The organism is Lentzea sp. (genome assembly GCF_036380075.1).
Lineage (GTDB): Bacteria > Actinomycetota > Actinomycetes > Mycobacteriales > Pseudonocardiaceae > Lentzea.
Genome location: NZ_DASVFL010000302.1, coordinates 1 through 44,582 on the forward strand (window position 1 = coordinate 1; position 44,582 = coordinate 44,582).

Annotated in this window: 45 protein-coding genes and 1 riboswitch; of the genes, 14 read left to right on the plus strand and 31 right to left on the minus strand. The window is 70.2% G+C overall.

Annotated features, from left to right (window positions below; translation table 11 throughout):
• The 8 genes from VF330_RS31710 to VF330_RS31745 all read right to left on the minus strand — a co-directional run.
• Positions 1-293: helix-turn-helix transcriptional regulator (locus tag VF330_RS31710; protein ID WP_330855377.1), on the minus strand; the 293-nt coding region annotated here is incomplete at its 3' end.
• Positions 294-353: 60 nt separating this feature from the next.
• Entirely contained in the window at positions 354-1,289 is a 936-nt protein-coding gene (locus VF330_RS31715; RefSeq protein ID WP_330855378.1) for an asparaginase, read from the minus strand.
• A 15-nt stretch (positions 1,290-1,304) separates the two neighbouring features.
• Entirely contained in the window at positions 1,305-1,982 is a 678-nt protein-coding gene (locus tag VF330_RS31720) for a polysaccharide lyase family 7 protein (protein WP_330855379.1), read from the minus strand.
• 110 nt (positions 1,983-2,092) lie between these two features.
• Entirely contained in the window at positions 2,093-2,656 is a 564-nt protein-coding gene (locus VF330_RS31725; RefSeq protein WP_330855380.1) for a cupin, read from the minus strand.
• Complete coding sequence (mtnB, locus tag VF330_RS31730) at positions 2,653-3,249, minus strand: methylthioribulose 1-phosphate dehydratase (protein WP_330855381.1); 597 nt, start codon at positions 3,247-3,249, stop codon at positions 2,653-2,655. The genes VF330_RS31725 and mtnB overlap by 4 nt, the downstream gene beginning before the upstream one ends.
• Positions 3,246-3,902 carry an acireductone synthase gene (gene mtnC / locus VF330_RS31735; protein ID WP_330855382.1) on the minus strand — a complete coding sequence of 219 codons (657 nt, stop codon included), beginning with the start codon at positions 3,900-3,902 and terminating at the stop codon, positions 3,246-3,248. Before mtnC ends, mtnB begins: the two co-directional genes overlap by 4 nt.
• The gene (locus VF330_RS31740; RefSeq protein WP_330855383.1) at positions 3,899-4,900 is read right to left on the minus strand and encodes a s-methyl-5-thioribose-1-phosphate isomerase; all 1,002 of its coding nucleotides are present in this window, start codon (positions 4,898-4,900) and stop codon (positions 3,899-3,901) included. Before VF330_RS31740 ends, mtnC begins: the two co-directional genes overlap by 4 nt.
• Positions 4,900-6,000 carry an acyl-CoA dehydrogenase family protein gene (locus tag VF330_RS31745; protein WP_330855384.1) on the minus strand — a complete coding sequence of 367 codons (1,101 nt, stop codon included), beginning with the start codon at positions 5,998-6,000 and terminating at the stop codon, positions 4,900-4,902. Before VF330_RS31745 ends, VF330_RS31740 begins: the two co-directional genes overlap by 1 nt.
• Positions 6,001-6,140: 140 nt before the next feature.
• Here VF330_RS31745 and VF330_RS31750 point away from each other — a divergent pair, with 140 nt between their 5' ends.
• A complete protein-coding gene (locus tag VF330_RS31750; protein ID WP_330855385.1) occupies positions 6,141-6,344 on the plus strand; it encodes a cold-shock protein in 204 nt (67 codons plus the stop codon).
• Between the two features lie 324 nt (positions 6,345-6,668).
• On the opposite strand, the gene VF330_RS31755 is transcribed toward VF330_RS31750, so the two are convergent.
• Complete coding sequence (locus VF330_RS31755; RefSeq protein WP_330855386.1) at positions 6,669-7,451, minus strand: hypothetical protein; 783 nt, start codon at positions 7,449-7,451, stop codon at positions 6,669-6,671.
• Between the two features lie 421 nt (positions 7,452-7,872).
• On the opposite strand from VF330_RS31755, the gene VF330_RS31760 reads away from it, so the two are divergent.
• Positions 7,873-9,078 carry a PI-PLC domain-containing protein gene (locus tag VF330_RS31760; protein ID WP_330855387.1) on the plus strand — a complete coding sequence of 402 codons (1,206 nt, stop codon included), beginning with the start codon at positions 7,873-7,875 and terminating at the stop codon, positions 9,076-9,078.
• Between the two features lie 30 nt (positions 9,079-9,108).
• Positions 9,109-10,188 (plus strand): PLP-dependent aminotransferase family protein, encoded by a 1,080-nt coding sequence (locus VF330_RS31765; protein ID WP_330855388.1) that lies wholly within the window; start codon positions 9,109-9,111, stop codon positions 10,186-10,188.
• Here VF330_RS31765 and VF330_RS31770 read toward each other — a convergent pair.
• A complete protein-coding gene (locus tag VF330_RS31770; RefSeq protein ID WP_330855389.1) occupies positions 10,151-10,978 on the minus strand; it encodes a glycosyltransferase family 2 protein in 828 nt (275 codons plus the stop codon). The genes VF330_RS31765 and VF330_RS31770 overlap by 38 nt on opposite strands.
• A 93-nt stretch (positions 10,979-11,071) precedes the next feature.
• Between VF330_RS31770 and VF330_RS31775 the strand changes: the two genes are divergently transcribed.
• From VF330_RS31775 to VF330_RS31800, 6 genes are all read left to right on the plus strand, one after another.
• Positions 11,072-11,650, plus strand: a complete 579-nt coding sequence (locus VF330_RS31775; protein WP_330855390.1) for a helix-turn-helix domain-containing protein — start codon at positions 11,072-11,074, stop codon at positions 11,648-11,650.
• On the plus strand, positions 11,647-12,978 hold the full coding sequence (locus VF330_RS31780) for an FAD-binding oxidoreductase (RefSeq protein ID WP_330855391.1): 1,332 nt from the start codon (positions 11,647-11,649) through the stop codon (positions 12,976-12,978). Before VF330_RS31775 ends, VF330_RS31780 begins: the two co-directional genes overlap by 4 nt.
• 174 nt (positions 12,979-13,152) lie before the next feature.
• Positions 13,153-13,989: an alpha/beta hydrolase gene (locus tag VF330_RS31785; protein WP_330855392.1), complete on the plus strand. Its 837-nt coding sequence runs from the start codon at positions 13,153-13,155 to the stop codon at positions 13,987-13,989.
• Positions 13,990-14,044: 55 nt separating this feature from the next.
• Positions 14,045-14,494 (plus strand): MarR family transcriptional regulator, encoded by a 450-nt coding sequence (locus VF330_RS31790; RefSeq protein WP_330855393.1) that lies wholly within the window; start codon positions 14,045-14,047, stop codon positions 14,492-14,494.
• Positions 14,491-14,886 (plus strand): DUF5313 family protein, encoded by a 396-nt coding sequence (locus VF330_RS31795; protein WP_330855394.1) that lies wholly within the window; start codon positions 14,491-14,493, stop codon positions 14,884-14,886. The genes VF330_RS31790 and VF330_RS31795 overlap by 4 nt, the downstream gene beginning before the upstream one ends.
• Before the next feature lie 9 nt (positions 14,887-14,895).
• Entirely contained in the window at positions 14,896-15,225 is a 330-nt protein-coding gene (locus VF330_RS31800) for a hypothetical protein (RefSeq protein ID WP_330855395.1), read from the plus strand.
• Here the strand turns inward: VF330_RS31800 and surE are convergent.
• From surE to VF330_RS31850, 10 genes are all read right to left on the minus strand, one after another.
• The gene (gene surE, locus VF330_RS31805; RefSeq protein ID WP_330855396.1) at positions 15,188-15,943 is read right to left on the minus strand and encodes a 5'/3'-nucleotidase SurE; all 756 of its coding nucleotides are present in this window, start codon (positions 15,941-15,943) and stop codon (positions 15,188-15,190) included. The two genes, VF330_RS31800 and surE, sit on opposite strands and share 38 nt — an antisense overlap.
• 4 nt (positions 15,944-15,947) lie before the next feature.
• Entirely contained in the window at positions 15,948-16,853 is a 906-nt protein-coding gene (locus VF330_RS31810) for a 1-phosphofructokinase family hexose kinase (protein WP_330855397.1), read from the minus strand.
• A 52-nt stretch (positions 16,854-16,905) separates the two neighbouring features.
• Positions 16,906-17,091 carry a hypothetical protein gene (locus tag VF330_RS31815; protein ID WP_330855398.1) on the minus strand — a complete coding sequence of 62 codons (186 nt, stop codon included), beginning with the start codon at positions 17,089-17,091 and terminating at the stop codon, positions 16,906-16,908.
• 23 nt (positions 17,092-17,114) lie between these two features.
• A complete protein-coding gene (locus tag VF330_RS31820) occupies positions 17,115-18,821 on the minus strand; it encodes a family 20 glycosylhydrolase (protein ID WP_414675502.1) in 1,707 nt (568 codons plus the stop codon).
• 104 nt (positions 18,822-18,925) lie between these two features.
• Positions 18,926-19,690 carry an ECF transporter S component gene (locus VF330_RS31825; protein WP_330855400.1) on the minus strand — a complete coding sequence of 255 codons (765 nt, stop codon included), beginning with the start codon at positions 19,688-19,690 and terminating at the stop codon, positions 18,926-18,928.
• On the minus strand, positions 19,687-21,243 hold the full coding sequence (locus VF330_RS31830; protein WP_330855401.1) for an ABC transporter ATP-binding protein: 1,557 nt from the start codon (positions 21,241-21,243) through the stop codon (positions 19,687-19,689). Before VF330_RS31830 ends, VF330_RS31825 begins: the two co-directional genes overlap by 4 nt.
• Positions 21,240-22,271, minus strand: coding sequence for an energy-coupling factor transporter transmembrane protein EcfT (locus tag VF330_RS31835; RefSeq protein WP_330855402.1), 1,032 nt, complete (start codon positions 22,269-22,271; stop codon positions 21,240-21,242). Before VF330_RS31835 ends, VF330_RS31830 begins: the two co-directional genes overlap by 4 nt.
• Complete coding sequence (locus VF330_RS31840) at positions 22,268-23,032, minus strand: hypothetical protein (RefSeq protein ID WP_330855403.1); 765 nt, start codon at positions 23,030-23,032, stop codon at positions 22,268-22,270. Before VF330_RS31840 ends, VF330_RS31835 begins: the two co-directional genes overlap by 4 nt.
• Positions 23,029-23,442 carry a hypothetical protein gene (locus VF330_RS31845; protein ID WP_330855404.1) on the minus strand — a complete coding sequence of 138 codons (414 nt, stop codon included), beginning with the start codon at positions 23,440-23,442 and terminating at the stop codon, positions 23,029-23,031. Before VF330_RS31845 ends, VF330_RS31840 begins: the two co-directional genes overlap by 4 nt.
• Positions 23,442-24,644: an LPXTG cell wall anchor domain-containing protein gene (locus tag VF330_RS31850; RefSeq protein ID WP_330855405.1), complete on the minus strand. Its 1,203-nt coding sequence runs from the start codon at positions 24,642-24,644 to the stop codon at positions 23,442-23,444. Before VF330_RS31850 ends, VF330_RS31845 begins: the two co-directional genes overlap by 1 nt.
• Positions 24,645-24,690: 46 nt before the next feature.
• Positions 24,691-24,762: riboswitch (adenosylcobalamin-variant (AdoCbl-variant) riboswitch) on the minus strand.
• A gap of 89 nt (positions 24,763-24,851) precedes the next feature.
• Between VF330_RS31850 and VF330_RS31855 the strand changes: the two genes are divergently transcribed.
• Positions 24,852-26,420 (plus strand): DUF6461 domain-containing protein, encoded by a 1,569-nt coding sequence (locus tag VF330_RS31855; protein ID WP_330855406.1) that lies wholly within the window; start codon positions 24,852-24,854, stop codon positions 26,418-26,420.
• Here VF330_RS31855 and VF330_RS31860 read toward each other — a convergent pair.
• On the minus strand, positions 26,401-27,489 hold the full coding sequence (locus VF330_RS31860) for an FAD-dependent monooxygenase (protein ID WP_330855407.1): 1,089 nt from the start codon (positions 27,487-27,489) through the stop codon (positions 26,401-26,403). The genes VF330_RS31855 and VF330_RS31860 overlap by 20 nt on opposite strands.
• 72 nt (positions 27,490-27,561) lie before the next feature.
• The gene (locus VF330_RS31865; protein WP_330855408.1) at positions 27,562-28,380 is read right to left on the minus strand and encodes an SAM-dependent methyltransferase; all 819 of its coding nucleotides are present in this window, start codon (positions 28,378-28,380) and stop codon (positions 27,562-27,564) included.
• A gap of 122 nt (positions 28,381-28,502) precedes the next feature.
• Between VF330_RS31865 and VF330_RS31870 the strand changes: the two genes are divergently transcribed.
• A complete protein-coding gene (locus VF330_RS31870; RefSeq protein WP_330855409.1) occupies positions 28,503-29,834 on the plus strand; it encodes a cytochrome P450 in 1,332 nt (443 codons plus the stop codon).
• Entirely contained in the window at positions 29,831-30,853 is a 1,023-nt protein-coding gene (locus VF330_RS31875) for an alpha/beta hydrolase (RefSeq protein ID WP_330855410.1), read from the plus strand. Before VF330_RS31870 ends, VF330_RS31875 begins: the two co-directional genes overlap by 4 nt.
• Here VF330_RS31875 and VF330_RS31880 read toward each other — a convergent pair.
• The 9 genes from VF330_RS31880 to VF330_RS31915 all read right to left on the minus strand — a co-directional run bounded on the left by VF330_RS31880 (position 30,831) and on the right by VF330_RS31915 (position 42,305).
• The gene (locus tag VF330_RS31880) at positions 30,831-32,942 is read right to left on the minus strand and encodes a terpene synthase family protein (RefSeq protein ID WP_330855411.1); all 2,112 of its coding nucleotides are present in this window, start codon (positions 32,940-32,942) and stop codon (positions 30,831-30,833) included. The two genes, VF330_RS31875 and VF330_RS31880, sit on opposite strands and share 23 nt — an antisense overlap.
• A 138-nt stretch (positions 32,943-33,080) precedes the next feature.
• Positions 33,081-33,629, minus strand: a complete 549-nt coding sequence (locus tag VF330_RS31885) for a Uma2 family endonuclease (RefSeq protein WP_330855412.1) — start codon at positions 33,627-33,629, stop codon at positions 33,081-33,083.
• A 556-nt stretch (positions 33,630-34,185) separates the two neighbouring features.
• A complete protein-coding gene (locus VF330_RS31890) occupies positions 34,186-37,101 on the minus strand; it encodes an AfsR/SARP family transcriptional regulator (RefSeq protein WP_330855413.1) in 2,916 nt (971 codons plus the stop codon).
• Positions 37,098-37,685, minus strand: coding sequence for a nitroreductase family protein (locus tag VF330_RS31895; RefSeq protein WP_330855414.1), 588 nt, complete (start codon positions 37,683-37,685; stop codon positions 37,098-37,100). Before VF330_RS31895 ends, VF330_RS31890 begins: the two co-directional genes overlap by 4 nt.
• 70 nt (positions 37,686-37,755) lie before the next feature.
• Complete coding sequence (locus tag VF330_RS31900) at positions 37,756-38,289, minus strand: DUF742 domain-containing protein (protein ID WP_330855415.1); 534 nt, start codon at positions 38,287-38,289, stop codon at positions 37,756-37,758.
• Positions 38,286-38,684 carry a roadblock/LC7 domain-containing protein gene (locus VF330_RS31905; RefSeq protein WP_330855416.1) on the minus strand — a complete coding sequence of 133 codons (399 nt, stop codon included), beginning with the start codon at positions 38,682-38,684 and terminating at the stop codon, positions 38,286-38,288. The genes VF330_RS31900 and VF330_RS31905 overlap by 4 nt, the downstream gene beginning before the upstream one ends.
• Positions 38,681-40,753, minus strand: a complete 2,073-nt coding sequence (locus VF330_RS31910; protein ID WP_330855417.1) for a nitrate- and nitrite sensing domain-containing protein — start codon at positions 40,751-40,753, stop codon at positions 38,681-38,683. Before VF330_RS31910 ends, VF330_RS31905 begins: the two co-directional genes overlap by 4 nt.
• Entirely contained in the window at positions 40,753-40,860 is a 108-nt protein-coding gene (locus VF330_RS42120) for an MFS transporter small subunit (RefSeq protein WP_414675501.1), read from the minus strand. The genes VF330_RS31910 and VF330_RS42120 overlap by 1 nt, the downstream gene beginning before the upstream one ends.
• Complete coding sequence (locus tag VF330_RS31915; RefSeq protein WP_330855418.1) at positions 40,857-42,305, minus strand: OFA family MFS transporter; 1,449 nt, start codon at positions 42,303-42,305, stop codon at positions 40,857-40,859. The genes VF330_RS42120 and VF330_RS31915 overlap by 4 nt, the downstream gene beginning before the upstream one ends.
• Positions 42,306-42,580: 275 nt before the next feature.
• Between VF330_RS31915 and VF330_RS31920 the strand changes: the two genes are divergently transcribed.
• Together VF330_RS31920 and VF330_RS31925 are read left to right on the plus strand one after the other, a co-directional pair.
• Complete coding sequence (locus VF330_RS31920) at positions 42,581-42,997, plus strand: DUF485 domain-containing protein (protein WP_330855419.1); 417 nt, start codon at positions 42,581-42,583, stop codon at positions 42,995-42,997.
• A gap of 3 nt (positions 42,998-43,000) precedes the next feature.
• Positions 43,001-44,581 carry a cation acetate symporter gene (locus tag VF330_RS31925; protein ID WP_330855420.1) on the plus strand — a complete coding sequence of 527 codons (1,581 nt, stop codon included), beginning with the start codon at positions 43,001-43,003 and terminating at the stop codon, positions 44,579-44,581.
• Position 44,582: the final 1 nt, after the last annotated feature.

Below are 44,582 nucleotides of genomic sequence, written 5' to 3' on the forward strand. Positions count from 1 at the left end.
GCGAGCGTGCGCAGGTTGTCCGGCAACTGGGCGAAGTACAGGTCGAAGGCGTGGCGGTACCGGAGCCGGAACTCCTCCATGTAACGGAGGTCCTTGCCGCATGTGGCGAGGTACTGCACGAGGTCGATCTCGCTCGCCCGCACCTTGCCGAGTTCGATGTCGGACACCTTGCTCGGGTCCCAGCCGAGCTGGACGGCCATCGCCCGACCGGTGAACGACGTGCAGGACTCCCTCAGCCGGCGCAGCTCATCGCCGAGATCCCTGCTGAGCGGGGTGGACATGATCGCGGTCATTCCGCCGAACGTAAGCCTTGGGTCAGGTCCATGCATCGGCTCGTTCGAGTGAACCTTCTGCTAAAAGACACTGCCCCGAGCTGCGAAAACGTCCCCGACGGGCTGCGTCGAACCGAGGGCCAGCCGCAGCAGCACCCGAGCCTTCCGAGGGCACAACCACCCGGCCATCACCACCCCGCGGGCGATCAGGTCCGACTCGGACCCGACGAACCCGTAGGTGTCGCGGAACGTGGTCCCCGCCCCGGTCCGAGAAGCCACGACGACCGGGAACCGCGCTCGCGAGATCGCCTCCGCCATCCCCGCCGACACGTGCCCGACGCCGGAAGCCGCCACCACCACGCCGCGGACGTCGAGCCAGTCGAGCAGCGACCCGTCATCGTCCACAGTGGCCTCGACCAGCGGCACCACCGGCACGTCCAGAGGTCGCGGCAGAGCAGGCAGCCGGTGTGCCGGGTGGAAGTACTGCGGCGCGCCCTCCACCACCAGGCCGAGGGGGCCGGGGAACGCCTCGAAGGCGTTCGGGAGGCTGCTGTGCGTCTTGCGGACCCAGCGGGCGGCGTGGACGGAGTCGTTCAGGACCAGCAGTGCGCCGCGGCCGCGGGAGTTCGGGGCGCCGGCGACGGACACCGCGGCGGCGAGGTTGGCCGGGCCGTCAGGGCCGGGGAGTCCGGGGTGGCGCATGGCGCCGGTGACGACGAGGGGTTCGTCGTGCGGCCACAGGCAGTCGAAGAAGTAGGCGGTTTCTTCGAGGGTGTCGGTGCCCTGCACGATCACGACGCCCGACGCGCCTTCCGCAACCCTCGCGGAGGCCCAGTCGAAGGTCTCCAGCAGGGTGGTGAACGTCAGCGAGGCGCCGGGGATCGTGGCCAGGGTGGCGATCTCGCCGACCTCCAGGCCGCCGACCAGGTCGCGCGCGCCCAGGGTCGGTGACACCGCGCCGGAGCCCGTCATCGTGATCGTGCCGCCGAGCGATGCCACCGCCACCCGTGAGTCCATGGACTCACCCTAGAGCTACTGGCGCCAGTACGTGATGTTGCGGAAACGGGCCTCCGCGCGGCCGCTGCCGTGGTGGTAGACGCCGTTCTTGAAATAGCGCGTCGCCGGTCCCTCGTCGGGGTGGGTGAGTTTCAGGGCGCCGTTGTAGTAGACCTTCACGGTGCCCGTTCCGCCCGAGACGGCGGTGTGCTCGACGCGGATCTTGAACCATTTGTTGTAAATGCCGGTGGCGATGACCTGGTTGCTGTCCTTGCGCAACGAGCCGCCGTTGACGTTGGCGACGTTGAGCATGACGTCGGTCGCGCGGGTGCCGTCGGGACGGCTGCCGCGCAGGATCTGCACGACGGTCGGGCCGCTGACGCCGGACGGGATGTAGATCTCGCCCTCCCAAGCGCGCTGGCCGCTGGAGTACTCCTGGTTGAAGCGCATCTCGGTGCGCGGATCGGTCGGGCTGCCCTCGGTGTGGGGCTGGTCGTAGTCGTAGACCCACATCGTGTGCACGCCGCCTTCGAACTTGTAGCGGCTGCTCAGGGCGAGGTTGTAGGGCTTCTGGACGGTGTAGGTGTACGGCGCGGACGTCCATTGCGCGGACGGCGGCTGAGCGAGGGCCTGAGCCGCCGGGGCCACGACCAGGGGTGCGGTCAACGCCAGAGCGAGCACGGAGCGTCGCGTGTGGAGTGCAGGGGTTTCCACGGTGAATCCCTCCGACTTCCCTAAGTGGTCTGTACCACTCTGGGGGCAGGAAGGCGGAGGGATCAACACTTTCCGGGAATTCCGGAACAATGTTCAGATGGGCGAACTTTTCACATTCCTGAACGGAGCTCGTCGAAAGTCGGGAACTTCGTGGCGATGTCGCTGCCGGTGAAGTTGCCGATCCACCCGTCGTCGTCGTGGAAGAACCGGACCGACACGTAGTCGGGCTCGGTGCCCATGTCGAACCAGTGCGTCGTGTTCGCCGGGACGCTCAGCAGGTCGCCCGCCGTGCAGAACACCGCGTACACCTTGTCGCCGATGTGCAGGTAGAAAACACCCGCGCCGCGGGCGAAGTAGCGGTCCTCGTCGTCGTCGTGGGTGTGCTCGGCGAGGAACCTGTTGCGGAACTCGACGGCCTTCGCGCGGTACTCGTCGGTGTCGGCCGGGGTCATCTCCATCGCGTCGACGTAGCCGTAGCCCTCGGTCTCGCTGACGCGGGCGATGTCGGCCTTGAAGACCTCCAGCGCGTTCTCGGCGGTGACACCGTCCACAACGGACCAACGGCTGAAGCGCACGCCGTGCTCCTTGAGCGCGGTGGCGATCTCCTCGGCGTCGGTGGTGCGCAGCACGGTCTCCTCGGGGCCGGTCTCCGGCCACACGGTCAGCAGCGTCATGCGTTCCTCCCCGTAAAGATGTCTCGCGTCTCCACCTTGAAGCGCAGCAGCCACTCCAGGCATTCCAGGCGGTGCCTGGCCTGCACCAGGTCGTCGCCCCACACGTACACGCCGTGCCGCGCCACGATCAGCGCCGCGACTCCCGGGTCGAAGCCCTTCTCGAAGGCGTCGCCCAGCTCGACCATGTCCTGCGAGTTCGGCACGACCGGGACGACGACCTCTTCGTGGGCCTGGCGGCCGAACCCCTTGAGCATCTCCAGGTCCCGCAACACGACGCCGCCCGGCCAGTGCTCGGCGGCGACGACCGGTGCCAGTGCGTGGACGTGCACGACGGCGCCCGCTCCGGCGACGCGGGCGATCCTGGCGTGCAGGCCGGCCTCGGCGGACGGGACCTTGGGCGAGTCGACGGCGTTGCCGTCGGCGTCGATCACCACGCTGTCCTCAGCGGTGATCTCGCCCTTGTCGACGCCGCTGACCGTGACCGCGAGCCGGAGCGGATCACGTTGCAGCACAACGGAGAGGTTGCCCGAGGTGCCGCGCATCCAGCCCATCTGCGCGTAGCGGACGCACTCGCGTGCGAGCTCCGCGGTCACGAGAGCTCCCAGACCGTCGGGTGGGGCGTGAAGTCGGCGTTGCCGTACGGCTCACCGGCGCGCGCGACGCCGACCGTCTTCCAGCCCGCCTCCTGCGCCGCGTGCAGCTCGGCGGGGACGTCGCTGTAGAAGGTGATGTCGTCGGACTGGAGCGTCTCCGCGATCTTGTGGTACGACGCGGCCTCGCGCTTCGGGCCGGCGTTGACCGTGTCGAAGTGGTGCTCCAGCAACGGGGTCAGGTCGCCGTCGGTGGTGTGCCGGAAGAACGCGACCTGGCCCGCGACCGAGCCGCTGGAGAAGATCGCGAGCTTCACGCCGTCGTCGTGCCACTTGCGGAGGGCGGGGACGACGTCCGGGAAGAACTCCGCCACCAGGTCGCCCTGCGCGTAGCCCTGCTGCCAGACGAGACCCTGCAACGTCTTGAGGGGCGTGACCTTCTGGTCGGCGTCCATCCAGTCGTGCAGCGCCTTGACGACGTCGTCGTGGCCGGAGAGCTCCTTGATCTGCCGCACGGCCTCGGCGACGACCGGGTCGTCACCGTGCTGCTCGATCCACGGCCCGAGGCGCGGGCGCGCGTAGTCGTAGAGGACGACCAGCACCTGGTCCGTCGCGCTCAGCGTGCCCTCGATGTCGAGCACGACCCACTTGCTCACCGCTGTTCTCCCTCGTAGTACTTGTCCAGCTCGGCGGCGTGGAACACCCCTCGGTCCGTCACGACGTCCGTGACGAACCGCGGCGGCGTCACGTCGAACGCCGGGTACAGCCCCTTCACCCTCGGCGTGGCACTGGGCCTGCCGAGGACCTGCAGCACCTCGGCGCCGTCGCGGTACTCGATCTCGACGTGCTCGGTCGTGGGCGCCGCGTGGTCGGGTGCCTGCACCTGGGCGTGGAACGGGACGCCGAACGCGTGCGCGGCCACGGCCAGTCCGAGTGTGCCGACCTTGTTGACGACGTGCCCGTCCATGGTGACGCGGTCGGCCGCCGTGACCAAGGCGTCCACGGCACCGCTCTGCAGGACGGCCGCGCCCATGCCGTCGGTGATGAGCGTGGTGTCGACGCCCATCTCGACCAGCGTCTCCGCGGTGAGCCGCGCTCCCTGGAGGTAGGGGCGGGTCTCGGTGCAGAAGAACCTCAGCGTCTTGTCCTGGCGCTGTGCCGCGCGGACCGTCTCGGTCAGGTAGAGGTCGGCCCAGCAGTGGGTCATGACGGTGGCGTTGTCCTGCAACAGGTTCGCCGTGTGCTCCCCCAGCGCCCGGCTCTTGGCGCGGTACGCGCGGTCGCCCTCCAGCGCGCCTTCGAGCGCCTGCGAGACGTCCCGCGCGGCGTCCACGTGGTCGAGGACGATCTTGGTGGCCTTGCGCAGGGCGTTGTTAGTGCGCCTGGTGTTCTCGAGCATCGCGGCGGTCGTGGCGAGCTCGGCGCGCGCCTCGGGGAACGGCTTCCCTTCGAGGGTGCGGGCGTGCAGCACCATGCCGTAGAGGACCGCGAAGTACGGGCCCGAGGACTGGGTGACCATGTCCTCGATGGCCCGCGCGACGTCCCCGGCCGTCCGGCACAGCACCCAGTCGCGTTCGAACGGGAACTGGCGGCGGTCGAGGATCAGCACTCCGTCGTCGGTGAGCCGCACCGAGTCGGCGAGGACGGGCTGCATCAGCTGTACCCGGTGTGGGCGGGGCGCGCGCCGGTCAGGAAGTTCTCGCCGACCTCGCGTGCCTTGTAGACGACCGGGTCGTGCAGCGTGAGCGTGCGGGCGTTGCGCCAGAAGCGGTCCACTCCGTACTTGGCGGCCGTGCCGCGTGCGCCTACCTGCTCGAAGATCCGGCTGGTGACCTCGTTGACGAGCTTGGTGCTGACGACCTTGGCCTCGGAGATCGTCACCGCGACCTCGCCGCGCTTGGCCGGGGTGAGGTGGCGGCCGAGCTCGGTGGCCTCGTGCAGCTGCCGCGCGGCTTCGTCGGCGAGCAGCCCGGCGGCCCTGGTCTGCGACACCATCTCGCCGTACGCGGCGACGATGTACGGGTCCTCGGTGGCCGCTTCGACACCGCTGACGAACCACGGACGGGTCTTCGTGCGCGTGTAGTCGGCGGCTTCCGCGAGGGCCCCCTCCGCCAAGGCCACGTAGAGCTGCGCGAGCACGAGCTGGAAGCCGATGGCGGCGAGGCTGAGGCGCTGGTCGTCGCCGGTCGGCTGGACGCCGAGGACCTCGGTCACCCGGACGTCCTCGAAGCTGACGCCACCGGACGCGGTGAGGCGCTGGCCGATGTTGTCCCAGTCGTCCAGGTAGGTGATTCCGTCAGCCTTGCCGTCGAGCAGGAACGTGAGCTTCTCGCCGTTGTCGGTGCGGGTGGCGCTGACGACGAGCCGGTCGGCCACGGCGGCACCGGTGGCGAACGTCTTGCGGCCGTTCAGCGTGTAGCCGTTCTCCGCGGGAGTGAGCTCGAGTGCCGCGTCGAGGGGGTTGCTGACGCCGGCCCAGAACTGGCCGGGAGCCTTGCCGAACGGGACGTCGAACAGGCCGCTGCGCCAGATCTGCAGGTAGTGGTACCCGAGGAGGTGCCCGATGTTGGCGTCGGCGGCACCGACGACCCGGCCGATCCGCTGCTGGGTGGCCCAGTCGTCGACGTCGAGCAGGCCGCTCTGCCGGAGCAGTTCCACCTCTTTGGCGGGTGGCTGGTTGGCCCGGTCCCTGTCGGCCGCGTCGGACCTGAGCGTCGCCGCCACGTCGTGCGCGACGTCCAGCCAGTTCGTCATCCCTGCTCCTCTCGGTGGTACCCGGTTCAACTTACTTCGTCACACCACCGGGCTAACCACGATGTGAGAGACGTCGTCCGCTGGCAGACTGCGCCGCGCACCCCGCTGTGGCGGGGACCGGCACCTAGGGAGCAACAGGTATGGCGCAGGGCACCGTGAAGTGGTTCAACGGCGAGAAGGGCTTCGGGTTCATCGAGCAGGACGGCGGGGGTCCGGACGTCTTCGTGCACTACTCGCAGATCCAGGGCAACGGCTTCAAGTCGCTCGAGGAGAAGCAGCGCGTGGAGTTCGAGATCGGCCAGGGTCAGAAGGGACCGCAGGCGCAGGCCGTCCGCGCCGTCTGAGTCCGCTTCCGGGGCCCGCTCGGCTGTCCGCCGGGCGGGCTTCTTCATGCCCCGGTTCACGGCCCGGACCGCGCGCCGAAAATTGTCAGACCCGTCTGCCATGGTGGTTCCAGTGGTGGTCAGCAGGACCACCAGGACCGAAAGGCCGGTAGCTGACGTGCGCGTCGTCGCCTCGTTCCACGGTGAACGCCAGAACCGCTCTGCTCGCGTGGGCGGGTCGCACGTCTCGTCGCCCGGTCAGGTTCCCGGCAACCAGCGGCCGGGAGCGGCGGGAGCCGTTTTACGGCCTTCGAACCGCCGGCCGTAGGGCATTCGGAGGACGGCTCAGACGCTCGCTTCGTGAGAGCCGAGCGCCTTCAGCAGCAGGTCGATCTCGCGAGCGCGCGAGCTTCCAGGTGGCACTGCCCTCCGAAGGCCTCGCAGACTCGGCTCCAGCTTCGGCGTGACCTGCGAGGAGTCGCTGAGGCCAGCCAGCACCCGCAACGTCTTGATCGCCCAGTACTGGTTGAAGGCGGTCGGTTCGTGGGCGAGAACATCGATCACGACGTCGATGCGTTCGGTGTCGGGTCGTCCGTGGAGCCCTGCGTAGCCGGTCAGCCGCCGGTCCTGGTCCTCGTCTCGAAGAGCTGCTTCCACGTTGAACGCCGATTCCCATCCAGCGGCGACGATCATCGCGCCGAACAGCTGGTCCATGAGATCCGTCCGGCTGTCCGAGCGCGGCAGTTGTCGCAGACGGCGCATCTCACGAACCAGTTCGTCCAGCGTGGGAAGGTGCCCGGCCGCCTGGCGGTCCGGTACCGAGTTGCCCACCTGGGCGGCGCCCAGGGCGGCTTGGGCGACGCTGGAAACGTCGTCGACACCCGCCTTGCCCTCTGCGGCGACCTCCTCCACCCGCTCCTCGAGTTGCCGGTACTTCAGCTTGAGACCCCCGGGCAGCTCGAGACTTTCCAGCAAAGTGCCCAACCACGGCACCAACGCGAGCCCCAGCAACAACACGGTGGTGGAGTCGATCTTGGCTGCCGGCCACACGACGTGCACCGTCGCAGCAGCGATCGCCGCGCCGGAGATGACGTAGCCGAACCGCCTCGGCCTGTTCCCCCTGGCCACCACTGCTCCTCCTCAACCGACGAGTGGGCACTCCGTCGTTCTGCAGAGGGCAGTCGGAGAAGAGAGGACGACTGTTAACGATCCTGGCCCTGAGTGCAGGAACTTCACCTGCAAGGCCGAATGAAGCGGGCGCCGCGACCCGTCGGCCGCGACGCCACCGCTTCCCGCCGCGGGACGGGCGGAGAGGGCGCTCACGGACCACGTGTGGTCCGTGAGCGGAGTGGCAACCGAGGGAGTCGAACCCTGCGCGGCTTGTGAAGGCGGCGCCCGAGGTACCGGCCCTAACCCTTCGGCTGGGCGACGGCTGCCGTGGAGTTGTACCCAGCAAGAGCTGGTCACTTCGCGTGGGATACCCGAACTGTTAAACGACCACCCGCCTGAAACGGTTTCATGTTTCAGCCGGATGGATGACGCTGGTCACATGCGACGCCTCCCTGCCATCGCAGCCCTGCTGCTCCTTCCGCTGATCTCTCCCCTGGTGCCCTCGGCCAACGCGGCTCCGTCGGGCACGTTCTACGTCACCAGTGTCGGCACCGGCCTCAACGTCGCCCAGAGCGGCGGTGGAGTGGAGCTGCACCGACCCAAGGGCAACGAGGACCACCAGCAGTGGCGATTGAGCGACAGGAGGTTCGAGAACGTCGACTCGCCGGGTCAGTGCATCACCCGTGCGCTCACCATGGGTTCGTGTTCACAGGGGGATGCGGTTCACAGCCCCGTCCAGTTCGGTGACCAGTGGGAGTTCTTCAGCCTCGGCGGTCAGTCGCGCTGGTACCTGACGCCGGTCACCAACCCGACCGAGCCGATGCCGGCCGACCCGCGCCTCGACCAGATGACGTTCCTGACCGCCCACAACGCCTACGCGAACGGGGTGGACGGCGGGTTCGCGCCGCCGTTCGTCAACCTCGCCAAGAACCAGACGCGCGGCATCGTGCAGCAGCTCGGTGATGGCGTGCGCGGGTTCATGCTGGACATCCACCAGACCGCGGACGGCGCGATCCTCTGCCACAACAGCTGCACGCTCGTCAGCAAGCCGGTGGCGCTCAACGTCGACGTCCAACGGATCGTGGACTTCCTCAAGAACAACCGCGGCGAGATCATCACGGTCTTCCTGGAGGACTACGTCGACGCGAACACGCTGCGCGCCGAACTGCGCAAGGTGCAGGGCCTGAACGACGTCCTCTACCGCGCGGAGGGAGTTCAGCAGAACGGGTGGCCGACGCGCAGCCAGCTCCAGAACAGCGGCAAGCGGCTCATCATCTTCACCGATCACGGAAAGGACGGCCGGGAGGACAGCGGCGTTCTGTACCAGAAGGACTGGACGGTCGAGAACTACTGGTCGATGGGGTCGGGCCTGGGCACGTCCGACTGGTCCTGTTACAGCCGATGGGATGAAAAACCGCTCACGGCCACGGGCAGCTTCCAGCCGTTGTTCGTCATGAACCACTTCCGCGACGTCCCGATCTCCGGCACGGCCACGTCGGACAACGGCAAGCTCGCGAACAGGGCGCAGCAGTTCTGCCAGCCCGCGGCGCGGAAGAAGCCGAACTTCCTCGCGGTCGACCTCTACCACCTCGGCAACGCGGCCGCGGCGGTCAGCCAGCTCAACTCGTACGTATATAGGGCGTAGCCCAAATAGTGGGAGTTGTACGCTCCGCGCATGGCCTCGATCCTGTTCACGCGCGGAGCGCCCTCTCTCGACATCATCGACCAGGAGGGTCTGCGCGAAGCGGCGCAGAAAGCCTTCACGGACGACCCCGGTGGCACGTTCGCGTACGGCACGAGCGTCGGTTACGTGCCGCTGCGCACGTGGCTCGCGGAGCAGCACGGTGTCGAGCCGGAGCAGGTCCTCGTGACCAACGGGTCGATGCAGGCCGACGCGTTCCTGTTCGAGCTGCTCGTGCAGCCGGGCGACGACGTGGTGGTCGAGGCGCCGACCTACGACCGCACGCTGCTGAACCTGCGCCAGCGCGGCGCGAAGATCCACGCGATCGAGCTGGAGACCGACGGCATCAACGTCGACGCGCTGGAGAAGCTGCTGGAGAGCGGTGTGCGGCCGACGCTCGCGCACATCATCCCCAACTTCCAGAACCCGGCCGGCTACACGCTGTCCGAGGCCAAGCGCGCGCGGCTGCTCGACCTCGCGGCCAAGTACGACTTCGTGCTGTTCGAGGACGACCCGTACATCAAGGTGCGGTTCGAGGGCGAGGCCCTGCCGACGATGCTGTCGCAGGACACCGGCGAGAAGGTCGTCTACGCGTCGTCGTTCTCGAAGACCATGGCGCCCGGCATCCGCTGCGGCTACCTGGTCGGCCCGAAGGCCGTCATCAAGAAGATCCAGGACATCGCCACCACCACGTACATCTCGCCGAACATGGTGGCGCAGTCGATCGTGAACTCGTACTGCCGTTCGGGCCGTATCGAGGAGTCGGTCGTGAACGTGCAGAAGCAGCTGCGCGCGCGTCGGGACGCTCTCGTCGCGGCACTGCAGCGCGAACTGCCCGAGGCCGTCTTCACGGCACCGCAGGGCGGCTACTTCATGTGGGTCGAGCTGCCGGGCGTGTCGATCGAGAAGCTCGCGCCGGTCGCGAAGGAGCACGGCGTCGAGTTCGTGAAGGGCTCCGACTTCCTGCTGGAGGGCGGCGACAACGAGATCCGCCTCGCGTTCTCGGGTGTCACGCCGGAGCAGATCGACGAGGGCATCACCCGCCTCGCGGCTGCTGTGCGCTCACTTTCCTGATCTGCGCTTCCAGGTGTTCCGGCAGCTCACGACGCTGCCGGAGCGCCTGGCGCAGCCGGGGCAGCGCCGCCCGGAACGCCCGCGGGTCCTTCAGCGACGCCGCCAGCGCGCTGCCCACCGGCCGGCGCATCCACGACGCCAGCACGGCGTTGCGCCGCTCGACGATCGCCCCGTCCGGTGCCCGCTCGGCCGCCGGGTGGTGGTGCGCCACCACGTCCTCGACGTAGCAGAGCGCCCACCCCGCCGCCGCGAGGTCCCACGACAGCAACGTCTCCTCGCCGCGGAAGAACAACACCGGGCTGAACCCGCCCACGTCCAGGAACGCCTGCCGCCGCACGACGGCCGAGCAGGCCATGAACCCGAGCACCGCGGGGCCCGCGACCCCTTCGCCCAGCGGGCTGTCGCGCAGCAGCGGCGTGATCGGGTCGGGTCTCTCCGACGGGCCCACCAGCGTGCGTGCCGCGATCACCGCCAGGTCCGGGTGCTGGTCGAAGATCCGCTCCGACCGTTCGAGCGCGTCGGGAGCCCACCACGAGTCATCGTCGGCGAACGCCACGAACGGTGTCCGCGCCGCCTGCACGCCGAGGTTGCGCCCGGCCGCGCCGCGGTTCACGGCCGATTCCAGCAGTAGGACGTGCGGGAACTCCTTGCGCACACGGGAAACCGTGTCGTCGGTGGACGCGTTGTCGACCAGGATCACGGGCACCGCGAGCTCGCTGAGGCGCGCGAGCGTGCGCATCAGGCTGCCCGCGCGGTTCTGCGAGGCGACGACGACGGTGGTCCGGGCCATGCCAGTCGTCTACCCCGGCAGACGCCATCGACACTCTGACAGTAGATGACATGAAATATGGCAGTAACTGACAGTTTGGGTTAGGTTGGCGCCGTGGACACGCTCACCACGCGCGCCGCGAAGGACCTGCGCACCCGCCTCGCGATCCAGGAGGCGGCCATCGCGCTGTGCCTCGACCAGGGCTTCGCCGCGACGTCGACCAGGGCGATCGCCGACCGCGCCGGCATCTCCGAACGCACGCTCTTCCGCACGTTCGGCACCAAGGCCGCGATCTTCTGGTACGACGCGTTCCTCAGCCGGGTCGTCCGCGCGCTCACACCGGATCCGGACCCGGTTGCCGCGCTGGTCGCGGCGCTGCGCACGGCCGTCGACTCGATCACGCCGGAGCAGTGGGCGCTGGAGCTGGGCCGGCGGGCCGTGATCGTCCGGGAGCCGGACCTCATCGCGACCGGCACGCAGGAGCTGAACACCGGCGCGGCGCAGATCGCCACGATCCTCACGCCGCCGCTCGCCTCCCCCGCCCAGGCCTTCGACCTGGTGCTCTTCGCGCGGTTCGCGGTGGCGGGCTTCGGCGTCGTCCCGGTCCACGCCGACACCACGCCCGCGGACTGGGGCGCACGACTGGAACGGGTGGTGCACAAGGCCGCCCACGGCGCGTTGGAGCGGTCATGAAGCTGCCGAACCTCATCACCGACCCGAACACGCTGGCGGGACTCAGCCACGACGAGGCGGAGTGGGCGCCGGCGGGCACCCCGTTCGCCGCGTTCCGGCCGCGGTCCACAGAGGACGTCCAGCAGGCCGTGCGGGCCTGCGCCGGGAACAACGTCCCGATCGTGCCGCGGGGCGCGGGCACGGGGTTGTCCGGCGGTGCCAACGCCGTCGACGGCTGCCTGGTCCTCGACCTCAGCCGGATGGACCGGATCGTCGAGATCGACCGGGAGAACCTGCTCGCCGTCGTGCAGCCGGGCGTCGTGAACGACGACCTGAAGAAAGCCGTTGCGGCGCAGGGACTCTGGTACCCGCCGGACCCGGCGAGCTCGCCGTGGTCGACGATCGGCGGCAACGTCTCGACCAACGCGGGCGGCCTCTGCTGCCTCAAGTACGGCGTGACGCGCGACTACGTGCTCGGCCTGGAAGTCGTGATGGGCGGCCCGGTCGCGTACGGCACGGCGGTCAGGCTCGGCCGGCGCACGACCAAGGGCGTGGCGGGCTACGACCTGACCAGCCTGCTCGTCGGCTCCGAGGGCACGCTCGGCGTCGTCACGGAGATCACCCTGCGGCTGCGGCCCGCCCCGGCTCCGTCCGCCACCGTCGTCGGCGCCTTCCCCGACCTCGTCTCCGCCGGTCGGGCCGTCGCACTGGCCACGAGCCGCGGTCTTCAGCCGGCGGCGCTGGAACTGGTCGACCGCGCGTGCCTGCAGGCCGTCGAGGACTGGAAGCACCTGGGCATCGAGCCGGACACCGAGGCGATGCTGCTGGCCCGCGCCGAGACCTCCGACGACGCCGACGGCCTGGCCGCGGCCTTCACCGACGCGGGCGCAGTCTGGACCGAACGCTCCACCGACTCGACCGAGGCCGAGGCCCTCTTCGCGGCCCGCCGCCTCGCCTACCCGGCCCTCGAACGCCTGGGCCCGCTGCTGACCGAGGACGTCTGCGTCCCGCGGTCCGCGGTTCCCGCGATGCTCGCCCGCATCGTCGAGATCGGCGCACGGCACGGCGTGCACATCGCCACCATCGCGCACGCGGGCGACGGCAACCTGCACCCGTTGCTGATCACCCCGCCCGGCGACGACAACGCGCGCGTCGCGGCGCAGGCGGCGTTCGACGACATCATCGGCCACGCCCTGGAGCTGGGCGGCACCGTCACCGGCGAGCACGGCGTGGGCCTGCTCAAGCGCGACGGCATGATCCGCGAGCTCGGCCCCGACGTGCACGCCGTGCAGCAGGCGGTCAAGGCCACCCTCGACCCGCTGAACCTGTTCAACCCCGGCAAGGCCTAGTGCGGTGGCCCCAATCCTCCCCGGGGTGCGCACGGCCCAGGTGGACGCCACGCGGCACCTCCCCCCCGCCCCCGTACCACCAGTACGAGGACGTGGGGGAGGCACCACGATGCATCGCCCTGGACCGGTCGCAACCCGGCAAGGGTTCGTGACCACCGCACTAGGAGACCACGCATGCGCGTAGCGGTAGAGGGCGGCGACCTGGCCGTCGAGGTCCACGACGGCGGCACCGCACCGGTGCTGGCCATCCACGGCGTGAGCGGCAGCCGCAAGCTGTGGAACTGGGTGGCAACCCACGACATCACGCTCGTCACGCCGGACCTGCGCGGTCGCGGCGACAGTTCGAACCTGGCGGGCGCCACGATCAAGCAGCACGCCGACGACATGGTCCGCGTGCTCGACGCCTTGGAGCTGGACTCGGCAACCGTCGCCGGCATGTCCATGGGCGGCTATGTGGCCGTGGACCTGGCTGTGCGCTATCCGGACCGAGTGCGCGCGCTCGTCCTCGTGGACGGCGGCCTCCCCATGCCCGCCCACGCCCAACTGACCGAGGAAACCCTCACGGCCGTGATGGCCCCACAGCTGGCCGCTCGTCAACGCACGTGGACGCTCGACGACTATCTGGCGGTACACGCCACGCTCAACCCGCTTACCGACGTCACCGACCCGTTGATCCGCGAGTACTACGCCCACGACCTGACCGCCGACGGTCACCTGAGGCTGTCCGCGGAGACCTTGGCAGCCGACACCAAGGACGTCGTCTTCGGCTCGTCGCGCTGGCAGGAGCTGACCGTGCCGACGTGGTTCGTGCACGCCGAGTGGAGCACCGGCCCGGACTCGCCGCCGGCCTACAGCGTCGAACGGGCCCACGCCTACGCCTCGGAACTCGCGGTGTTGCACGAGCCGGTGCTGATCACCGGGGTGGACCACGGCGGGACCGTGATGACCGCGGCGGGCGCGGCCGTGACGGCGGAGGTGCTGGCCGAGGCGCTGAAGCACGCGGCGAACTGAGCAACGCGCCACACCCGGTGGACCCGGCGCCGGCCCCGAGATAGTGTGTACACCAATGATTAGTACACCAAGCATCCCGGAGAACCCGCTCGAGCTCGAGCGTCAGGTTTGTTTCGCCCTCGCCGTGGCATCCAGGACCGTCATCGCGGTCTACCGCCCCATCCTGGAGCCGTTGAACCTCACGCATCCCCAGTACCTGGTGATGCTGGCTCTGTGGGAGAGGTCGCCGCGCACGGTGAAGGACCTGAGCGGCGTCCTGCAGCTCGACCCCGGCACCCTCAGCCCGCTGCTCAAGCGGCTGGAGGCCATCGGGTACGTCGAGCGGCAGCGGGACAGAAGCGACGAGCGGGCCCTGGCGCTGACCCTGACCGAACAGGGGCAGGAGCTCAGGAGGGAGGCTTTGAAGATCCCCTTCAAGGTCGTGGAGCAGCTGGACATGACGTTCGAAGAACTCGCGCAGCTGAACCAGGTGCTGCACAAGGTGATCGCGAAGGCCACGCGGTGAACCCCGCGCTGAAGGCCTGGTACTACGCGGGAGGCAGGCTTCCGCAGAAGTACAGGGAGTTCGTCTACGACGACGTGACCGGTCCGAAGTGGTTGCTGCGGTTCACGGTCCGCAGCCTGGTGCAGGTCACCCCGCTGACGGCGGCCATCACGCTGGCGCTCGTGTTCTGGCTCGGGTCGCCGTGGCCGCTGGCAGTCGCGTGCGGTGGGCTCGGTTTCGTTGTAGGACTGTACTTCGCGCTGTCCTACGCGCCCGAGAGCGTGGACCACCGCCTCACCAAGTACGGGTATCCACGAGGGTCGGCGACCGCTGGTCGCCGCGAGAGAAACGCCGTGCGGGACCGCGACCGGCAGGCGAAGTACGACGCGGTGTGGCGGCGATCCGAAGGGTAGGGACCACCCATGGCCTTGTTGAGCGACCAGTTCCGGTTCACGAGGCCACAGGTGCTCACGCTGACGGCCGGGGTGCTGCAGCTGGCGTTCGGGTGGCTGGACCTGTTCAGGTTGGACCCGAACTACCACATCATCCAGATCGGCGTCGGGGTCATGGGCATCGTCATGGCCTGGCGGCCCGACACCGCGCGGATGTACGGACTGGTGCTGTTGCTGGGGTTCGGGATCTCGGCGTTCTCCCTCGACGACGTCACACCCGAGGGGTTCCTGCAGATCCGCACGGCGGTGATCGGGCTCGTGATCACGCTGGCCAGGCCGGCAAGGGCAGATCGGAAGTAGGCGCGGCGGAGATGGACAGCAGCGACGTCAGCGTCGCGTAGCCGGAGTCCAGCAGTGCCGCGTCGGTGCCGGGATCCGGCTCGTCCTCGGAGTACACGTGGACCAGCTCGACCTCGTTCTCACCCACGTCGTCCACCCGGCTCTGCACGGTGCCGAAGCGCGCGAGGTCGGCCCAGCGGAGTCCTTGCACGTCAACGGTGTTCGGCACGTTCAGCGAGAGCACCGTCGCGGCGGGCATGTCGAGCAGCACCGGCAGGACGGCGCGCACGGCCTCGCCGGCCTTGTCCCACAACGGTTCGGGCCCGTCCAACCCCACGTCGAGCGAGACGGCCAGCGCCGCGACGTCGTTCAGGTGGGCCGTCAGCGCCGCGCCGACGGTGCCGGAGTGCAGGACCGCGCGGCCCACGTTCGCGCCGAGGTTGATGCCGGACAGCACCACGTCGGGCTTGCCGCCGAAGCCTCCCCGGCAGGCGATCAGCGAGATCAGCCCGGGGTGGGCCGCGACGGCCCAGGCCTCCGCGTTCAGTCCGGGCAACGTGCGGCGCGCGCTGACCACACGGCCGGTGTCACCGACGGCCGCCACCGAGGCGCTCGTGCCGCTGGCCTGCGTGGACGGTGCCGCCACCACCACGTCCAGTCCGCACGAGACCGCGGCCGACGCCAGGGTCAGCAGACCGGGAGAGTCGATTCCGTCGTCGTTCGTGATCAGCGCCCGCATCCGCTCATTCCTCGATCGGCTCCAGTTCCACGCGCTTGCTCAGCTCGCGCACGGCTTCTCCCCCGCCACTGCCGAGGCCGTGCCGGGTCACGTTCACCGCGCCCGCCGCCGCGCCGAGCTTCACCGCGTCGTCCAACGACATACCCAGCGCGAGGCCGGCTGAAATCCCCGCGGTCATGGAGTCGCCGGCGCCCCGCGTGTCGACGGGCTCCAGCTTCGGCATCCGCACCAGGTAGAGCTTGTCCTCCAGCAACGCCAACGCAGGTTCGTCGGCCCGTGAGACGACCACGCCGTGCACGCACGACTTCGCGATCTCCCGCGCCTTCTCGATGAGCTTGGCCAGATCCTCCTCGCCGAGCTCCTCGTGCGAGACCTTCACGACGTGCGGGCCGCCGCGCACGGCCTCGGCCAGCCGGTCGCCCGCCAGGTCCACGATCACGCGGCAGCCGTTGTTCGTCAGGTCGGAGGTGAGCCGGAAGTACGTCTCGTGCGGCAGCACGCGGTCGTCGGACGGCCCGCTGAGCACCGCCGTGCCCGCGCGGATGCCCTCCAGCAACGCCGACTCGTACACGTCGTCGAGCTCGTGCCGCGACAGCGCGTCGGGCAGCATCTCGACCATCTCGGAACGGCTGCCGTCACGGCGATCGTGCACGTAGGCGCCGTTGCGCGCGGCAACGTCCCGCGCGTGCAGCTCGACGTGTTCACCTTCTAAGAGGGTCTTCAGCACACGGCCTGTCTCGCCGCCGAACGTCGCGCAGACGACGGCTTCGACGCCCAGCGCGGCGATCATCCTGGACTGCCAGAAACCCTGGCCGCCGGCGTGCAGGTGCACGTCCGGCTCACCGTCGAGGTCCTCGACGGTGACGGTCAGCTGAGGGGAAGGGGCAAATACGGCAACTCGGGCATCCACGACATCCTGATACCCCAAGGGGACGGGCGATATTCGCCCGTCCCCTTCTAGTTCACGCGCCGGAGCCCCCGGTCGGGTCGTCCCCGTCCTGTGGTGGTGGCGCGCCGCCGGGCCCCATCTTCTCGTCGGCGCGCCACTCGCCCGGTTCCGTCATCTCGCGGTACTCGTCGACCTCCTGGGGCGTGGGGTCGACACCCGCCTCTTCCGCGAACTCCTCGGCCACTTCTGGATCAGTCATGACCCGCGAGTACCCCGAACGGCTCAGCAAACGCCGTCGTCGCGCCAGACGCCCCACTGGCCGGTGGTGCCGGGCTCCTCGCCCTGCGTCCACCACTTCGCGGTCCACCTGTGGCCGCCGTGCGAGACCGCGTCGCCGCCGTTGTAGACCTTCGAGCGCTCCCACGCGGGCTGCGCGCACGGGCCGGGCGGCGGGCCGCCGGTGTCCCACGGCACCTGCGGCGACCGGTAGAAGTTGATGCCCATGGTCGTCCAGCGCGGGGCCTGGTTGCCCAGGCGCACCTTGAACTGGTCCCAGTTGTGCGTCGACCACGGCGACCAGCCGAGCTCGGCGTGCCCGGCGAGCCGCGGGAACGCCATGAACTCGATGTCGCGCGAGGTCACCAGCGTTTCCGTCCACAGTGGAGCTTCGACGCCGAACACCGACGACTCGAAGACGCCGCTCAGGTGCGTGCCGGGGTTCCAGTTGTAGGCGTCCTGGACCTCGATGAGACCGGCCCACGACAGGCCCAGCGGCGTGCTGGAGTTGTACTTCTGGTCGATGTACGCCTTGTTGGCGGGCGACATGATGACCTTGTTGCCACGCGCCGCCGCTGCCTGCACCACCGCGTTGGACGTCGTGGTGCCCCAGTACTGCGGGATCGCGGTGGTGTCGGTCGTGGTCTTGACGAACTCGTGCCAGCCGACCGCGGTCTTGCCGTACTTCTTCACGATCGGCAGCACGCGGGTCATGAACGTCTGGTAGTCCGCCTCGGAGGTCGAGTGCGCCTCGTCGCCGCCGAGGTGGAAGTACGGGCCGGGCGTGAGAGCGGCGATCTCGCGCACCACGTCGTCGACGAACTGGTACGTGATCTCCTTGTTCACGCACAGCGAGGAGTAGCCGACCTCGGTGTCCGTGCGCAGCGCCGGGGCCCGGCCGTCGCAGTTGAGCTCCGCGTACGAGGCGAGGGCGGCGTTGGTGTGGCCGGGCAGGTCGATCTCGGGGATCACCGTGATCTTGCGCGCGGCCGCGTACTGCACGATCTCGCTGTACTGCGCCTTGGTGAAGTAGCCGCCGGCACCGCCGCCGACCTGCGTGCTGCCGCCGTACGTGGTGAGGCGCGGCCAGCTGTCGACCTGGATCCGCCAGCCCTGGTCGTCGCTCAGGTGCAGGTGGAAGTAGTTGATCTTGTAGAGCGCCAGCTGGTCGATGTACCGCTTCACCGACGCGACGGGGTGGAAGTGGCGGGCCACGTCGAGCATCGACGCCCTGTAGGAGAACCGCGGGTAGTCGACGACCAACGCACCCGGCACGGTCCACGGACCGGGTTGCGCGGTCGTGCTCTCGACGGCCGCGGGCAGGAGTTGCCGCAACGTCTGGACGCCCGCGAACAGGCCTTCGGAGGTGTTCGCGCGCAGCACGATCGAGCTCGCGGCCACGTCGAGCTGGTAGCCCTGCTGACCGACGGTCGCCGGCGCGCCCGAGAGCAGCAGCGAGATGCCGTCGGACGATGTGCCGGTCGTGTCGGAGACGGGCAGCGGGAAGCCCGTGGACGGTCGCAGCACGCCCGCCAGGAAGTTCCCCGCGTCCCGTGCGGCCGGGGCGGTGTAGATCTTGGTGCCGGTCGTCAGGGTGTGCGTGACGCCGGATCTGGCCTGGACCGAGACGGGCACCGGGACCAGGCTCTGCAGCGGCTCCGCGGCCTGCGACTGCGCGCTCACGGAGAGCGCGGCGGTCACGGCGACGACCACGGCGAGAACGCGAGTTCTCACGACTCCTCCTTCACGAGTCGGGGGCGGCGACCCGCTGACCAGCCTGGCCACCCCTGCCGTTCGCCGTCAATGGTCTGGGCCAATTACCCCGGAAGGAAGGACGCCTTCCTGGACGCCCGCCGCAGCGTGCGCAGCAGCACCGGACCCGTCACCACGACCAGCAGCGCGGTCGTCACGGCCCGGCCGAGGTCCCACCCGAGCGAGGTGGCGAGCGTGAACGCCGCCAGCTTCACGAGGTTCGCGCCCGCCGGCGCGTCCGGGTCGAAGCTCACCGACGTGCCCTCGCCGACCGCGAACGGCCAGAACGACAGGTTGAGCAGGAACCCGTAGACCAGCGAGCTGACCACGCCGTAGGCGGCGAGCAGCGCGATCTCGGCCCTGCCTCGCCACCGCGGCAGCAGCCCCGCGCCGAGCGCGACCCAGGCGGCGCCGAGCATCTGGTACGGCAGCCACGGCCCGACGCCGCCGGTGAGCAGGGCCGAGGCGAACAACGTCGTGTTGCCCAGCACGAACCCGAAGCCCGGCCCGAACACCCTGCCGCCCAGCACCATCAGGAAGAAGATCGTCTCGATGCCCGCGGTGCCTGCGCCGAGCGGCCGGATCGCCGCGCCGAGGGCGGACAGCACGCCGAGCATCGCGATCGCCCTGGAGTCCATGCCCTTGTCGCTGAGCTCCGCCAGCACCACGGCGAGCACCAGCGGCAACAGCAGCGCGAACGTCCACAGCGCGTCGCCGCCGTGCGCGACGTCGCTCGACGGCGCCACGAACAGCGGCCACGTGAACGCCGCCAGGCCGATCACCCCGGACACCGCCAGGGCGACCGCGGACCTCGCGCGGACCGCGATCACAGGGCCGCCTCGACGTCGGCGACCGTCAGCCACGGGCCGAGGACCTTGCTGACCTGCGGCGCGAAGATCGGCGACGACGTGACGACCTCGCGCGCCGGTCCGTCCGCGACTACCTCGCCCTCGGCCATCACGACCACTCTCGTCGCGTACTCGGCGACGAACTCCACGTCGTGCGTGGCGAGGACGATCGCGCTGCCGAGGCTCTTCAGCGTCGCGGCGAGCGCTTCTTTGGCCGGGTAGTCGAGTCCGCGCGTCGGTTCGTCGAGCAGCAGCACGTCCGGTGCGCCGGTGAGCATGACGGCGAGCACGAGCGCCAGCCGCTGGCCTTCGGAGAGATCGCGCGGGTGCGCGTCCTGCGGGACGTTCGCCAGGCCGTCGAGCAGCTCTCGGCAGATACCGGACGGGTGGCCGGTCTCCTGGTCGGCCTGCGCGCACTCCTCCGCGACGGTCTCCAGGTAGAGCAGGTCGGACGGCTGCTGCGGAACCAGCGCGACGGTCCTGCGGCGTTCGGCGGGCTTCACCGCCTTCGGGTCGGTGCCGTTGACGCCGACCGTGCCGGACGTGCGCTTTCCGCTGCCCTGCACCGCCCAGAGCAGCGACGACTTGCCGGAACCGTTGCGGCCCATCACCGCGACCCGTTCGCCGGCGCCGACGGCGAGCGAGACCCCGCGCACGGCCTGGACGTCGCCGTACCGGACCACGACGTCCTTGACCGCCAGCAACGGCTCGACGGCCGGAGGTGCCTCGGCCGCGGGTTCGGTGAGCTTCGCGCGCAGCGGTGCCGCGACCCGGCGTGCGTCGCGGACCGAGACCGGCACCGGCGACCACCCCGCCACTTGTGCGAGCCGCACGACGGGTGGCGCGACCGGTGCTTCCGCGAGCACCTCGCCGACGCCGCCGATCGTGCCCTGCGGGAGGAGGAGAGCGCGGTCGGCGTACTGCGCGACACGCTCCAGGCGGTGCTCGGCGATCACCACGGTCATGCCGAGGTCGTGCACGAGTCGTTGCACGGCAGCGAGAACGTCCTCGGCGGCGCCGGGGTCGAGGGCCGAGGTGGGTTCGTCGAGGACGAGGACGTTCGGGTGCGCGGTGAGGGCCGCGCCGATCGCGACCCGTTGCTGCTGGCCGCCGGACAACGTCGCGAGTGGACGGTCGCGGAGTGCCGCGAGGCCAAGCAGGTCGAGGGTCTCCTCGACGCGCTTGCGCATCACGTCGTTCGACAGGCCCAGGGACTCCATCGAGTACGCGAGCTCGTCCTCCACGTTGTCCGCGACGAAGCCCGCGACCGGGTCCTGGCCGACGAACCCGACCACGTCGGCCAGTTCGCGCGGCGGGAAGTGCGCGGTGTCGCGGCCGCCGACCAGGACGCGTCCGGCGAGGGTGCCGCCGCTGAAGTGCGGGACGAGTCCGTTGACCGCCCGCAGCAACGTCGACTTGCCGGAACCGGTGCGGCCGACGACCAGGCACAGCTCGCCTTCGGGGATCTCCACGGAGATGTCCCGCAGCACCGGCTCGCCGGCGTAGGTGATCGTGACGTTCTCGAACTGGATCATGTCTCCCCCACCAACACGAGCGGTGCCAACGCCACCAGCACGCCGAGCGCCGGAAGCAGCGGCAGTTCCGGTGCGGCCAGCGGCACCGTCGACGGCGACAGCGCCGGATCTCCCGAGAACACCAGCACGACCGCGCCCGTCACGCCGCTCAACGCCACGCCGATCGCTCGTGGCGTCCACCGGTCCGGGCGGTAACGCGTGCGCGGCACCCGCCGTGCGCCGACCCGCAGACCCGCGACGGCCAGCACACCGCCGACCGCGAGCAGCGGCCAGCCGGTGTAGGCGTCGGAGAGCAGCCCGTACGTGCCGATGCAGAACCCGAACAGGCCGGCCAGCACCAACGTCCCGGTCAGCGCGCGATCCCTGCGCGAGATGCCCGCCGTGCGGCCGTAACCGCGCGAGTCCATGGACGCCGCCAGCACCAGCGACCGGTCGAGTGCGTCCTCCAGCACCGGCACCAGCATCGTGCGGATCGCTCGCGCGCCGCGGGCGGTGTCGCCGCGCAGTTGCCGTGCCCGCCGCACCGACCGCGCGGACGCGACCAGCTGCGGTGCGACGGTGAGCGCCACCACGACGGCGACGCTCACCTCGTACAGCGCGGCCGGGAGCGAGCGGAGCAGGCGTTTCGGGTTGGCGAGGGCGTTGGCGGCGCCGACGCAGCCGAGGATCGTCGCGAGGAGCAGTCCCTGGTACAGCGCGAAGACCAGGCCCTCCGCGCTGACCGGGCCGCCGACGCGGATGCCCCGCGCCCAGTCCGGTAGCGGGATCTGCGGCAGCGTGAACAGGACCGTCGGGCCCGCGATGCCGCCGAGGAACACGTGCAGCACCACCCGCAGGCCGATGACCAGCAGGCCGAACCTGAGGAACACGCCGTAGGTCCCGGCCCACGGCGTGGGCGCCCGGCACGTCACGACGACCACGCCCGCGACGGCCAGGACCAGGCCCAGCACCAAAGGGTTGGTGGTGCGGCTGGCGGCGGTGGCCAGGCCGAGGGCCCAGAGCCACCACGCGCCGGAGTGCAGCCTCACTCTTCCGCGCCGCGCCGGCGCCGTGCGACGAGCAGTCCGGTGACAGCGAGCGCGACGATCACCAGTACGCCGAGCACCGTCCAGAGCCGGCCCGAGCCGGACTTCTCCTGCGCCACAGGCGTGCTGCGGTCAGCGACGGCCGACGTCTCCGCCGCCGACGACGAAGACGTCGTGGACGTCGACGCGGAAGTGGTTGCCGCAGAGGAAGAAACCGGCGGTGCAACGGTCGTGGTGGTCGTGGTGACCGCCGGTGGTTGCTGCACGGGCGGCTGCCCGGCAGGAGGCGGCGGGGGTGCGGGGACCTGCGGAGGCGCGGGCGGCTGCGGTGCCGGAGCCGCGGGTGGTGCGATGCCCGGCTGCTCCCCCGCCCCGAACGCCCAGCCCTCCACGGTTCCGCGGGACGGCACGAACGTCGCGGCGCCCTGGTTGCTGTACGACCAGGCGCCCCCGGCCGGTGCGTGCCAGTACGACCAGTAGGCCGTGGCGGGGGACGCGTTGACGCACTTGTCCGCGTCCGTGCCCGGTTTGGCGTTGATGCGGCAGACGAACCCGGGCTGGCGCGACGCGTAGGTGTAGCCGAACCCGGCCGCGGTCAGCGCCGCGACCCCAGAGCCGGGACTGCCCGGCGCGCAGCCCTGCTGGACGCCGCCCCCGAGGCCGCGGAAGTCGACGACGACGGTCACGCCGTCGCAGCCCGCGGCCCGTGCCGGCACCGGTGCGAGTGCGATCACCAGTGCCAGCGCGAAGAAGAGCCTCCTCACGGAGTGGCGCCCGGAGCGGTGCCGGGGCCGAACGCCCAGCCCTCGACCGTGCCCGGCGCCGGGTCGTGGCTGCCCGCGCCCGAGGTGCTGTAGGTCCAGGTGCCGCCGGGCGTGCCGTGCCAGTACGACCAGTACGCGCTGGTGGTCGGCGCGGTGCACGGGTTCGGCAGCGCGTTGACGCGGCAGACGAAACCGGGCTGGCGCGGCACGAACGAGTAGGTGAAGCCCGCGCCGGTCAGCGCGGTCAGTCCGGTGGCCGGATCACCTGCGGCACACCCGGTCTGGACGCCACCGCCGAACGCGGAGAAGTCCACGACGACCTTCACGCCCGCGCAAGCGTCGGCGGAGGCGGGGGACGTGACGACGAACGTGCTCGCCAGCAGGGCGAGGACAGCGAGGACGCGGCGCATCACGCACCACCCTTCCGACGACGGGAGACGACGAGGAGCACGGCGCCGGCGAGCACCGCGAACGAACCGGCCAGCGTCAGCGGGACGGCCTGGTCCGGACCGGTGGCGGCGAGCGGCGGGGCGACCGGCTGGGTGACCGGCGCCTCGGGACCGGCCGGTGCAGGGACGGTGGGTTCGGGGGTCGTGGACGACGGAGGCGTGGTGGTGCAGTCGATCGCGGGCACGCCGGCCGTGGCGGACGACGCCGACACCTCGGCGAGGCTCACCCGCGCGAGCCCGAGCATGCCCTGCACGGTCGAGCGCACGACCGTTCCGGCGTCGAAACCGTTGCCGTCGAACGCGATCGCACCCCGCTGAGCCTCGGGCGCGGCACATCCGACCTGCAACGTCTTCAGGAACGCCACGGCCTTGTCCGCCGCGGCGGTGCGACCGCCGGCGACCAGCGCGCCCACCGCGAGACCGGTGGTGTTGGCGTTCGTGGGCGGCGTCATCGCCTGGAACCCGCCGTCGGCCTGCTGCTGCGCCACGAGCCAGTCGAGGGCCTTGGCGGACGCGGTCTTCTCCCCCGCCGCGAGCAGCGCCTGGAGCACCTGCGCGGTTCCGTCCACATCGGACTTGCAGACCGCTTCGCCGAACACGATGGGGAAACCGCCGTCCGGGCACTGCGCCGCGGCCTGGAACGCCACCGGCTTCGCGACGTCCTGACCGGCGCGCTTCAGCACGATGATCGCCAACGCCTGCGTGAACGCGTTGGTCTGGTCGAACGACGGGTCGGTCCGGTCGCGGAACCTCCCCGAGGGCTCCTGCAGCGCGCCGAGCCGGTCCAGCAGGTCGACCCCGCCGAACTCCGCCGGGTCCGTGCCCAGCGTCTGCGCGACGAGCGCGAGCTTCGTGAGACCACCGACGTACGACTCGGCGTCGCCGTCCCCGACGAACGTCTCCAGCTGCGGCGACGCGGCCAGCCACGCGGCGGCCTTCGTCGCGGTCGACTTGCCGGCCTTGGCCGCGGCCAGCGCGTAGATGCCGTCGGCGGTGAGTCCGGGATCACCGGACGCCGGGTCGTTGGGGAACCTCAGCAGCCGGTCGCCCCCGGCGAACTGGCCTGCCAGCCACGTGCTCGGCGACACCTCGGCGGCCTGCGCCTGCGGTGTCGCCACCAGCGCGGCCGCGATGACCGCGACCAGCGCGGACTTCCTGATCACTACGCCTCCCTGTCCCGCTGTCCTCGACGGGTGAGTGGAGCTGCCGCGCGCCACGGGCAGTCGGACTTTCACCGTTGCGGGTCAGTGCCGGAGTTCCACCGGCTTCCCCCGCGGCGTGCGGATGCTGTTGTCCCCTGGATCGTGCGGGTTCGGCCTACCCGAGTCAAATGGCTGTGAGCCGGGCCATCGGCTGCGACAATCGGCGGCATGGGGGAGTTCGAGGAGTCGGTCCTGGCTGCGGTGGCGTCGATCGAGGCGCTGATCCCGCCGGAGCCGGCGGCGGAGCTGGGCCGGTACCAACCGCGGGAGCGACGTGGTCCGCAGCACGGAACTGCCGCGCAGCAAGCACTCGACGCGTTTCCCGGTCTGGCCGCGGAACGGTTGCTGGGCGCACTGGAACTGGGCGTCGCCGCGCTGCCCCTGCACGCGCCCGCGGACGTGGTGGCCGGTCTGCGCCCACCCGGCAACGGGACCTTCGGGTTCGTGTCGCTCGGCCGCGAAAGCGCGCTGAGGAGGCCGGTCGCGTTCGTGGCGGCGGCACATCCCGGGGCGATCGAACTGGTCACCGACCACGTGCGGTCGATGACGGGACTGCTCGACCTGAGCGGGGCGAGCGGTGACGAGGCGGCGATCGCCGCCCAGCACGGAGCGGCACACCTCGCACTGGCCGTGGCGGTGTCGGCGGCCGTCCTGCGCGCTGTCGGCACACCGACCTCCACCGATCCGGTGGCGATCATCGGCATCGCGATCGGGGTGACCGCGCTGCTGCTGCCGTCGATCGGGAAGCCTCCCGCGTACGCCCGGGCGATGCTGGAGAAGCGGCGCGCCGAGTACAAGGGCTCGTACTGGCAGACCAACGTGCCGGTGTTCGACCACGAGTTCGTGTTCGTGGAAGAGCCGGGCTTTCCCGGCACGGACTTCTCGGTGACGGGACTCGTCTCCGCGGTCGACACCGGTTTCGCCGTGCGCACGGGGGTCCGGGAGGGCAGCGTCCCGGTGTTCGTGCGGGTGGCGCTCGACGAACCGGGCGAGCCGATGACCTCGATCTGGGACGAGGTGGCCGAGGTCAGCTTCACCGCGGTGAAGGGCGACGCCCGGCTCGGCCGCGGTGCTCTGCCGCCCTGGCCGGGGGAGTTCCGGGTCCGGGCGCACGCCCGCGGCCGGGACGGTGACGACGAAGAACGCCACGAACTGCTGATCTGGCCGGCACCTCACGCGGACCCGCTCGTGCTCAAGAAGACGGACCGGGTCGGTCACCGGCTGCGCGGCGAACCCGAGCCCGCGCCCAGGACCGCACCGGAGGCGGCGCTGCGGTGGCTGCCCGCACTGCTCGGCGACGCGGCGACCGTCACGGTCGTGACCGGCCTCGGCGTCGACGACGTGGTCGGCGACTTCGAGGAGGACTCGCTCGCCGTCGAGATCGACGGCGGGACCGTGGTCCTGGAGCTCGACAACTGGGTCGGCTCCGGGCCCGAGGTGCTGAAGCGACTGTCCCGCAACGGGAGCGCCGCCAGCCTGTTCTGGAACGTCAACTCCGACCGGCGGCTGTCGTTCGCCAGGGACGGCGCGCTGCTCGGTTCGGCGGAACCGTGGAAGGACGCCGACTACGGCGACGACCCGGAGGTCGCCGCCGCACTGGCCGGGCTCGACTTCGAGGACCTCCGGCACCTCAGCGCGAAGGGGATCACCGCGGTCGTCCGCTTCACCCGCACCGAGCTCCCGCGAGAGGACCTCGCCGCCGCCGTCGGGAACCTGTTCAGTAGTGGGGAAGAATGAGGCTGTTCACGATCTCGTCGAACTCCGGGATCGGCGCGCCGCCGCTCTCCTGGTTGCGCAAGGCCATGTCCTGGTTGGCCGTCACGTACGGCCGCAGGACCTCCTCGTAGCGCTCGAAGGCGGTCGTCGGGTCCTTGGCCAGCTCGCCGGCCAGCACGTACGCGCCGACCAGCGCCATGCTGGTGCCCTGCCCGGACAGCGGGGAACCGCAGTAGCCCGCGTCGCCGAGCAGCACGACGTTGCCGCGCGACCAGCTGTCCATGCGGATCTGGCTCATCGAGTCGAAGTGGAAGTCCGGCGCCTCCCACATGTGCTTGAGCGCGGTCGGCCACGCCCAGCCGGCACCCTCGAACTTCTCGGCCAGCAGGCGGCGCTGCGCCTCGACGTCGCGGTGGTCGAACGACGTGACGCCGTTGAATCCCATGTACACACGGCATTCCGCGTTGGAGCGGGCGCTCATGATGCCGCCGCCGACCACGTCCCCCTGCTGGAAAGTCTGCCAGTGGTCGAGCCCGAGGAAGTTCGGTGCGGTGAACACGGCGAGGTTGACGCCGAGGTGGCTGATGAACCGCTCTTCGGGGCCGAAAACCAGGCGGCGGACGTTGGAGTGCAGGCCGTCGGCGCCGACGACCACGTCGAAGTCGCGCGGGGCGGCCTTCTCGAAGGTGACGCGGGTGCCGTCGATCGCGGTGATCGTGTCGTCGAAGAGGTACTCGACGCCCTCGACCGCGTCGAAGAGCATCCCGGCCAGGTCGTCGCGGAGCAGCTCGACGTCGGGGCTCGACAGGTCGCCGCCGCTGATGGTGCGGGTGGTGGAGCTGAACAGCTCGTTGCCTTCGGCGTCGACGACGTTCATGCCGCGCATGTTCGTGCTGAACGACCTCAGCCGCTCGCCGAGGCCCATGCGCTCGATGACCTCCAGTGCCGGGCCGCGCACGTCGATGGCCTGGCCGCCGGGGCGCAGGCCGCGGGCCCGCTCGACGACGGTGACGTCGAAGCCGTGGTGGCGCAGCCAGTACGCGAGGGCGGGGCCGCCGATGCTGGCGCCGGAGATCAGGACGTTCGTCATGGTGTTCCCCCTGTGGGTCGGTGTTGCCCACAAGGTGCCGACCGGCGCTGACCGTCGGCTGACCACCGGCCGTCAGCGCCGGACAGCGACCCCCGCGAACGGGACCTCGTTGACCTCCGGGTTGGCCGCGAAGTCGCCCTCGCTGTCCGGACGCCACGACGGGCAGCCGACGAGACCGGGCTCCACCAGGTCGAACCCGGCGAAGAACGCCATCACCTCGTCGTGCGTGCGCGGAAACGCCTGGTTGGCGGCGCTCTTGACGTTGTAGGTCCGCACGGCCTCGTCCATGCCGGCGGGCTTGGCCTCGGCGGAGGCGTGCGACAGCGCGAGGAAGCTGCCGGGCGCCAGCCGGTCGCGGTAGCGGCCCACGATCGACACCGGGTCCCACTCGTCCGGCACGAAGTGCAGCACCAGCAACATGAACAGGCCGACGGGCTCGTCGAAGTCGAGGAGCTCGCGCGTCGAGCACGCGTTGAAGATCGCGTCCAGGTCGCGCAGGTCGGCCTGCACGACGGCGGTGCCGGCGTTGCCCGCGAGGATGAGCTCGCTGTGCGCGACCGCCACGTCGTCGCGGTCAACGTAGACGACCCGGCAGTCGGGCGCCTCCGCCTGCACGATCTCGTGCAGGTTGCCGACGGTCGGGATGCCGGAGCCGATGTCGAGGAACTGCCGCACGCCCCGCTCGACCATGTGCAGCGCCGACCTGCGCAGGAACGCCCTGTTCATCCGGGCGGCGTCGCGGACGCCGGGCATGATCTGCAGGATCTTCTCGCCCAGCGCGCGGTCCGGGGCGAAGTTGTGACCACCACCGAGCCAGTAGTCGTACACCCGTGCCGGTGACGGCACCGTCGTGTCCACCCCTGGTGGAACCCAACCGAGGTCGCTGCTCACCGACTGAGCGTATCCGTGTGCACCACATCGGCCGAACGGCTCAGCACCCGATCGTGTGTACTTTCTCGCCACCACTGGCGCGGCACCCCTAGGTTGTTCGGGGTCGCACGAGAGGTGGTGTCATGCCGAGCGTCACGACGGTGCCGGGCCGGTGGCCCCTCGTCGGTCACACCGTCACCCTGCTCCGCAACCCCGTCGAGTTCCTGGCCTCGTTATCAGCCAGGGGCGAGGTGGTGAAGGTCTACCTCGGGCCGCTGCCGGTGCACCTCGTCACGACGCCCGAGCTCGCGCTGAAGCTGCTGGCGTCGGACAAGTTCGACAAGGGCATCGTCTTCGACAAGATGCGCCCGCTGTTCGGCAACGGGCTCGCCACCTCCAACGGCGCGTTCAACCAACGGCAGCGGCGGATGGTGCTGCCCGCCTTCCACCGCACCAGGGTCGCGACCTACGCCGAGACCGTGATCACTTCGCTGGCCACCGAACTGCGCGACTCGTGGCACGACGGTCAGCGCCTGGAGCTCGACGCGGTGGTGCAGGACTTCGTGATGACCGTCGCCGGTCGCACGCTGTTCTCCGCCGACCTCGGGCCACGCGTGCTCGACGAGATCAGGCGCTCGATCCCGGTCATGCTCCGGCACGTGCTGGTGCGCGCGTTCTCGCCGGGGTTCGTGGAACGGTTGCCGCTCAAGGCGAACCGCGAGTTCGACGAGGCCGCCGCGCGGTTGCGCGAGGTGATCCCCGAGGTCGTCCTGGGGGCGCGCGGCGACGGCGCCGACCACGGCGACCTGCTGTCGGCCCTGCTCGCCGCGCGCGACGCCGACACCGGCGAGGCCATGACGGACGAGCAGGTCCACGACGAGGTCGTCACGATCCTCACCACCGGTGCGGAGACGACGGCGGTGGCGCTCGCGTGGTTCTTCCACGAGGTCGGCACGCGACCCGTTGTGCGGCAACGGTTCCACGCCGAGGTCGACGCCGTGCTGGGCGACCGGCCCGCGACGTTCGAGGACGTGCCGAAGCTCGAGTACACCGGCCGGATCATCAACGAGGTGCTGCGCCGCACCCCGCCGATCATCCTGATGCGCCGGGCCCGCGAGGACGTCGAGATCGGTGGCGTGCTCGTGCGGAAGGGCGCGGAGATCGCCGTCTCGCAACACACCCTGCACCGCGACCCGCGCTGGTTCCCCGACCCCGGCGGGTTCGACCCGGACCGGTGGGAACCGGCGAGAGCCGCCGCCCTGCCCAAGGGCGCGTTCATCCCGTTCGGTGCCGGCACGCGGTTCTGCCCCGGCCACTTCCTCGCCCACACGGAGATCGCGATCGCGGCCGCGACGATCGCGACCCGGTGGGACCTCGTCCCCGCAGCGGGACACCGCGTCCACGCCCAGCTGAAGGCGACCATGCAGCCCGACCGGCTGCCGATGACCGCCCAGAGCAGAAAGCCTCCCGCGTGAAACTCCTCCCCGTCCTCGCCGCGGTCCTGGCGACGATCTCCCTGACGCCCGCAGCGCACGCCGCCGGTGTCGACTGCTCGGTCACGACGTTGCCGGTGTCCGCTCCCGGCGGCGCCGGCACGGTGTCCGGCCAGCTCTGCAAACCGGCGGGGGCGAACCCGCGGTCGGTCCAGCTGCTGGTGCACGGCGGCACGTACAACCGCGCCTACTGGGACCTGCCGGGTGTGCCGGAGTCCTACTCGTACCAGCGGAACATGGCCCGCGAGGGCCGCGCGACGTTCGCCGTGGACCGGCTCGGCGCGGGTGCGTCGTCACGGCCGCCGAGCCTGCCGCTGCTGATCTCCGTCGAGGCGCGGTCGATGCACGAGGTCGTGCAGCACCTGCGGGCAGGGCGGGTCGGCGGCACCGCGTACGAGAAGGTCGTCATCGTCGGCCACTCCGTCGGGTCCGGCATCGTGGCCGCCGAGGCCGCGACCTACCACGACGTCGACGGCGTGGTGCTGTCCGGGATGACGCACATGCCGGCCGTCCCGGTGCTCGCCCTCGGTGCGGCACTGGGACTCCAGCCGGTGTTCCTCGACGACCTGCTCGCGACGCTGGGCAGCGACCCGCTGTACTTCACGACGAGGCCGGGTGCGCGGGCCGGCTTGTTCTACGCGATGGACGACGCCGAGCAGCTCGTCGTGAACGCCGACGAGCTGACCAAGGACCAGGTCTCGGTGCCGGGCATCGGAACCGTGGCGGTGTTCGGCATCGTGCTGCCCACGACCTACGGCATCGACGTGCCGGTGTTGCAGGCCGTGGGCTCCGGCGACGTGCTCTTCTGCGGGCTGCTGGCGTTGCGCGACTGTTCGAGCGCTTCCAGCCTGCGCGCCCAGGAAGCCCCCTACTACCGGCCGGAAGCGCAGCTGCAGACGTACGTGCTGCCCGGTGCGGGGCATTCCCTCGCCCTGCACCGCAACGCCGGCGCCTACCGCGACGCGACCCGCGCGTGGCTCAGCTCGAAGCTCGGGATGTGAGCCGGTAGGCGGACGTGCCGAGGCCGGAGGGTCCCCGCTGGAAGGCCGGGAGCCCGCCGGCCTCGTCGTAGCGGCTGGTCTGCTCGTGCCAGTGGATGATCCCGGCGATCCAGTCCTTCAGCTCGTCGGCGTACCGGGTGAGCCCCGCGTTGTCCGGGAGGTCGTCGACGGCCCTGACGAACTGGTCCAGGCGGGCGTCCATCAACGCGTAGGTGATCTCGAAGGCGCGTTCCTGCGGCACCCCGAGGAAGTTCTCGACCACGCGGACGATGTTGTGCACCTCGCCCTCGTACTGCGTCTCCTTCGTGTACGAGAACACGTCGTTGAGCATCGTGCAGTAATCCATCGCGGACCGTTCCAGCGTCTGCACGGCCCGCGTTCCCCACAGTTCCGGCGGCACGGTCGCGGAATGCGAAAAGCGGCTGAGCGAGGTCGTCAGCTCCGACCCGAACGTGCTGCGGCGCATTTCCACGTAGTCGACCGGGTCGGGGATGCGGTTGTGGTGCATGTTGACCACCTCCCACACCCAGCTGTCGAGCATCGCGTCGACGGTGTCGCGGAACGTGGAGCGGAACGAGGGCGTCATCGGCGCCGCGGTCCGCTGCCACAGGTCGGCCAGCGAGCGTTCGGTCGCGTTGGCCGGGACGACGGTCTGCACGAGGTCGAGCGGCATGCACGCCTTGAGGCGAGCGGTCTGGGTCTTCACGCCCGCCAGGTCGCGGGTCCTGCCGTACCAGAGCGGGTAGACGTCGTCGGCGTACGTGCCCCAGGTGAGCCAGCAGCCGGACAGGAACAGCTCCTGCGCCGTCGCGTCCGGGTCGATGCCCGCGGAGCAGAGCGGGAAGTCGAAGCCGCGCAGCTTCCGCTCGTCCCACACGCCCTCGCCGGTGAAGCCCTGCTCGACGGCCCAGATCGCCACCTCGTCCCTGGCCCGGTCCAGGTGGGGGCTCAGCGCCAGCGGGAACGGCACGTCGAACGACGGCAGCACGTACGGCTCGACGACCTTGGGCGTGCTGGTGAACTGGCCGATCCGCTGCGGCATCGTCTTGGCGTACGAGCCGAGGACGCTCGCGGCGGACATGCCGAGCGGCACGCCCTTGTTCATGTACCGCGACGACCGCAGGTGCCACTCGTGACCGCCCGCCTGCCAGTCCTGGAGGCCCTTCACGTAGCCCAGCACGGCCGCGCGGCCCGCGGGGTCGACGGCGTGCTCCTCCAGCAGGATCGGCACCTCCGTGAGCGCCGTGTGCTCGAACTGGTGCAGGCGGGACGTCAGCAGGTCGTTGACGGCGTCGGCGGCCTGCTGGGTGGGCAGGCCGAGGAACTTCTCGAACACCAGCACACCGTTCGAGAGCTCGCCCTCGTCGAGGACCTCGCGCTCGTAGGAGAACAGGTCGTTGCGCAGGTGCACGGCGTCGCTGAAGGTGTCCCGCAGGACCTCGATCGGCCTGGTCGCGGCGATGTGCGCGGGGACTTCGAGGCCGACGGCGTGCTCGACCAGGTTCGCGCTCCACGGCGCGCCACCGACGCGGCGGCGCATCTCGACGTACTCGACGGGGTTCGCGAGCCGTTTCGCGCTGATGTTGTGCAGCTCCCACATCGACTCGTCGAGCAGGTGCCGGGTGTTGGCGGCGAACCGCTCGCGCCAGTCGCGCGAGTGCGTGCCGACGGTGCGGCGCCAGAGGTCGGCGAGGCCTTTCTCGACCGGGTTCTCCGGGGTCTCGGTGATGACGCCGGAGACGGGCATGAACAGCGGCAGCCGGTCGAGGTGGGCCTGCGCCCCCGCGATGTCCCGGCTGCGCTTGAACAGCTCGACGAAGTGGTCGTCGAAGTAGAAGACCCACACGTACCAGTCGGTGACGAGGTCGAGCGTCTCGCCGTCGCAGTCCGGGTGCGTGTAGGCGCAGAGCAACGCATAGTCGTGCGACTCGAGGTCGTCGGCCGTCCAGACGACGGTGCCGTGCTGCGGGACGTCGACCATGTCCATCTCGCGCGCCCACGCCCTTGTGTGCACGCGGGCGCGTTCGAGGTTCTGGTTCAGCCGGGCCGGGTGGGGCGTGTAGAACTCCGGCAGCTGGAACGGCTGCAATGGGACCTCCGGGCGTGGGGCGGGACGCGGTGAACGCAACCAGCCCGGCGCTCGGGGACGCCAGATGTGCCACCGTGATCCACACGGGGGTGGAGGTGTGTCGCCCGATCAGCGCAACGGAGCTCCCGTGACGAACACTCAGCGCACCAGGGACTGGGCGCTCAGCTTCACCGCAAACGGGAATTGCAGTTCGACGATCTCCTCGCCGTCGGACCGGGCCTGCTCGACGTACGCCCCGTTCTCGAGGTGCAGGCAGCGCAGCCACGGACTGTCGTAGTCGATCATCCAGTAGTTCTCGCAGCCGACTTCCTGGAACTTCGCCCGCTTGAGCTCCAGGTCCACGTGCCGCGTGCGGGGCGACAGGACCTCGACCGCCAGCACCGGCGGCCCCACGAGCGCCTGCCTGGTGAACTGCTCGCGCCGGCCCACCACCAGGTCGGGGATGAAGACCGTGTCGTCCGCGAGCACCACGTCGACCGGAGCGGGGAGGACCTCCAGCTCCGGAGGGCAGACAGCCGTCAGCGCCACCAGCAGCCGGGCGACGACGCGCTGGTGGACGGGGCGGGGTGAGGGGCTCACGACCAGCACCCCGTCGACGAGTTCGAAACGGTGCCCGTCATCAGGCATCGCCTCCAGGTCCGCCCACGTCAGCGGTCTGCCGTGGGGAAACGTCGGGACACCACCCATGGTGCGTTCCACCCCCTGGTCGAGGCCACCGTCCGCCGGCGCGGTCCCGGCGATGCCATTAGACAAGACTGGTCCGATCCGCACGACTCGCAAGCCCCTTTTGGCCGACGCCACACCACTGCACGCACATGTCCCGACCTGCACCATCCCGCAGGGTGAGCACCGGCTGGTCCTGCCGTGGACGTCACCACCCGGACGGCGCAGCGAGATGGTTTCAATCGAACAAGTGGCTAATTTTGGATCAATTTTCGGCCGATTTCCGATAACGCCGCCGAGCCCGCCAATTGCTCGCGAATGCGACCCTAACGGAATCTTAAGGGCCAGCCAAGCACTCGCTCGGAGCAATAGCTCACACCGACCTCACGAAAAGAAGATCGAAATGCTCCCGGCGTTGACCCGATCAATTCCGGGGTGACCCGTGTGATCGCCGTGGGGACGGCGTGTGGGTGGCTTCCCACACCCTCGGTGGCACCACCACCGAGGGGAGCAGGGATGCGCAGGACCGGCGACAGGGTGCGGCAGTGGGTGGCGTTCGCGGTGCTGGCCGCGGCCGTGGTCACGCTGGTGGCACTGGGGCTTTCGCTCTAGCGAGGGTCCGCTTCGCCACGGCGAGGGGACGGGGCTGGTGGCCGCGCTCCGCGGCCGCCACCGCCTGCTCCGCGTACCGGACCGCCGCCTCCCGGTCACCGAGCTCCAGGTGCGCGGCGGCGAGCTGTTCGAGCACGCGTTCGTCGCTCCACCAGCGGCGCACCTTCCCGAGGGCCTGGAACCGCTTCAGGTAGCCGACCGACTCGGCGGGTCGGCCGCCCGTCAGCGCGTCGAGCGACAGCGCCACGTACAGCGTCATCTGGCCGACGTGGTCGCGGATCTCCCTCATCGCTGCCAGGACGGCTTCGTCGTCGGGCAGGTTCGTGTACTCCCGGCAGAGCCTCGCGACGTCCCGCGCCAGCGCGCCCGCGACGGTGAGGTGGCCCATCTCGTACCGCCAGCGGGCGAAGTCGGCCAGGGCGAGCGCCTCGCCGCGCCGGTCGCCGCACTGCCGGTAGGCGGCGAGCGAGCGTTCCATGCAGCGCAGGCATTCGTCGTCCTGGTAGGCGTCGAAGTGCGCGTGGGCGATGTTGTTCAACGTGACCGCGAGCTCGCGGACGTCACCGCGTTCCTCCACCAGCGCGGCCGCTTCGCGCATGTGCGCGAGGGCCTCGCCGGTCCGGCCCAGCTCCGCGTGGTTGATGCCGATGTTGTGCAGCGCGTTGGCCACCCCGGTGGGCGCGCCGGCCTGGCGCATGAGCACGAGACCGCGTTGGAAGTGCTCCATCGACGTGTCGTACTCGCCCCGTTCGCGCGCCATCATGCCGAGCAGGCCCAACGCCGACGCCTCGCCGCGCCGGTCGCCGATCTGCCGCATCAGGCCGGCCGCTTCGCGCAGGTGCTCCTCCGCCTTCGGGTTGCCGTCGTCCATGTACGCCGAACCCAAGCCCCGCAACGCTTCCGCGCGCGCTTTGAGGTCACCGAGGGCGTGCGCGGCCGCGAGTGCGACGCTCTGCACCTCGACGCGCTCCCGGCCCGCTCCGCTGAGCCACAGGTAGTGCGAGAAGTGGGACGGCAGCTGCCAGGCATGGCGGTAGTGGCCCTCGTACGCGGCTAGGTACACGGCGGCCTTGAGGTTCTGCCGTTCCGCCGCCTGCCACGCGAGGGCCTCGACCGGTCCGGCGAACACCGGCGGGTCGACCGGCTCGGAGGTGACGGCGGAGTCGAACGCCGGGCGGCCGGGAGCGATCTTGCGGGCGGAGTCCTCCGCGCCGCGCAGGTAGTGGTCGAGGACGCGGACGACCGCCTCGCTCCTCTCCCCCGGCTCCACCGCGGCCTTCGCGTGGTCGGCCAGCAGGTCGTGGAGGCGGTAGCGGCCGTTCTCCTTCTGCTGCACCAGGTGCACGTCGAGCAGCTCGTCCAGCAGGCGTTCGGCCTCCGCCCGCGTGGACCCGGCCACCGCCGCGGCGAGGTGCGCGTCCCAGTCCTCACCGGTGTGCAGGCCGAGCCGCCGGAACAACCGCTGCTGCTCGGCCGTGAGCTGCCGGTAGGACAACGCGAACGCGCCCGCGACGCTGCGTTCGCCGGCGGTCAGCTCGGTCAGCCGTTGCCCGGTCAGGCGGCGGACGACGTCCTGCGCGGACCACGCGGGCCGGGTGCGCCAGCGGGCGCCGACGATCCGCACGGCGAGCGGGAGGTGGCCGCACAGGCGCACGACCTCGCGGCAGTCCTCGACGTTCCTGCGGGTGATGCTTCCCAGCAGCTGCAACGAGTCCTCTTCGGACAGCACGTCCAACGACACCGTGTGCGCGGCGTCCAGGTCGACGAGCCGGCGCCGTGACGTGACGAGCACCAGCCCGGTTCCCGGCAGCAACGGGCGGACCTGGGCCGCGCTGCCCGCGTTGTCGAGCACGACGAGTGCCTTGCGGTGGGCCATCTCCGCCCGCCACCGCGCGGCGCGGGCGTCCAGGCCGTCCGGGACGTCCTGGGCCGGCACGCCCAGTGCGGTCAGCAACGCCAGCAGCGCGTCGGACGGGGTTCGCGGTTCGACGCCGGCGGTGTGGGAGTGCAGGTCGACGAAGAGCTGTGCGTCGGGGAAGCGCGCGGCGAGGCGGTGGGCGGCGCGGACGGCGAGGGTCGTCTTGCCGATGCCCGCCATGCCGTCGATGGCGGTGATCGCGACGCACCCGGACGGCACGGCGGCGAGGATCTCGTCCAGGTCGCCCGTGCGGCCGGCGAAGTCGGCGATGTCGCCGGGCAGGTCGTTGCGGGCCCTCGGCCTGTTGTCGGCCGTGAGCACCTGCCGGTGCGCCTGCTGCAGGTCCTTGCCGGGGTCGAGGCCGAGCTCACCGGCGAGCTTCGCCCTGATCTCCTCGTAGGCCTGCAACGCCTCGGTCTGCCGGTCGCACCGGTGCAGCGCCACGACCAGCTGCGCCCACATCCGTTCCCTGGTGGGGTGCTGTCCGGTGAGCGAGCGCAGCTCGGGCACGAGCCGTTCGTGTCCGCCGGCGCGCAGGTCGTCGTCGATCCGCGCCTCCAGCGTCGCCAGGTACCTCTCGGTCAACGCGGGCACGTGGTCGCGTTCGAGCGCGTCGCTGCCGATGTCCGCGAACGGCCTGCCGCGCCACAGCGCCAGCGCCTCACGCGGCGGGAGCAGGCCGAACCGGTGGACGTCGACGTCGTCCGGCGGCACGTCCAGCAGGTACCCGCCCGGCCTGGTCAGCACGAGGTCCGGCCGGCCGAGGTCCTCCCGCAGCCGCCCGACCGTGGTCTGCAGCGCGTTGCGCGACCCGCCGACCAGCTCGACGAGCTCGTCGACGCCCACGACCTGCCGTGCCCGCACCAGCAACGCGGCGAGCACCACCCGCCGCTTGCCGGGCGGGACGTGGACGCGGCGCCCGTCGAGCACCACGTCCAACGGCCCGAGCAGGCCGAACGACCTCACGCCCACTGACCCCAGTGCACGATCTCCTCGAACGGCACGCGCTTGCGGGTGCGCGGCGAGGCCCCTTCGGAGATGCCGGTCTCGTCCGGGTGCCCGATCGCGATGATCCCGATCGGCGAGTAGGTCTCCGGCACGCCGAACTCCGCCCGCAACGCGGGCCACTGCTCCCGGTTCGTGCCGAAGAAGACGGCGCCGAGCCCCTCGTCCACCGCGGTCTGCAGGATCAGCAGCGACGCCATGCCGGTGTCGATGTCCCAGTACGGCACGGGCCAGTGGTCCTCGCTGCGGTCGGTCCACCCCTTGTCGGCCTGCGCGTACCGGTCGAGGTACACGTCCTTGGCCGAGAACGGGATCACGACGACCGGCGCCTTCTTGGCGTCCTCGCCGCCCCACCACTCGAACTTCTCGGTGAGGCGCCGCAACGCCTCCCCCTGCAGCACCAGGAACCCCTGGCCCTGCGAGAAACCGGCGGACGGACCGCGCACGGCGTTGCGCATGATCCGCTGGACGCTCTCGTCGCTGACCGGCTCGTCGGTGAACTTGCGCACCATCCGCCTGCGGCGGACGACGTCCTGGAACTCCACGGCTGCCTCCCCGGATGTGATCTCGACCGTAGCAGCGCCGAGAACCTCCCAGCGGGGGTTCGCCGCGTCCCTAGAGCCGTCTCAGCCCCGCCAGCACCCGCTCCAGCAGCTGCCCGTCCGGCCGGTCCGCGCCGTAGGAGGACGCGGTCCGGTGCACGTCGATCAGGCCGTGCGCGGCCATGTCGCCGAGCAGGACCTTGGTGACCCCCAACGGCAACCCGCGCAGCGCGGCGATCTCCGCCACCGACCGGGGCGAGTGGCACAGCGCCAGCACGTCCTGGTGCTCCGGCCGGACCGCCGTGGAGGACCGCTCGTTCACCGAGACCAGCGACTCGATCTCCAGGTGCACCTCGGACACGGTGCGCCCGCCGGTCCACGCGTAGGCGCGGACGATCGACGACGAGGTGTCGACCCCGGACTCGACCGAGGGCAGCGGGGGCACCGGTTCGAAGACGGCCGTGGCGTACGGGTCCGGCTGCTCCAGCACGGGTTCCGGCGCGCGCGAGGTCTTCTTCTTGCCGCGCTTGCGGATCCGGTCGCTGTCGAAGCTGAAACCACTGATCAGGTCGCCGAAGTTGACCTGCTCGTCGGGATCTCGGCTCATGCCAGCTCGGCCCGCAGTTCCGGCGTGAGCAGCTGGCCCACCTGGCGCACGACCACCGTCATCTCGTAGGCGACCTGGGCGACGTCGGAGGACGACGAGGCCAGCACCGCAAGGACCGAACCGTCGCTGATGGACGACATCAGCATCACGCCCCGGTCCATCTGCACGACCGTGCGCACGACGGCCTCGCCGGCGAAGCACTGCGACGCGGACTCGGCCAGTGACACCACGCCGGCCACGATCGCCGCGAACTGCGGGGCGATCTGCGGCGGGAGCTTCGACGACGAGATCAGCACCAAGCCGTCGGCCGAGATCACCACGGCGTGCTCGATGCCGGGCGTGCGTTCGGCGAAGTTGGTGACCAGCCAGCCGAACTGGTCCACCTGCGTGCTCATCGACTCTCCTGGTGGTCGGGAAGGCCTCGCTGCACACCGCTCTGGAAGGCGTTGAGGAATCCTCTGGCGGACTCCGGTGTCTGCCGCGCGGGTGCCGGGGGAGGCTTCGGTGCTGCCGTGGGCTCCTGGAACCAGGATGCCTGATGCCGCTCGATCGCTTCCCCTCGGAAAGACTCCCAGGACTGCTCGCGCTGTGGTGCCAGTTCGGCGGGAACCAACACGATCGCGCGAGTGCCCTTGCCCTGGTGCGCGTCGAGGCGTACCACGATCTCGTGGCGCGCCGCGAGCCTGCCGACGACGAAGAGGCCCATTTCGCGGAAGACCTGCACGTCCGCGCCCTCACCGGCCGCGGCGAGGCGTTCGTTCACGACCGCGAGGGCTTCCGGGTCGATGCCGATGCCCTGGTCGACCACGTCGATCTGCACGATGCCGCCCGCCTCGATGGACGCGCTGATCGACACCTGGGTGTGCGGCGGTGAGAAGGCCGTCGAGTTGTCGAGCAGCTCGGCGAGCAGGCGGACCAGGTCGCTCGCGACGTAGCCCACCACCTCGGCGTTGGGCGCCGTGTGCACGGCCACCCGCTGGTACTGCTCGATCTCCGCGGCCGCCGCGCGCAGCACGTCGGTGAGCGGGATCGGCTTGTGGAACCGCCGGGCCACCTCGCCGCCGGAGAGCACCATGAGGTTCTCGTTGTTGCGGCGCATGCGGGTGGCGAGGTGGTCGAGCTTGAAGAGGTCCGCGAGCTGGTCCGGGTCCTCCTCGTACTTCTCCAGCTCCTCCATCAGCTTGAGCTGGCGTTCGACGAGGCTCTGGCTGCGCCGCGAGAGGTTCACGAAGATGTTGCGCATGTTCGCGCGCATGGCGGCCTGTTCGAGGACCGACTTCACGGCCTGCTGGTGCACCTCGTCGAACGCACGCGCCACCTGGCCGAACTCCTCGGTCGTGGTCACCGGCACGGCCTCGATCTCGGTGCTGCCGCGGCCGGTCGCGACCATCTCCGGCAGCTTCTCCCACGCCACGTCCAGCGCGGAGCGGCGCAGGGTGTTCAGCGACCTCAGCAGGTAGCGGCCGACGACGAACCCGACGGTGGCCGCGAGGATCAGGCTGGCGAACAGGATCGCGGCGGCCGCGCCGGCGGCGTCGCTGGTCTCGTCGCGCAGGCGGTTCGCGGTGTCGCGCAGGTCGGTCTGCATGCCGTCGACCACGCTGTTCAACGACGTCGCGACGGCACCGGAGGCCTTGCTCCAGTCCGCCGCCGAGATCGGCAGCTTCGCCGGGGGCCTGCCGCCGGTGCCGGCGGCGTCCGCGGTCGGGTGCAGCAGCGCGGCGGCCAGCATCTTGCGCTGGGCCTCGATGTCGGGGCCGTTGAACTTGGTCCCGTAGTCCTTGAGCTGGTCCGGGGTCGCGAGCGCCGCGAACTCGCCCGCGATGTAGCTGAGCTTGACGTTGGACTCGACCAGCGACCGCACCTCCGCCTGGACGAGCTGCCCGCGGCTGATCCCGGTCAGCACGACCGACTGCTGGTAGAGGACCTGCTCCTGCACGTGCAGGACGTGGTGCAGGCCCATGGCGGTGCGCAGCAGCGCGGCGTCGCCGAACTCGCTCGCGAGGACCTCGTCCACGTCGAGCAGCGACTCGGTGAGCTCGGTGTAGGTCCTGACCGTGGCCGGGGCGTCGTCGGTCCGTTCCCGCAGCGCGGTGAGGTCGCCGATCCTGCCCTGGACGTCGTCCATGCGGGCGTGCACGACCTCGCTGAGCGACGTCTTGCCGATCTGCTCCCGCAACGCCTTGCGGGCCTCGTCGGTGCGACGGCCCTCGTCGAGGAGGCTCTGCCGGTCGGCCCCCTCGGCGATGATCCGCCGTTCGGCCTGCACGCCCCTGATGACGGGGATCAGCGCGGAGCGGACCTTGACCTGCCGCTGGAGCGCCGCGTAGGACTCGGCGCGTTCGATGTGCGACTGGATCTGCACGACGCCGGCGCCCACCGCGATGGTGACCGGAACGATCAACACAGCGGCGAGCTTGACCGGCAGGCGCCAGTTGCGCCAGTTGACGAGCGCGGTGAACATCAGACGAAGAGCTTGGCCGCGTTCAGGAAGAGCCGGTACAGGCCGTAGGCGAGCGGGAGACCCACCCACAGCCACGCACCGATCAGCAACAAGCGCTGGGAGCTCACTTCTTCACCACGCCTTCCGACTCTTCCTCGTCCTCGGCGGCTTCCGCGGCCTCGGCCTCGTTCCACCTGGCGGCCGTTCCGCCGTCGTCCGTCCGAGGGGACGGTTCACCCGCCCCGGCGGTTGCCTCCGGCTCGTGGAACTTCGGGTTGACCGGGCGGATCAACTCGTTCGCGACGAAACCGACGACCAGCAGCGAGATCATGATGTAGAACGACGTGGCGTACAAGTCCGGGCCGACGTGCCCGGCCTTCTTGCCCGCGTCCGCGATCGCGTTGACGATCAGCGGCCCGAGCACGCCCGCCACCGACCACGCGGTCAGCAGGCGGCCGTGGATCGCGCCGACCTGGTAGGTGCCGAACAGGTCGCGCAGGTACGCGGGAACGGTCGCGAAGCCCGCGCCGTAGAACGACAGGATCACCATCGCCGCGATCACGAACAGCGGGGTGCTGGTCGAGCCGACGGTCAGCAGCACCAGGTAGAGCAGGGCGCCGACGCCGAGGTAGAGGCGGTAGATGTTCTTGCGGCCCACGATGTCCGAAGTGGACGACCAGACGAACCGGCCCGCCATGTTGGCGGCGGAGAGCAGCGCGACGAAACCGGTGGCGGCGGTCGCGGCGACCGGCGTCGAGGACTCCTTGAAGAAGTCGACCAGCATCGGCGCGGCCTTCTCCAGGATGCCGATGCCCGCGGTGACGTTGAAGCACAGCACGACCCACAGCAGCCAGAACTGCGGCGTCTTGATCGCGTTGTTCGCGGAGACGTTGTGGGTGACGGTGGCCTTGTTGGGCTTGTCCTTGAGCAGCGCCTCCTTCTCCGCCGTGAACTCCTTGGAAGGCAGGCGGATCAGCAGCACGCCGAGGCTCATGAAGACCGCGTAGGCGATGCCGTGCACGAGGAAGGCCTTGCCGATGCCCGAGGTGGTGGCGCCGAACGCGGTCAGCATCGAGGTCGACCACGGCGAGGCGATCAGCGCGCCGCCGCCGAAGCCCATGATCGCGATGCCGGTCGCCATGCCGGGACGGTCGGGGAACCACTTGATCAGCGTCGAGACCGGCGAGATGTAGCCGATGCCGAGGCCGATGCCGCCGACCAGGCCGTAGCCGACGACGACCACCCAGTACTGGCCGGCCCACACGCCGACGGCCGAGATCAGCAGGCCGGAGCAGAAGGCGATCAGCGACATGAGCATGGCCCAGCGGGGACCACGGCGCTCCACGGTCGTGCCGAGGACGGCGGCCGAGAGCCCGAGCATCACGATGCCGAGCTGGAACGGCAACGCGGACTGCGTTCCCGTGATGCCGAGCGATTTCTCAAGGGGCGTCTTGAAGACGCTCCAGGCGTATGCCTGACCAATGGAGAGATGAATCGCCAGTGCTGCGGGCGGAACGAGCCAGCGGTTCCATCCGGGAGGCGCGACTTGGCGTTCGCGCGCTAAGAACCCCACTTTATCCCCAACCGTCACCAAATACGCGGACCGAACGATCCTAGGCCAGGTGCACACGTGCGACAACGGCCTGGCACCGTCCGTCACCGTTGCACCGGACGCAACTTCCGATGATCATCGCAGGACAACCCGTGCGACAGACCATTTGAGACGAATGGATTATCCGAGTTCAGTCCGGGTTTGGTCCGGTTTGGACCGTTTCCGTGTGCGCGCGCACGTTGACTGCACACGTGAGGGCGCTACAGTGGGCGCCGCACACCGAGGGGCAGGGCCACATGACCAAGGCGATCCGGTCGCCTGGCGAAACGCAGCAGGAGTACCGGGAAATCCGGGGTTTCGCGTCGTTCGACGACCCCGAGACTTTGTCGTACGTCGATTCGAACGGCAAACCGAACTTCGAGGCGATTCGGCAGACCGAGGAATTCCGGAACCTCCGGCGTCGTCTCACGACGTTCATCTTCCCGATGACCGCCCTTTTCCTCGCGTCCTACCTCACCTTCGTGCTGCTGTCCGCGTACGCGAAAGACTTCGTCAGCACCAAGGTGATCGGCGTAATCAACCTCGGCATCCTGCTGGGCTTGGGCCAGTTTGTGACTTCCATCATCATCACGCTCGGTTATGCCCGCTACGCAAAGCGACGGCTGGATCCGCAGCGGAAATTGCTCGCAGAGATGACGGGCGTCGAGGAGTAAGGCATGGACACCACCGGCAACCCGGTGCTGAACCTCAGCGTCTTCGCGGTGTTCGTCCTGATCACCCTGTACATCGTCTACCGCTTCAGCAGCCGCAACGTGACGGCGTCGGACTACTACGCCGCCGGCAGCTCGTTCACCGGCGCCCAGAACGGCGTGGCGCTGTCCGGTGACTTCCTGTCCGCCGCGTCGTTCCTCGGCATCTCCGGCGGCATCGCGGCGCACGGCTACGACGGCTTCCTCTACTCCGTCGGCTGGGTCGTCGCCTGGCTGGTCGGCCTGCTGCTGATCGCGGAGGGCCTGCGCAACACGGGCCGCTTCACCGTGGGCGACGTGCTGGCGTTCCGGATGAGGCAGCGCCCGGTCCGCGCGGCCGCGGCGAACGCGACCCTGGTGATCTCGTTCTTCTACATGATCGCGCAGATGGCGGGCGCCGGCGGCCTGATCGCGTTGCTGCTCAACGTGACCTCGAAGTGGGGCCAGGCGATCCTGATCGCCCTGGTGGGCATGGTCATGGTGCTGTACGTGCTGCTCGGCGGCATGAAGGGCACGACCTGGGTGCAGATCATCAAGGCCGTCCTGCTGCTGCTCTGCGTGACGCTGATGAGCGTGTTCCTGCTGGGCAAGTTCGGCTTCAGCCTGTCCGCGATCATGGACCAGGCCACCGACCACAACAAGCTCGGCGACGCCGTCCTCGACCCCGGCGCGAAGTACGGCTTCAGCGCGATGTCCAAACTGGACTTCGTCTCGCTGGCCCTGTCCCTGGTGCTGGGCATCGCCTCCCTGCCGCACGTCCTGATGCGCTTCTACACGGTGCCGAACGCCTCGGAGGCCCGCCGCTCGGTCGTCTGGGCGACGTGGACGATGGTCATCTTCTACCTGTGCACCCTGGTGATCGGCTTCGGCGCGATGGCCCTGGTGGGCTCCGACGAGATCGCCGCCGCACCGGGCGGCGAGAACTCGGCGGCACCGCTGCTCGCGTTCGAGATCGGCGGCGCGGTCCTGCTGGGCATCGTCTCCGCAGTGGCGTTCGCCACGATCCTCGCGGTGGTGGCAGGCCTCACACTGGCCGCCTCGGCCTCGTTCGCCCACGACGTCTACGCGAACGTCATCAAACGCGGCAACGTGGAACCCCGCAGGGAGATCAAGGTCGCCCGCCTGACCGCGGTCGTGGTCGGCATCCTGTCGATCATCGGCGGCATCGCGGCCAACGGTCAGAACGTCGCGTTCCTCGTGTCCCTCGCGCTGGCGCTGGCCGCGTCCGCGAACCTGTCGACGATCCTCTACACGATCTTCTGGCGCCGCTTCAACACCACCGGCACCCTGTGGAGCATCTACGGCGGCCTGGGCTCGTGCCTGCTGCTCATCATCTTCTCGCCGGTCATGTCCGGCGCGAAGACGTCGATCTTCCCGGACGTGGACTTCGCCTGGTTCCCCCTGGGCAACCCGGGCATCGTGTCGATCCCGTTCTCCTTCCTGTGCGGCTTCCTGGCGACGATCTTCTCGAAGCCGGACGAGGACAAGGCGGCCCTGGCGGCGGAGATGGAAGTGCGAGCGATCTCGGGCATCGGCGCGAAGGCCTGAC

Excerpts from the sequence above, each read along its gene's own strand:
- VF330_RS31715 (WP_330855378.1), bottom strand. The coding sequence starts at position 1,289 with ATGGACTCACGGGTGGCGGTGGCATCGCTCGGCGGCACGATCACGATG.
- VF330_RS31725 (WP_330855380.1), bottom strand. The coding sequence starts at position 2,656 with ATGACGCTGCTGACCGTGTGGCCGGAGACCGGCCCCGAGGAGACCGTG.
- VF330_RS31740 (WP_330855383.1), bottom strand. The coding sequence starts at position 4,900 with ATGCAGCCCGTCCTCGCCGACTCGGTGCGGCTCACCGACGACGGAGTG.
- VF330_RS31745 (WP_330855384.1), bottom strand. The coding sequence starts at position 6,000 with ATGACGAACTGGCTGGACGTCGCGCACGACGTGGCGGCGACGCTCAGG.
- VF330_RS31750 (WP_330855385.1), top strand. The coding sequence starts at position 6,141 with ATGGCGCAGGGCACCGTGAAGTGGTTCAACGGCGAGAAGGGCTTCGGG.
- VF330_RS31760 (WP_330855387.1), top strand. The coding sequence starts at position 7,873 with ATGCGACGCCTCCCTGCCATCGCAGCCCTGCTGCTCCTTCCGCTGATC.
- VF330_RS31765 (WP_330855388.1), top strand. The coding sequence starts at position 9,109 with ATGGCCTCGATCCTGTTCACGCGCGGAGCGCCCTCTCTCGACATCATC.
- VF330_RS31770 (WP_330855389.1), bottom strand. The coding sequence starts at position 10,978 with ATGGCCCGGACCACCGTCGTCGTCGCCTCGCAGAACCGCGCGGGCAGC.
- VF330_RS31780 (WP_330855391.1), top strand. The coding sequence starts at position 11,647 with ATGAAGCTGCCGAACCTCATCACCGACCCGAACACGCTGGCGGGACTC.
- VF330_RS31785 (WP_330855392.1), top strand. The coding sequence starts at position 13,153 with ATGCGCGTAGCGGTAGAGGGCGGCGACCTGGCCGTCGAGGTCCACGAC.
- VF330_RS31790 (WP_330855393.1), top strand. The coding sequence starts at position 14,045 with ATGATTAGTACACCAAGCATCCCGGAGAACCCGCTCGAGCTCGAGCGT.
- VF330_RS31800 (WP_330855395.1), top strand. The coding sequence starts at position 14,896 with ATGGCCTTGTTGAGCGACCAGTTCCGGTTCACGAGGCCACAGGTGCTC.
- surE (WP_330855396.1), bottom strand. The coding sequence starts at position 15,943 with ATGCGGGCGCTGATCACGAACGACGACGGAATCGACTCTCCCGGTCTG.
- VF330_RS31815 (WP_330855398.1), bottom strand. The coding sequence starts at position 17,091 with ATGACTGATCCAGAAGTGGCCGAGGAGTTCGCGGAAGAGGCGGGTGTC.
- VF330_RS31830 (WP_330855401.1), bottom strand. The coding sequence starts at position 21,243 with ATGATCCAGTTCGAGAACGTCACGATCACCTACGCCGGCGAGCCGGTG.
- VF330_RS31845 (WP_330855404.1), bottom strand. The coding sequence starts at position 23,442 with ATGCGCCGCGTCCTCGCTGTCCTCGCCCTGCTGGCGAGCACGTTCGTC.
- VF330_RS31855 (WP_330855406.1), top strand. The coding sequence starts at position 24,852 with ATGGGGGAGTTCGAGGAGTCGGTCCTGGCTGCGGTGGCGTCGATCGAG.
- VF330_RS31860 (WP_330855407.1), bottom strand. The coding sequence starts at position 27,489 with ATGACGAACGTCCTGATCTCCGGCGCCAGCATCGGCGGCCCCGCCCTC.
- VF330_RS31870 (WP_330855409.1), top strand. The coding sequence starts at position 28,503 with ATGCCGAGCGTCACGACGGTGCCGGGCCGGTGGCCCCTCGTCGGTCAC.
- VF330_RS31885 (WP_330855412.1), bottom strand. The coding sequence starts at position 33,629 with ATGGGTGGTGTCCCGACGTTTCCCCACGGCAGACCGCTGACGTGGGCG.
- VF330_RS31900 (WP_330855415.1), bottom strand. The coding sequence starts at position 38,289 with ATGAGCCGAGATCCCGACGAGCAGGTCAACTTCGGCGACCTGATCAGT.
- VF330_RS31905 (WP_330855416.1), bottom strand. The coding sequence starts at position 38,684 with ATGAGCACGCAGGTGGACCAGTTCGGCTGGCTGGTCACCAACTTCGCC.
- VF330_RS31910 (WP_330855417.1), bottom strand. The coding sequence starts at position 40,753 with ATGTTCACCGCGCTCGTCAACTGGCGCAACTGGCGCCTGCCGGTCAAG.
- VF330_RS31920 (WP_330855419.1), top strand. The coding sequence starts at position 42,581 with ATGACCAAGGCGATCCGGTCGCCTGGCGAAACGCAGCAGGAGTACCGG.
- VF330_RS31925 (WP_330855420.1), top strand. The coding sequence starts at position 43,001 with ATGGACACCACCGGCAACCCGGTGCTGAACCTCAGCGTCTTCGCGGTG.